We start from the raw sequence: 57,671 nt of genomic DNA on the forward strand, positions 1-57,671 counted from the left end.
CCTTTGTTGAAACTGCCTTCACCAAATTCTTCCGCTGACAAATCTGTTTTCGTTACGAATGCACCGGCGATCACACCGCTATCAAACTGCTTCGATACATCAAGTGTGATGCCTTGGTCTTCCGCAAGGTAACGGCCAGCACTCGCTTTGATGGTTAAATCATCAAACCAAGACCACTCAGGGCGATAATATACCGATGCATGACCCGTCACTGTGCCCGTTTGCACTGAGTAATTGCGTTTATCGATAGAGTCGTAATAGTTCTCGTCAGTAAATACTCCGAATTGGCTGTTCGGATCGCGCTGCGCAACATAGTTAACGTCGAGACCAAACGCCCAGTTGCTGCCCATTGGGCGGTAAAGCACTTCAGAACCGACACCGGCGTACATCATTTCGAGGTAACCCACGTACGCTTGTGTGTAGACATCATCAAAGAACTGACCAAAGCCTGTTAGCTGCAAGTTGTTCAAGCGCACCGGGTTGTCAGAAATATACTGACGAACCAAAGTTCTGACGCGTTTCAGCTCAGTGCTGTCACCCGGGGCAACGGTGTGTGTGAACTTGTCATAGTTGTCATACAGGTTTACGTAAACACTGCCGCCAAGTTCAAGGTTGTCGGTAAACCAATACGCGGCATCACCCGATACACCGAAATTAAACAGGTAAAAATCTTCCGCGCCGCCAAGTGATTGCTGCAGTGTAGGTGAAATACCGTAAACAAAATTATCTGTGCGATCAGCTTTTAACGTGCCGTTGGCAGACTTAGAGGCCTGATATGGTGCAGCGGCATCATGAATCGAAGCGCCGACATATTCCTGATTGGCGACTTTACGGTAGGCTTTGGCATCCACTTCCGTGGTGGTGACGGCCAAGCCGTTTTTCACATCCACAAAACGGTATGTGTCAGCAGGCTCTTGGGTATTGGCTAGAATAGCCGCAGCACGGTCATGTGCTTCTGAAGGTCTGCGATATTTCGACTGATTTCCTTCTACCGTGATGACATTGTCATCTACGTAAATTTTGGTCTTCTGGAAGCCGGAAATGTACGCCAAATCTTCAGCAACCTTGTCCCAATCGGTGTCAGTGTCTTCGGCAGCAGGCGCATAGGCAGGTTTTGAGGAATCAACCCACGTCTGTTTCATTTCGTTGAAATTGGTGTATAGCGTGAAGCCTAAAGTGGCGGTATTACCGCGTTCGAAGCTGGCGCGAATGTTCCCCCAATCCCCTAAACGATAAAGTGCACCTATGTTGAAGTTGGTTTCTTGGCTTTCTTCAATATTGGCAAAGTCGCTGCGGTAATCGTTACCGTCATATTCCAATTTAAGCGTGAGCGGTTCCCACGGGGTTTGGTATTCAACACCGCCAAACACAGCTGCGCAACCCGTGAAGAAGCGTTCGAAATCGATCGAACCACCTTTACCTTTATAAGAGGTATCACGACCACAATCGTTGGTGGCTTTGTTACCCAGAAGGTTTGCACTGTTGCCCATGTAGCCCCAGCCAACCCCCATAGTAAGATCAACAGGGCCGAAACGTTTACTGGCGGCAATAAACTCACCGTCAAACAAACCCGTACCGCCAAGGTCACGCATGCCGATAGATGTTTCAGGCAGCCAATAGCTTTCTTCCCAAAGCGTAAATTTTACGTCGATGCCTTTGTCGGTGTAGTGGGTGTCTTCACCGAAGCCATTTCCGCCATAACGCTTTGAAGGCACTTGTGTATAACGCAGAGTGGTTTCTAGCCAAGGCATTAACTGCAGAGATGCATGGAAATGACGATAATCTTCGTTGGCCGTATAACCGACAGAAAATTCACCTTCAGGCGCAGAGCGGCCAGACGGCATTTGCATCAAACCGACCCCACCAAAATCACTTTGCGAGGCGCTGTGATATGTCGGTTTTAAGGCACTTTTTTCTGACTCAGAGGCAAAAGCCGCGTTACTGGCGATGAAAGGGAAAAGCGCAAGTGCGAGCGCTGAATAGCGAAAAGGGACTTGGGTTTTCATTACATCATCCGAAGTTTCAGAAGGTTAACGATTGTCGTATTCAAGGAATCGAACGTTGATGGAAGCGAAGTGAAAGGTACGTAAACAATACTGCCTGGAACCAGACGCGAATCTGCGTTATTCCAATAAGCTACAGGCACTGATTGTGTGTTTCCATTCGGTTCAATCACAACAACATGACTGCGCTCTGCGTACCAAAACAACCTATCATGGTTATCGATATAATCACTGATGATCAAACCCGACGCCCAATCAGACGATGCGCTATGTTGTATTGCCCCTAACACGTCAATCGAAGACGGGCGACTTGGCAATAATAGGGTGTAATGGGAATCTAATAAGGGGTTGGGGTGCTGCCCCAACAACAGACCATCATGGTCGACGTTCACATCAACGCGAAAGCCATAATCTTGTGCTTCGATGAATCGCAGCAGTGCGTCGATAGCTTGCTTCTTGTCGGCGTCTTCCGCCCACTCATTGTAAAGACGAAAAAGCTGGTCGGTTACATTCGTTTTTAGTTGTTCGACAGAAGCTTGCTTTGCATTATCAAGCAAGGCTGCAGCAGGCCAAAAAATACCATCGGATTGATGTGAGCGCTCCGTCTCTTGGTAAGAAGGGAGTTTTTGTAGCGCGTTTTTTCCTTCGATTACGACCTGAGACAAACGCGGCGTCTGTGAAAACGACAGGCTTAGCAGGGGTTCTTGTGCAGTTTGTTGAACCATCAACGTGGTGGCAAAGGTGGAAGTTGCAAACAGTGAGCACAACAAAAGTGCGACACCCTTTAGCCAGCGTACCCATTCACCAGATTTTGCAAAGCCCGGTGCGCTCACGCGATCATGTGAAAGTTTCATGTGAGTCCTATGAAGAAAAAGGTTTCAGAATTGTGATTTCAATGGAAGGAAGCGTCGGCGCAATAACCTGCTTGCTGCTTAGAACACGCCCAGACTGTGAGGATATCCAAAATTCATTTTTATATTGAATATCGAGCTTAGGTACATCAACGGTTTCAACGAAATAGAGTGCTTCAATGGGCTTCTCATTGATAACGAGCGTCTGAATACCTTTGTTTTCAAACGATGATGTCAGGGTATAGCCGAAGTGGTTGCCAGGTTGCCAATCGATGGTTCTCGCCCAAAATGTTGGTGTGCTTTCTTTGTGCAAACCCAATCGAAGCGGGTCGATGGCATCGCTTTCGCTATTTAAAAGATTACCATTCTGAAGGCCTACAGTTTTCATCAAACGCCCTGATTCGGTCACAACCATTTCGTTGTTCGCAGAAAGCCACTTGAGCTGATAAATAGCGGATGCGTCGGCTTTTAGGTCTGTGTCTTCAGTTAGCAAAGCCCGTTTTTCAGCAAACCCCAACACCATAAAGGCTTGTGCATCACCGTCTAGCTTGGCGTAAATACTCGCCCAAGGCAGTGCTTCGATGTCTTCAACGGATTTTTCTATATCTTGAGGGCCAAATGCAGCAACCGAAAAAGTGTCAGATAAAGCCGTCGATTTTTGGCTGCATCCGGAAAGTGGCAAGGCGAGTGCAAGCAATGCCACAGGCATTATGCGAGAAAAAGTTGTTAGCATGATTTACCTAACCACCAAAATAGGTATGAGTTTCTTTATAAAAGAAGGAATAAAACAACAGGGTGAACAATATACCCAAACAACCTAAAGATGCTCAATTTCAGAGGCCATCAGAGTGTTCAATTCAAGGCAAATTCTTGTAGGAATAGTCATTCTATTTCACAGGGATTTAACGATGAAGTGGACGCTCTGAGGGCCTCCCTTTGGGCGAGTTTACTGACGCCATGCTCGGTGTTGCCCCTTTTTGATGGAGTGCACTACATCAAAAAGGGACACCTTGATCATAACGTCAGTAAAGCTCGCTGAATCCGGTATCTTCAGGTTGTTTGGGTATAAGTAAAAACAACCGAACGGAACCCCGTTCGGTTGCAAAACACAACTTAGTTAGTACCAACAGTACCTGTTGTGCCTGTAGAACCGCTTGTATCAACAGCTACAACTGTTGCAGCTACAACCGCTGCGCCAACTGCAACAGCGGTAGCGCTTACGCCACCAACAGCTGCAGCAGATGCTGCTGTTGCTGAACCAGCAGCACTACCAGAAGTTGCTGCAGTGGTTGCGGTAGTTTGAGTTGCTGCAAGTGCTGGTGCTGACATCATCATTACTGCCAATGCTGTAATCGCTGATTTTTTCATGGGTAACTCCGTTATATAAATGTTACGCCTGATTTAAAAAAGACACAGACATCTAAAATGCTAAACAGTAATGAAGGTTAAGTAAACAAATAATTAGGTTTGAAGGGGCTAGGTTTCAATAAAGACCTCACAAAAAGTTCGCTATATTTATTTTTTAGTCAATGCCATTAAAGCTATAAACTTCTCATCTTTTTTTGCTTGGGTTATTTCCGTGAGTTGTCGACACCTTCTCCCCTGCTATTAAAGTGAATGGCGTGATCGTGCGGACTTACGGTATTGAAGGAAAAGTGCATCTATCGCCGTCTAACTGTCGTTATATTTTTGTTAGCAGCGGTTTTACTGGCTGTCAAATTCTTGTTTATATTCGGGTGAATGGTACGAATACTGCCTGAATGAGCCAACGCCCGTTGTTCGTTTAACTGTTTGTGCTGAAAGTGACGTATGCATTGACTTGATAGATGGGATTGTTAAAGGGTTTGGTCAATTGATCGCTTTCTATTTCTGATTTGTAAGTGACTTGCTTATTAATAGTATTTTTGGTGGTGTGGTTGTTGCTATCAATTCAAATTATACGAGGTTGGTTGTGTCCCGGTTGTTAGGGGAATTGTAGACTTAAAATCATCTGCTCAAATAAAAGACAATTAATTCAAAAAAAGTAAATTTGGATTAATTCTTCTTTGCCTAAAATGATAGACTCCCGCCTCATTTTTAATCCATATGATCTATTTGTTAGGTGCCACCTTGTGGCGAAATTACCCCTAAATAGCAATAAATGGAATGAAATCAGTGCTTAATCGCACCTATCAGAGATTTAACCTGCCAGAGCTAGTCTTTGTTAGCAGTACATTTTGAATTTTTGCGTACTTTGGGAGCGACACCCACGGGCGGTAGCGTATCCAATTGCTGACGAAAGGGCTTTGAAGCAAGCTCACATTTTGTCGCAGATCTACGCTTGATTGAAAAAAAATGCCCGTTGCTGACGTGATGGCATGCTAGGTTCTAGCGTTTGATTGCATTTAGCTCGTTTCGAACCCTATTTCGCAGAGTTTTTTCAAAAATCAAATTAACTTTCATAGCGTCTAACTTATGTCTAAGTCGCATTACTAATAAGTTGTTATCAAGATCATGGATATTACAAAGAAAATACTACTTGGGACTTTGCTCACCACATCTTTGGCAGGGTGTGCTATGCCCGGAAGTCACCTTTCTGTTAATGACAAGAATCTTGTGACGACAGAACAGGATGACCAAAAAGACATCAATACGTTAATTGATGTTTATCCGTTAACAGCGTCCAGTGTGACTTCATTCCGACGCCCGCATGCTCAAGCCCAAGCGAATGAAGTGTTAGAGCTGCAAATTGCGCGTTACGAGTATCGCGTGGGCCCAGGTGACATTCTCAATATCACTATTTGGGATCACCCAGAACTTACCATTCCTGCCGGTTCATACCGCAGTTCGAGTGAATCAGGGAACTGGGTTCATGCCGATGGCACCATTTTCTATCCGTACATTGGTACTGTGCTGGTAGAAGGCAAAACGGTGATGGAGATTCGAGACGACATCGCCAAACGCTTAGCGCGTTTTATCGAAACCCCGCAGGTAGATGTGAATATCGCCGCTTTTCGATCGCAAAAAACATACATCACGGGTGAAGTGAACAAGCCAGGGCAACAAGCGATTACCAATATCCCGATGACATTGCTAGATGCCATCAATAATGCTGGTGGTCTAGGGGAAGATTCAGATTGGCGTAATGTCAGCCTAACCCGAAACGGCGAAGAGCAATCTGTGTCGCTTTATGCGCTCATGCAACGCGGCGATTTGACACAAAACCGTTTATTGCAACCGGGCGACATTGTTCATGTTCCTCGTAACGACGGCCAGAAAGTGTTTGTGATGGGGGAAGTCAACGACCCCAAACTACTAAAAATTGATCGCGCAGGCATGAGCCTAACCGAAGCACTGAGCTCAGTTGGTGGCATTAGTGAACTAGAAGCTGACGCAACTGGCGTGTTTGTTATTCGAGCATTGAAACAAACGGAACAACAAGCGCATCACAATCAGACAAAGCAGACGGCGCTGAACGACGTTGCGGCGACAAAAACAACAGAAACAAATGGCCCAAAATCCATAAGCGAAGAAACAACACCGATTGAGGAGCAAGTCGAGAAGATTGCCGCAATCTATCAACTGGATATTAAAGACGCTGCTGCATTAGTGCTTGGCACCGAATTTGAGTTGCAGCCATACGATATTGTTTATGTTACGGCGGCTCCTATTACCCGTTGGAACCGTGTGATCCGCCAGTTGTTGCCAACCATTACAGGATTTAATGAACTCACCGAAGGCGCGTTAAGAGTGAAAACTTGGCCTTAAATCGAAAAGCGATTTAAGTGCGCCAAACACGTTATGAACGAGATGGCGACCAATCCTGAGAACGGCTGAAGTCGTCGCCTCTGGCTGTTTGCTTAGTGGCGGACAACACAAACTAAAACTCGGAAAGTGGTATTACGAATGTTTCAAAAAATCTTGGTTGTTTGTGTCGGCAACATTTGCCGCTCACCGACAGGCGAACACTTACTTAAGTGCTTGCTACCAAACAAACAAATCGATTCTGCCGGCATCGCGGTTGAAAAAAGCCACTTAACGGGCAAACCTGCAGATGCAACCGCCACCACGTTGGCCGCAGAACACGGGATCAGCCTTGAAGGCCATGTCGCAAAACAGCTAACCGCAGAGTTAGCATCACAATATGACCTCATCCTAGTCATGGAAAAAGGCCATATTGACGCCCTTTGCAGCATCGCCCCCGAAGCACGTGGTAAAACCATGTTATTCGGACAATGGATCGGACAAAAAGACATCCCAGATCCACACAGACAAAGCCGAGAAGCATTCGATCACGCATGGATGCTAATAGAAGAAGCCGCAAACGCTTGGGCGAAGAAGATTTGAAGAAGATTTAAAGTCAATAGATATCTCGACACTCGCTTTTCCTGTTATTTCTTACTCCTAGCCTTTTGAGAAAATATTTTTATGACTGTAACTCACTCTCATCAAACACGAACGACAGACTCGGACGAAATCGATCTAGGGAAACTGTTTGGCATTCTGATCGATGCGCGATGGATGATCGTCTCAATGACAGCAGTATTTGCGGTGTTGGGTGTTGCGTATGCATTGTTAGCAACGCCGGTGTATAAAGCCGATGCGTTAATCCAAGTAGAACAAAAAAGTAGCGGCATGCCAGCATTGGGGGAAATGGGTGAGCTATTCGCGAGTGAGTCTTCTTCTACCACAGAGATTGAAATCATCAAATCTCGTATGGTGTTGGGCAAAACCGCCGACAAATTTAACCTGACGACAGTCGTTGCACCGAACTACTTTCCGTTCATCGGTAAAGGGCTAGCGCGAATAACAGACTCGAAGCCAATGATCGATATTGCGCGCTTTGATGTGCCTGAATACTCTATGGAAGAAACGTATACACTAACCATCACCAACGAAGCGGGTACAGAATACGTTATTGAAAACCAAGATGGCCGCGAACTACTGAAAGGCAACGTGGGCGAAAATACGCAATCAAACGGTTTTAATCTTATGGTGCGTGACCTACAAGCAGAGCAGGGCGACAGTTTCTCGCTCGAAAAGCGTAGCCGTTTAGATGCCATTCAATGGCTTCAGCAAAACCTAGGTGTGAGTGAGCGTGGCAAGCAAAGTGGCGTGTTGCAGCTTTCGTTCGAAGGCGAAAATCGTGCGTTGATCGAAGCTATTCTCAACGACATTTCAACCAACTACTTCTTGCAGAACGTTGAACGCAATGCCGCCGAAGCGGAGCAAAGCCTCGCGTTCTTAAACCAAAACCTACCAGGTATTAAAGACAAACTCACCGTTGCAGAAGACCAGCTGAACGCTTTTCGTCAAGAAAACGAATCAGTGGATTTGGGCCTAGAAGCAAAAGCCACCTTAGATGTGATGGTAAAACTGGAAGCGCAGCTTAACGAGCTGACGTTCAAGGAAAGCGAAGTCAGTCAGCGCTTTACCAAAGAACACCCAGTGTACACCGCGCTTCTCGATAAAAGAGACACACTGTTAAAAGAAAGAGACCGCATTACTAAACAAACGCAGAAACTACCAAAGACACAGCGCGAAGTGCTGCGTTTTATGCGTGATGTGGAAGTCAATCAACAGATCTACGTGCAACTGCTAAACAAAGTACAAGAGTTGCGCATTGTAAAAGCTAGCACTGTCGGTAACGTACGTATTCTTGATGAAGCGGCATCGTATTCACGCGCTGTGAAACCGAAAAAACCATTAATCGCAGTATTGGCGACCTTATTGGGCGGCATGCTGGGTGTGGGTATTGCACTACTGAAAGCGGCATTCAACCGAGGTGTTGAAAACCCAGACGATGTTGAAGCCATTGGTATTCCTGTTTATGCAAGTTTGCCGCTGTCTGATTTGCAGACACAAATCGAAAAAGCAGTGAAGAAAAGCCGTGGTTTACCGGCGAAAGAAGCACTGTTGGCAGAAGCAAACCCGGCAGACCTTTCAATAGAAGCGCTACGCAGCCTACGCACTAGTTTGCATTTCGCCATGATGGAAGCGAAAAACAACATTCTGATGATTTCAGGCCCAAGCCCGAGCATTGGCAAATCCTTCGTTTCTGCAAACTTGGCGGCAGTTATCTCCAAAACCGGCAAGAAAGTGCTGGTTGTCGATGCCGACATGCGTAAAGGCTACATGCAACGTCACTTCGGGGTGAAATGGGACATCGGCCTGTCTGATTACCTATCAGGCCAAGCTGAGAAGCAAGATGTGATCAAACCAAGTGGCGTTGAAAACTTAGATGTAACAACACGCGGTAAGATCCCGCCGAATCCATCTGAATTACTCATGCATCCGCGCTTCACCGCGTTTATTGAATGGGCCCAAGCGAACTACGACATGGTGATCATTGATACACCACCGGTACTTGCAGTTACTGACGCATCAATCATTGGTGCACATGCAGGTACAACTTTAATGGTAGGTCGCTTTGGCAAAAACCCAGTAAAAGAAATTGAAGTGGCGAACGAACGCTTTGCAAAAGCAGGCATTGAAGTGAAAGGCTTTATTTTGAATGCCGTGGAACGTAAAGCGAGCAATGCTTACGGTGGCGGAGCATACGGGTATTACAACTACAGCTATAAATGACAGCTATAACTAAGTTACAGCGATTGATGAATGAAAGCTAATATCAATATTAACTTTCATTCAGGCTGGCTAATCTAATATATGTTTGCAATGCTACAATCTTCTTGGGTTTATATCTGTAATATATAAACGAAAATAATTTGTTGTTGTTTTAACGCCCAATCCATAAAGAATATCATAAATGCTTAGAAATATATCATGGTATGGTTTAGATAAAATATCAAAAGTTGTGTCAATTCTACTAACAAGCGTAGTGGCAAGTAAAACGCTTGGTGTTGAAGGTTATGGAGAATACTCATTCTACATCGCAATAAATACTATACTTTTACCAATTGCATTACTAGGGCTGGATGATTATTGCTATCAAAAATTAGTGTCAAGAAAGAAAGGAAGAACTGATATAATAATTGGGAATGTATTAAGCATTAGATTAATAGCAAACCTATTCATTCTAGCGTGTACATTCTTATTTATATATACATGCGATAGTTATAATTCAGGCATGGTTTTAATATTAGTAACTAGTAACTTCTTTTCAATGCTTTCGATATATCAAATATTGAATAATGCAATATCCAAAAACAGAATAAATGCATTTTGTTCTAGTTTATGTACTTTTCTATTCGTCCTAGTGAAAGTGTATATATTTTACAATGAAGAATATATCAATATATTTTCGATGGTCATAGTGTATTCGGTAGAGGTTTCCTTTTCACTAATTCTAACTGTTCTCTTTGTGGGGATTAAACCAAAATTTAGATTTGATCAGAAGGTAGTGAAAATACTCGTAATTAAGTCCTTACCTATGACAATATCAAGCCTTGCAATTGTGGTATATTATAAAATGGACCAAGTTATGCTTGGTTTAATGAGAGATTACACTCAAGTTTCTATGTACTCTATACAATCTCAAGTGTTAATGGCCGTAAACTTGTTAATTCAAGTTTTAATTAATGGTAGTTATCCTAAATGGATTAATAATAACAAGCTGAATTATGGTTATATTGAGGCTTTGTCAAGAGTATTGGTAGGGTTATCTATTTTAATGTGGATTTCTATATATATATTCATGGGGTTTATTGTTGATATTCTATGGGGTAATGAATACTATGATGTAAGAAACTTGTTATTAATAACAGTTGTTGGAACACTATTTTCAGGTTTGGGTGCTATAGGTTCGAAAATTCTCACATTCGAAAATTTACAAGTGTATAGAATGAAACGAGTTGTAATTGCGATGATAATAAACCTATTGCTAAATATTATGTTGATACCAAGCTATGGCTATTATGGAGCCGCAGTGGCAACCGTTGCATCTCAATTTTACTCGGGAGTTGTCGGGAATATTTGGTCAGAAAAAACAAGATGGATAGCTGTCAAGCAAATTAATTATTTTAAAATTTGTAATTTCAGAGACTTGAAAGTTTTGTTTAGAGTTTAATATTTTAACCCCACAGTCAAATATATATTAAAATCATGATTATTATAAAGTTTTTTATAGATAAAGTTTCTTTTGTTATTTCGCTTTTTTATATTTTCAAGTGGAAATTGGGGTTTAACTATAAAGACATAGCTATATCTCTATCCTTGATTCGAGGCAAGCTCGGTTACTCCGTTAGGCAAAAGTTTTATGAGAAAACATTACTTGCGTGCGGGATAGATCTAAAAGTTCACTTCGGTGCTTATATCGTTTATCCTGAAACTACTATCGGTAATCGATGTAGTATAGAAGAGTATAGTGTTTTAAGCCTAGCAAGTGTTGGCAATGATGTGATAATCGCATCAAATGTTGTTCTGCTTAGCGGTTCTAATCACCATGAAATAGATAAGCTCGATGTTAAATTCCATGACTCATTATTGGTCTTGCCAGGAATAAAGTTAGGAGACAATATATGGATTGGTGTTAACTCCGTTATTATGGGGGATGTACCATCAGGTTGCGTTATAGCAGCAGGAAGTGTAATTAATAAAAATTTACTAGTTAGTGATGCGGTATATGGAGGAGTTCCAGTAAAGTTAATTAGGAAAAGAGGTTGATGTGAAAAAAATTGTTTATTATTTTATAGTGGCTGTCCTATTTATTCTGTTATCATTTTCTCCATATATATTATTAATTTCCTCTGGTTTTTCTCTAATATTAATTGGTGCTTCAAATCATAAAGACAATGGTGAATTGTTTTCATTTTCACTAATTGTATTTACTATGGCATTAATTGTGTATGTATTGTCTATTCCGAATTTTCTAGTCTCTTCTGATGACTTTACATCTTATTATAATAACTTCGTCAATATGAATCATGGTGATGTTGGTATTGCTTTTGACGAATTCGGTTTAGAATTCGGGTTGCCCTTAATAAATTATTTTTTAACTTTTGTTATTGATGGTAATTATCCATATATATTTAAATTCTGGCACTCTTTATTAAATATTTCTATGCTTATTTTTCTTCTTATATATGTATCATCTAAAAAGAAGCTTAATAAAAAAGAAATGCTATTGTTATTTTCTTTTGTATTTATCCTTTATAAATTGCCGCAACAACTACATCTTATGAGACAAGGGTATGCAAGTTATTTTGTTTTATTTGCCCTGTTCTCAGAGAAGAAATCAAGCAGATGCCTATTTTTACTAATTGGGAGTTTGTTTCACCTTTCGACAGTGGTTATTTTCCCCTTTCTTTGGTTGATGTTTAAAGTTGAAAGTTTAAAATCCGTTTTCAAATATAGTTTTGCATTCTTATTGATGTCATTTGTTTTTTTCTCTATATCAAAGATGGGCTTGTTTTTTAATGTTCCGCTATTAAGTAAATTTAACTTCATTCTAGGATATTTAGGTTCTGATGAACATATAGATAGAACAGTTTCTGAAGTTCTAAAAGCATTATTATATTTTTACCCACTGATATTTTTATCGATATACTATCGATGGAAAAATAAAACCACCACTAATGAGAGTTGTTTTATTCTTGTTAGTCTATCATTCCTATTAGCATTTTCAATGTTTCCAGGTCTAGGAATGAGGGTTTACATGCCCATATTTTCAATTTTTCTAGGCTACTATTACTTTTCTTTAATAAAAAATCAACCCGTGGCTGTAAAGCTCTCTTGCCTTGCTTTTCTATTTTTAATGCTAAATGTTAATTGGGTTTTTAATTCAGAACTATTTTATTACCAGTATCCAATGTATAGTTTAGAGCCTTTTTACTATTTAGACGTCTGGCAGGAAGAAAAAGACTTAATATGTAGAGAATGCCTTCCTTATTTCTATGAAATAGATAATAAATATAAGTGAGAGTTATGAGAGTTAGCGTTGTAATTCCATATTTTAATGATTCTGAATTTGTCAAAACCTGTATAGATAGTGTTTTAAATCAAACATTAAAACCTTTAGAAATAATCCTAATAGATGATTTCTCTTCTGATAGTGATATATTAATTAATATATTGAAAGGTTTTGATGATAATAAAATTAAATTATACAGGAATAAGGAAAATAAAAATGGAGCATTCTCAAGAAATCTTGGAATTGAAAGATCGGTTGGAGATTATATTGCCTTACTGGATGCTGACGATTTTTGGGAGAATGATCATTTAGAAAAAAGTTTATCATTTGCAGTTGAGACTGATAGCGATTTTGTTTATTCAAATGTAACTGAAATCAGAGGCTGTGCATATCATAGGAGAGAAGTCACAGATTATAAAAATGTCGTTGGACATCCTTGCAATATACTTCTTTACTCTCCGCCACAAACAAATTCTTTTTTATTCTCTAAAAAAGTTAGAGAATTATTGAAATTTGATGAGACATTACGTCGACATCAAGATTATCAATATCTATCTGAAGCACTACTAATCGAAGATATTAAAGTAAATTACTTAGATGTGTATACTACTTTTTATCGTGAGAGAACATCAAATAAACCAGTTATTAACTATAAATCTATCTTCGGTTTCTGGGTAAGATATGTTAATCATATTGATAGAGGGAGGCTAAAATATAAACTTTGGAATATTGTTGCAGGTGGTTTGCGAGACAGAAGAGTCAACGCTATAGAGTTAATCGAAGATGCTAACCTACAATTGATTTTCGGCGAGATGAATGTCTACAAACTCATCAGAAAAACCAAATCAGATTTTATAGTAAGAGTTTTTGTAAACCTCTATTTCTATATATTCCTTGATAAGTGCGGGAAAATTTTAAAGGCCGTTGTAAGAAATGAAGAGAAAAATTAGTATATTAAGTGATATTTCATACTCTGATTATCAGCACGTGAATCAAATGTTGTATAGGAATATTCATGATAATAATAATGATGAAGTAGAAGTTTTTTTTCTTCAGCGTTTTCTAATGAATACTTTAAAAATAAAATACATTAAAAAAATAATTTTAAAATTTATTTTTTTGGTAAGAAAAAGCATAAATTCTAAAGTGAGAAAAAATGCTAAATCTGATCACGATCCTATCCGGAAAAAATATAAAAACATAATTAACGTTATAAATATACCATCAAAGAGTTGTTTTTTTGATTTTGTTAATTTAATTATTATTTCACTCCAGAGTAAAAAGGTTCCTAAAAAAGGAACGGTAATTACATTTTTACCTAGCAAGGCATTGTCATTGATGCTTGGAAGATTTGATGATATAGTTTATTACTGTGTGCATGATAGTCATATGCAATCATATCATAAAAGAAATAGTGATTATGAAATAGATTTGGTGAATAAATCTAGATTGGTTTTTTGTGATAATGAAACTGTTTTGCATAGGCTCGCTGATGGTGAAGAAATATATAATATTTTTGATTCGGAAATAAAAAAAGGTAAGTTCTACCTCGTGCCACCCCCAGTTCCTAAAGAGTTTTACAAAATAATCTCCGTCGAAAATGAATTTGATTTCATATATTATGGCTCAATTCATCAGGATATAGATGTTGATCTTATTAGAAATTTATCACTAAAGTATTCAGTTTTGATAGTGTCATTTCAAAGATTTAATTTTTCAGAACATGAGAATATAACCTTTATTTCGGCAACACCTAACTTAGAACTCTTATCTAATTACATATCAAGATCGAAAGCTATTTTGTTTCCTTATACAAATAGCTTTTTCATGAATACAGTATCTCCTGCGAAATTATATCAATCAATGGCAACAAAGAAGCCTATATATTGTAGTAATTTGAAACTGACAGAAGAATTTCAACTGGAACCTATTTCTATTGGTATCATAAGAGATTTAAATATGTCTGAAATAATCAGCAAAGAGTATATGGATGTAAATAGATATGATGAAAGAGTGATACTCGATCTAGTTAGCCAATTAATCGTTTGTGAAACCAAGGATAAGTAATGAAAATTGCAGTTGCTGGGACTGGATATGTTGGACTCTCCAATGCGATGCTGTTAGCTCAAAATAATGAAGTTATTGCCATTGATATTGTTAAGGAAAAAGTTGAGTTACTAAACGATAAAATTTCTCCAATTGTAGATGAAGAAATTGAATGTTTTTTGAAAGAAAAAAAAATTAGATTTTATGCTACGACTGACAAGAAAGAAGCCTACAAGGATGCTGACTTTGTCATCATTTCTACGCCCACCGATTATGATGTGGAAACCAACTTCTTCAATACATCAACTATAGAGTCTGTTATCCAAGATGTGATGATGATTAATCCAAATGCGGTAATGGTGATTAAATCAACTGTTCCTGTGGGTTATACCCAGCGTATTAAAAAAGAATTAGGTTGTGAGAATATTTTGTTCTCACCAGAATTTCTTCGCGAGGGCAAAGCACTCTACGATAATCTTTACCCTTCCCGTATCATAGTTGGTGAACGAAGTGAACGTGCTAAAGTTTTTGCAAATCTCTTAGTACAGGGAGCAGTTAAAGATAATATTGAGGTCTTATTTACAGATTCAACCGAAGCAGAAGCAGTTAAATTATTCTCAAATACATATCTTGCAATGCGTGTGGCCTACTTCAATGAACTGGATTCTTATGCCGAATCTCATGGTCTTGATACTCGGCAGATCATTGAGGGTGTTGGTTTAGACCCTCGTATTGGTAGCCACTACAACAACCCGTCATTTGGTTACGGTGGTTACTGTCTACCGAAAGACACGAAACAGTTGCGCGCAAACTATCAGGATGTACCTAACTGCCTAATCAATGCGATTGTAGATGCCAACACAACTCGTAAAGACTTCGTTGCTGATTCTATTCTTCGTAAGAATCCAAAAGTCGTTGGTATCTATCGCCTGATCATGAAGTCTGGGTCCGATAACTTCCGCGCTTCTTCTATCCAAGGCATCATGAAGCGCCTCAAAGCCAAAGGCATAGAAGTGATCGTGTATGAACCTGTACTTCAAGAAAAAGAGTTCTTCAACTCTGAAGTGATAGTCAGTATTGATGCATTTAAGGCGAAATCTGATGTGATCGTTTCTAACCGTATGTCGGAAGAATTGGCGGATGTTTCTACTAAGGTTTATACCCGTGATTTGTTTGGGTTAGATTGAGGGGTGGGAGGAATGTCAAAAGTCGCGGTTATTATGAGTGTATATCGCTCAGATAATATTGAAGATATGAAAGTCGCGGTTAAAAGTATCTTAGAACAGAGTTATAAAAACGCTCATCTTTTTTTGTACAGAGATGGTGTGGTTCCTTTTGAACTTAACCAATTTCTTTTGGAATTGGTGGAAAACAAAAATATAACGTTGTACGAGTCTGAGGAAAATAGAGGTTTGGCAGTTGGCCTTAACACTCTTATCGATAAGGTACTTAGTATTGATAGTTATGAATATATTGCTCGAATGGACTCGGATGATGTTTCTAGGTGTGAGAGATTTCACCGCCAAGTCGAATTTTTAAAAGCTAATCCGTTAGTAGATGTATGTGGAACCTCATGCAAAGAGTTTGGTGCTTCATTTGCTCTTGATGAAAAACATCTGCCCGAAAGTCATGAAGATCTTTTAGATTTTAGTATTGTTCGTTGTCCATTTATCCACCCAACAGTAATGTTTAGAGCTCGAGTCTTCGAATCCGGTGTTCGATACCCAACAAACACATCGTTTACAGAGGATATGGCGCTATGGTTTGAGCTACTCTCCAAAGGCTACAGATTTTCTAATATTAGAGAGGTGTTGCTCGACTATCGTCTAAATGAAAATACTATCAAACGACGAAAGGGCTTTGGTAAGGCTCTAAGTGAAGTCAAAGTTAGGCTTTATCATATGGTGAAGCTTCGCCGAATATCGATTAAGTCTACATTACTCATATTATCGAGACTCGCTTTCCACATATTGCCCGACTCAGCGATGAAGTTCGCATACAAGAAAGCCCGATAGAGAACAAAAGATGATCAAAAAATGTCTATTCCCCGCAGCTGGCTACGGGACACGCTTTTTACCAGCAACCAAATCCATGCCGAAAGAAATGATGCCTATCGTTAACAAACCGTTAATAGAATACGGCGTTGACGAAGCCATTCAGGCCGGTATGACGGACATGTGTATTGTCACAGGCCGTGGTAAGCACTCTTTGATGGATCACTTCGATAAGAACTACGAATTGGAACATCAAATATCAGGCACCAGCAAAGAAGCATTATTGAACGATATCCGCGATGTAATTGATTCGGCTAACTTCACTTATATTCGTCAGCATGAAATGAAAGGCTTAGGTCATGCAATTTTGACCGGTCGTGCATTGGTGGGTGATGAACCATTTGCGGTGGTGTTGGCGGATGACCTTTGCATTAACAAAGAGCAAGGCGTGTTGGCGCAAATGGCGGCGCTGTATAAGCAGTTCCGCTGCTCCATTGTTGCCGTTGAAGAAGTGCCTGCGGATGAAACCCACAAGTACGGTGTGATTGCGGGTGAGGCGTTAACCGATAACTTGATGCGCGTGACTGACATGGTTGAGAAACCAGAACAAGGCACAGCACCAAGTAACTTGGCGATCATTGGTCGTTATATCCTGACGCCAGATATTTTCGACATTATTGAAAATACCCCACCAGGCAAAGGCGGCGAAATTCAGATTACGGATGCGCTATTGCAACAAGCGAAGAGCGGTTGTGTGTTGGCGTATAAGTTTGACGGTAAGCGCTTTGACTGTGGCAGTGTGGAAGGGTTTATTGAAGCGACGAATTATTGTTTTGAGAATATCTATCAGCATAGCTGATAACAGGTTTCGAGATGCGAGAAAGTGCAGAGTATTTTATCTCGTATCTCGTATCTCGTATCTCGTACCTAGCACCATCTCTGTTTTACAAACTCCCGCCAACCCTCACCCTCTGAGGCTAGGCTACCCTCCATAACCAAAAATTGAATCCTTATGTCATTGGCTATTTTAACAACGTTTTTGTTGTCTTTTGTGCTGCTTTTCGTTCTGCGAAAGGTGGCGAAAAAAATTGGTCTTGTCGATAAACCGAACGAGCGTAAGCACCATAAAGGTGCGGTTCCGCTTGTTGGGGGCGTGTCCATTTATATTGCGGTGTTGTTGGCATCGCTTATCTACATCGATAAAACACCCGATGATGTGCTTTATCTTTTCTGTGGCGCGGTATTGATTGTTGTTGGTGTCTTGGACGACAAATTTGATATCAGCTTTAAAGTACGTTTGTTTGTGCAGGCCGGTATTTCGCTAGCAATGATCTTCGTGGCGAATTTGAGCCTCGAAAGCTTAGGCAGCATCGCCGGTAACGTGCCATTATTTTTGCCTGATTGGGTGAGCTATGCCGTAACCATTATCGCGGTCATCGGTGCCATCAATGCCTTTAATATGGTGGATGGTATCGATGGCTTGCTCGGTGGGCTTGCTTCTGTGTCTTTTGGTGCGCTTGCGATTATGTTTTGGTGGGGCGGTCAGAATATGTTGGCAGCGAACTGCGTGATGATGATTGCGGCACTTGTGCCTTACATTTTGTTGAACCTGGGTATTCCTCTTGGGCAGCGTTTTCGAATCTTTATGGGCGATGCGGGCAGTATGTTGATTGGCTTCACCGTGGTATGGATGTTGATCCGCGCCTCGCAAGTTGAGCACACGGACACCATTCGCCCAGTGGCAGCCCTTTGGATTATTGCGCTTCCGTTGATGGACATGGCGACCATTATGGTACGTCGTGTTCGTAAAGGGCACTCGCCATTTAAGCCTGACCGTGAGCACTTACATCATATTTTTCAACGAATAGGTTTGTCGTCGCGTATGACTTTGGTGGTGATCTGTGGCTTAGCCGCGAGCTTTGCAGCGATCGGCATTCTTGGTGAAGTGCACCAAGTAGGTGAAACCGCGATGTTTATTGGCTTTATGGCGTTGTTTGCTGCGTATTTTGCAACAATTAACCATATTTTCCGTATAACCGCGAAAATCCGTCAGTGCATGGGGAAAGAGCCGTTGATGGAAGTGGCTTAAGACCGGGGCCTAGGAAGAGCGATGAGCGTTCCTAGGTTCTGCTGAGAGCGGAAGAGCTCGAAGGGCATAAATGGCAGGGACCAGATAAGAGAAAGAGCAGATCAGAGCAGGGAAAGCGGTACTGGGAATTCGGCTTAGGTTGTGCAATGTATTCTGACTGAGAATGGAAAGGCGATGGGGAAACCATCGCCTTTTATGATCTAAAACGTTGTGTATCTATGAAGATAACATTAGAAAACTGCGTTAGTTGTGAGGTTCGTTAAGATAGATATTAAGTGCGTTATAGCTGGTTGTGATCAGATCAAGATCCGTATCATTATCTATGTCTACTAGCCAGTGTTGGCTGGCGCTAACATCGCCATCAATATTGGTTTGGAGGTAATTACCTGAACCGTCATTTCTAAACAACTTAGTGCCTGCCAGGTCAGGGTCTTCTGATGCAACGGATTGCACCGATGAGATAATTTCATTTAGCCCATCGCCATTTACGTCACCAATGGCAGGAACAATGTCAGCAATGCTGCCTTGTTGCGAGGCATTGCCGTAATAAGTGAATGCGCCAGCCCCATCGTTGACGTACAAGGTTCCGAAGTGGTGCTCATCGCTGTATTGTGATTTGCCAGTAAAGAAAATGTCGTTGTGTTTGTCGCCGTTAATGTCTGCAAGCATCACCACGTCTGTTGTTGCTGCAGTTGGCGCGTTTCCAGCAGAAGTAAATGTGCCTGTGCCATCATTGAGCAATATTTCGCTGGCAAGAATATCTGAGTACCCATCCCCGTTTAAGTCATCGACGGCAATAAAACTGTCTCCACCACGAGTTCTAAATTCAAACGTTTGGTTGAGTTGCCCAGTGTCATCTTGCAGAAAAACGGCTCCATCCCAACGACCAATTGATGCCACTAAATCCAAGCGTCCATCTTTGTTAATGTCGGTTAATGCGCCTGTTGGTGCAATTGTATTTACGTGGGTTTCTACTGCAATTTGCTGCGCGAGCGTAAATTCACCTTTGCCGTTGTTGAGGTAAACAAGATGATACGCATCCTCTGTTTTTCTCATTTCTCCTAACGCGACTAAATCTGAAAAACCATCGCCATTTATGTCACCACTGACAAGGTTTTGAATGCCTGAGGGCGTTGCTTGAGTTGTTATAGTGTCAAACCCTTCTCCATTGCCTTTCGCAATGTGTAGCGTGTTCCCTCGCCCAGCAAGAATAAAATCAGGCTTACCGTCGTTATGTATCTCTGTGACGATGCCATATTCTGGGTAGTGTTGGATTTCCACAGACATTTTGTATACAAAATTCCCATCGCCAACTGGAACGCTGTCTTTCAAGGTTAATTGTTTATTCTGAACATCGAGAGGCGCTAGCGTCAGTGCTTCTTGAGCAATGGATGCGTTATGTCTTATTTCAACCTGATACTCGCCGGCGACAAGGTGGGTTTTGAATGTGCCTGCCCCAATCTCTGAACCGGTGACACCGACTTTTTCTCCGTTTAAGAAAACGTCTGCGCCCTCGGCGGGTGTCGAGTTTTCGTTGAGGGCGTTAATGCGAAGGGTGCCGAGGATGCGGTTGGTGATGATGCTTTCGCGTTTTAACTCAAGTTTGCAGCCTAGGGTTTGGTTGGCTTCCACCGTGACTGTTGTATTACAACGAGTGAAAGGCGTGAGGTCTGCCAAGTCTTTCGACGCATTGGTGTTGTAGAATTCTAGGTGAACGCCAAGGTTTTTCTCGCCGCCAGTTTCAAACATATCCTGTGCAATGTGTGTGCCGTTCACATCGAGAATATCAAGAACACGCTCTTGCGGTGACATGCCCTGCGCGGTGATGCTGGCTTTTAGCGTCAGGTTTTCTACACCGCCGACTTCTTCAATTAGCACATCTGGGATCGCGAAGGAAAAATTGCCGCGGTCTTTGATTTCTGCCACTTCAAAAATCACGTCAGCTTGCAGCGGGATGATGTCGGTTTGTGCATTTTCGCCTTCAACGAAATTCACCGTTGCATCGTCTTCGTTCTTACCCACCATTAAGTCGCCATCATAAAGTCGCAGCGAGAGGGAGTATTCACCCGGCTCGACGTTCATGGTGATTTCCGCAAGGCCTGTCTCTTTGTTGATCTCAAAAACTTGCTCTGCGTTGCCATTCACGGAAAGGCCAAACTGTGGCTTGTTCAATGCGGCAAGTTCTTCTGCCTGCCATTGAAAGGCAAGCTTAGAAACATAATCAATGTCATCAAAATCGGTGATGGTGTCGCCAAGGTTTGGTTCGACGATAAATTCAATCGCTGGCTGTTCGCCTTCAATCACTTCGTGGCCTAGGGCTTTTGCTAAATACTGTTTCGGGTTAGCCCCTTCGGTGGTTAAAAGCAGGGCAAAGTCATACGTGCCAGGTTTTAGCGTTAATGCGCGATGAGACGTGGTGGTGACATTGCCCTCAGCATCAACAGTTTGTGTCACGGGCCAATCAAACACTTGTTCTTCGTTGTTCTCGACGTTGGTGACTTCTAACTTACCGAGATAGCGGACCTGCGAGGTTTGCTCTGCGCGCTCTGCTGCTGGAGCTTTCTCTGTCGCGTAGGCCATCGCTTTATCACTTTTGGCGGGCAATGTTTGAATGTAACGTGCCGAGAAGGTGGTTTGAACGTCTAACGGAGTGGCGTTGTCTGTGGTTTGTTTGTCGTCGCTACCGCAACCGGAAAGCAACACGCTCGTGACTAGCGCGCTGATGATGGTCTTTTTCATAAATACTGCTTGTCCATTTTTCTGGCTTTCATTTTTGGAAGCAGCATCATACATTGTTTATCTTGCTGAATAAAAAGGGAAATTGGTTGCATTTTGAGAGAGGGGTAGTCCTGGGTAAAGCGGGCGAAGCAGAGTGAGTTGTGGCCACCTTGACCCGAGGTTTGTTGTCTTGAATGACACGAGCACTGATTTCGTCGCTGTCAGATATGTGTATGCAGAAACGTGTCGCATTGAGGTTGGGCGTTATCTTTTGTACTTTCTGCGCATGGCGAAGAGCTGAAAAGTGATAACCACTGATACAAGATGGGGGCGGTAAACCCGTGCGTCAGTCTGGTCGTCAACAGGTAAGAAAGTGACGCTTGTTTTGTTAGCACTGGAAAACATGATATCGAAGTGCCCTCAATTGGTACAAACAGTAGTTTTGAGTGTGGAGTGCCATTGCGACATTGCTCAGATTGAAACAGCTGTTTATCAATGGGCGTGATGGTGAGTTCAGTGCTCATGGTTGCCTACAGTGAGTAATACTGCTCTTAGTGCAGCAAAGCGTTTTGGATGGAGCTCAAAGCGTAAATAGCATCCCGGATCGTTCTTCTTTACTTTTAACAACGTAGGGAAAAACCGGTTTCCTTTTTGCTTGTTCAGTGCATGTATACCCAAACAACCTGAATCCTGCATCTTCAGGTTGCTTGGGTATATTGGGAGTTGTATGACGAACTCTGGTTTTAGAGCGCCAAATGTTCTGTAGGCTTGTAATGCTTTAATCAGTTTTTTTCGCGTGCCGTTAAGTGAAGGGCGATTAATTGTTTGACAGAATGAGAGGCTGTTAACCAGTGTTTTAATTGTTTGTCCATCGGAGCACCAAGAGGATCATCTCGATAAATTACATTGCACCAAGGTATATAGGGCAACGCACGGTTGGGCCGAATGAAATTTCTCCGTGTCAGCGAGGTAGGCATGCGGATTGAAGAGATATTTGCCACTCACTGCGATTGTCCGGCTGGGGTAGCACAGCTAATCGAGACAATTGCTCGACCAATGAATCGTGTGAAAGCGCTTTGTCAGGTACCTGCAGTTTGTAGAAGCATACGCCCCCGGTTGGGCTGGCTAAGTTGTGACCATTATTGCGCGGCGTCGTTCGCCGGTATCGGTATTCGTGGTGAGTTGTATCAAATGAATGAAACGGTCATGTATGTGGGTTTCATTGCGTTGTTTGCGGTTTACTTTGCTACTATTTTCCGCATTATCGCGAAGGTTAGTCAGTTGCTCGGCAAAGTACCGTTAATGGAAGATACGGTTAATCCAATAAGCGTTTAGCAAAGACATAGCGGCCTTAAAAGCGATGGGAAACCATCGCTTTTATGTTTCTAGGCATATGGGTAATGCAGCCCGTGAGGGTATAACTTACTGAATGATGTCTTTTAGCTTGTAATTACCCATTTCAACCAAGCCAACACCTTTACAGTAAACACGGTTTTGATATTCGCCTACCCAATTAAGAAATTGGCTTGCATATATGCACTCAAGCGTTTGGTCGCCAAATGGATAAGTGATCTCTGCGGCAACAATCATTGACATAGTGTCTTTGAAGTCTATTTTTTGCCCTACATTTTCAGGGAAACAATTATCCAGAATGGTTTCTTGTGTGCCAACATCAGCGCGTGCCGCGAGAGTGCCCAGCGGGACTGACGGGTAACCATTACTCACTTGATATGTATTTAGCACTTCTCTTATACATACGTTCTGAGAGTCATATGAGTTTGTGATTTTGATTTTGTTTGACGTATTTGTTCTCTCTAACCACTCCATACTCCAAACTGACTCACCATTGATAAACTCTTCTTCTTTAACCATCATGCCAGACGTCGGAACATAGGTTAAATGATAGTCTTTGACATTTTCTGGGTCGGTTGCATCAACTAGCTGAATTTGGGTTACTTTGGGTGTCGCGTATTCACCAACATTAATAGTGGCGGAAGATGAGTTGTTGCCCGCCCAGTTGCCGTCTTGATCAATAACGGTTTTACCATTGATTTGAATCTCACCCTCTACATTCAAAACAGCGTGGTCATTGGCTGCCATCGCCGTCGATGAAACCATTAGTGCTAGCGCTGTCATCATGAATTTTTTCATCATTACATCCTTATTGTGCTGAAATCGTTAGATTGCCTTGTACAACCATGCGCTGAGGTGCGTCTTTGCCCTTCGCAATGGTAAATGGCATGTCTGGTGTGGTCTTTACTGTGAGTGAATCGCCAGTTTTAACGGTCACTTCTTGGTAGGTCACACCAGTGGTTGCATCTGTTACAAGCGTTGCTTGTTCGAAAACGCTATCGGCTGACACGGTGTTGGATGAGCTGTCGCCGCCACCAGTATTGGTATCGGCGGAGCCGCCATCACTTCCGCCACAGCCTGCAAGCAATAACGCTAAACAGAGGGTGGTTTTTTTCATTGATTAGTACTCCATGTTGATGGAGGTGGTATTTTGACCACAAGCGAAATGGTTTTGAATAGGAGATGAATCGAAATCGGTTAATTTGCGAGATTATTCAATGGTGTAGCTGAAGAATCGTTAAGTTGCTCGATGGGAGAGGTTGTATATTTGTAACGTTTTTACTTCTAATTTCGTGGTTGGTCGCTTACGTATTGCTAAATTTCACTTCTTAGATATTACCTAATTCGAAGTTTTCTTACGCCTGTACATTAGCTTTCAGACGATCAGTGCATTGTCAGGCATCGGATAATTCGTATTTTATCTATATAATAAAGACAACATTTTTAGACATGTCCCTGCATGCTTAAGTAGCGCTGTTGAATTTGGGCTACCTTGATACAGACACGTTTGGGGCAAACTCAGTTTAGTTAAGGATTTCACAATGGACGTTTTAGTCACTGGTGGCGTTGGCTACATCGGCAGTCACACCTGTGTTCAAATGATTGAAGCAGGTTTGAACCCCATTCTTATAGATAACCTCCATAACAGCAAACTCGCAGTGCTAGATCGTATCGAGAAGCTGACAGGAAAAAGACCAGTTTTCTATCAAGGCGACATTCGCGACAAAGCATTCTTAGCGTCTGTGTTTGAAAAAGAAAGCGTTGACGCGGTTATTCATTTCGCGGGCTTAAAAGCCGTGGGTGAGTCAGTGGAAAAGCCTCTGGAATACTACGACAACAACGTAAACGGCACGCTGGTTTTGGTTGATGCGATGCGCGATGCTGGCGTTAAATCGATTATCTTTAGTTCATCTGCAACCGTTTATGGCGACCCTGCGTCGGTGCCAATCCGTGAAGATTTCCCAACGTCAGCGACTAATCCATATGGCCGAAGTAAGTTGATGGTCGAAGAGTGTTTGACTGATTTTCACAAGGCAAACCCTGATTGGAGCATCACGCTGCTTCGTTATTTCAACCCTGTAGGTTCACACAAATCTGGCGAGATGGGTGAAGACCCGCAAGGCATTCCAAATAACCTAATGCCGTTTATTTCTCAGGTTGCTGTTGGTCGTCGAGAGTATTTGTCTGTGTTTGGTGACGATTACCCAACCCCAGATGGGAGCGGTGTGCGTGACTATATTCATGTTGTTGACTTGGCGAATGGTCACTTGGCTGCGCTAGATAAAGTGGGCAAGAAAAACGGCCTTCATATTTATAACTTGGGCACGGGTGACGGTAAGAGTGTGCTTGAAATGGTTGCGGCCTTTAGCCAAGCCAGCGGTAAAGAGATTGCGTATCAAGTTGCTCCTCGTCGCGCTGGTGACATTGCCGAGTGTTGGGCTGATCCTGCTAAAGCGCGAACGGAACTTGGCTGGGAAGCAACGCACTCTTTAGATGACATGGTTGCTGATACTTGGCGTTGGCAGTCCAACAATCCAAATGGCTATCCAGACAATTAAGACAAAGGTCCAAGGGAATTAAATAAATAGGTCCTAGGAAAAGAAGATCCTAGGACCTATTCTTCCTTCTTTTTTCTGCATTTTTTACTAGGATTTCTATTCGTTGAAACAATCACCGTTACTTTTCGCCCTCTATGTCTCAGCACTGTGTATCGTATTGATTGGGTTGAGTTCATTATTTACAGGGATTGGTCTCTCAGCCATCAATATCGAAAGTCGTCACTTTTTCTTCGGTCATGGAGATTGGTTATTTCATTTCGCGCTTTTCCATCTAAGTGGCTGGCTTGTTTTTACTCTTGATTCAGGAAAGCGACGTTTTGCATGGTGTGTGCTCCTTGTCCTTGGTATTGCTTCTGAACTAGCTCAAACCTTCTGGGTTCAAGGGCGCGAAGGTAGCATCAGTGATGCGGTCGTGAATGTTCTCGCAGTGCTTTCTGTTTATCCACTTTCTCTTCTTCTTTCCTCTCTACGTCAACATCATCAAACCTCAAAATAAACGTCAGAAAATCTTCATGTTCTATATTTAAGATAAATAAAGATTTTGCTCTTGTTGATTAACGCGAGAGGCAGAACGAAAAGCAGTTATTTATCTTTTTGTGGGGTGAATGAATGAAGATAGCGGTAGCAGGAACAGGCTACGTCGGATTATCTAATGCCATGCTGCTTGCGCAGAATAATCAGGTGGTTGCGGTTGATATCTTGCCCGAAAAGGTTGAGATGCTTAACAACGGTATCTCAACTATCACAGACAAAGATATTGAGCACTTTCTTGCGCACAAAGAGCTGAAGTTCTATGCCACGTTAGACGGTGACGAAGCCTATGCGTGGGCTGATGTGGTGTTTATCGCGACGCCGACAGATTATGACCCCCACACTGATTTCTTTGATACGTCCTCGGTAGAGGCGGTGATTGCGAATGTCATACGCCTCAACCAAGACGCGATTATTGTGATCAAATCTACCGTTCCTGTTGGTTTTACTGAATCGGCAAGGCTGACCTATCAAACAGATAAATTGATATTTTCGCCTGAGTTTTTGCGCGAAGGTAAAGCACTTCAGGACAACCTCAACCCATCTCGTATTATTGTCGGTGCTCAGGACGATAACGCCAAAATGATTGCTGACCTGCTTTTAGAGGGCGCGGAGAAAAAAGAAGTACCCGTGCTCTTCATTCATTCCACAGAAGCCGAGGCGGTGAAGCTGTTTTCAAATACGTATCTTGCTATGAGGGTCGCGTACTTTAATGAGTTGGATTCTTATGCCGAGGCGCTTGGTTTGGAGTCCCGTGAAATCATAGAAGGGGTGTGTTTGGACCCAAGAATTGGTCACCATTACAATAACCCTTCGTTTGGTTATGGTGGATATTGCCTCCCGAAAGATACCAAGCAATTGCTTGCGAACTATCAAGCCGTTCCCAATAACATTATTGGTGCCATTGTGGATGCAAATCGGACTCGAAAAGATTTCATCGCCAATGCGATATTGGACAAAAAACCTCGTGTCGTTGGCATTTTTCGACTCATCATGAAATCGGGCTCTGATAACTTTCGTGCATCGTCTATTTTGGGTGTGATGAAGCGTATTAAAGCGAAGGGGATTGAGGTCGTGATTTATGAGCCAGTATATGAGGGGAAAACCCTGTTCAACTCGGAAGTGATGACTGACCTCGATTTGTTTAAGCAATGCGCTGATGTCATTGTATCAAACCGTATGGATGACACCTTGCTGGATGTCGAAGACAAAGTGTATACGAGGGATTTGTTTAGGGCTGATTGACTCAGCAGACGTGATTTTAGCTGCGTTATTTTGCTGCTTTATGAGGAGGGCTGAAACAATACAGTAGAAGCAATCCGAGAGAGAATATCCGAGAGAGAATAAAAGAAGCGAGGCTTTCTCCTCACTTCTTCATCATTTCTATGGTTATCTATCAGCGCTTACGAATGAAACTGCTCGCAGGCAAGTAGCGTGTTTTCAATCAGTGTCGCCACAGTCATTGGTCCTACACCACCTGGCACAGGGGTAATGTGGCTGGCATGTTCTCTTGCAACGTCATATTCCACGTCACCGACCAGTTTGCCATTTTCTAAACGGTTGATACCGACATCGATCACCACAGCACCGGGTTTGATCCAATCTCCAGGAATGAAGTTAGGCTTACCGACAGCAACAACAACTAGGTCGGCTTGGCGAATGTGGCCTTCAAGATCTTTGGTGAAGCGATGGCAAGTGGTCGTGGTGCATCCTGCTAGTAGGAGTTCCATGGTCATTGGGCGGCCGACAATATTTGACGCGCCAACCACGACGGCGTGCATGCCGCGAAGCGGAATGTTGTAGCGATCAAGCAGTGTAATAATGCCTTTCGGCGTGCATGAGCGAAGTTTTGGCATGCGCTGGCACAAACGACCGACGTTGTAAGGGTGGAATCCATCAACGTCTTTTTCTGGGTGAATACGTTCTAGAACGTTGGTTGCGTCCATTTGCGCTGGAAGTGGTAGTTGAACCAATATGCCGTCGATTTCCGAGTCGGCATTCAGCGTATCAATCAAGGCCAATAAATCAGCTTCGCTGGTGGTTGAAGGCAGATCGTAGGATTTCGAAACAAACCCCACTTCTTCACAAACACGACGCTTGCTTCCGACATAAACTTGCGAGGCGGCATCATCGCCCACAAGGACAACCGCTAAACCTGGCGCTCTTAGGCCAGCAGCTTTCCGCGCTTCAACGCGTGCTGCAACTTCTTGTCGAACGGTTTGAGAGATGATTTTTCCATCAATAATTTGGGCGGCCATGATTTTCCTTTGGCAAAGATACGGTCTGCAAAAAAGAGTGGGTATTTTGACAAAAAAACGGCGTAATGGCTATAGCGCAAACGTTTGCGCGATGATTGCTTTGTTTGTCCCGTACCAGAAGCTTTCTGAGTTGGCTAAAAAGACGCATTTTCACTCTCTGAAGGGTCTTTTAGGTTTGCGGTCAGTACACCGCTCGATTCACCATAGTAAGACTCAACGGCTTTCTCTATCCAAGGTTTTACATGCAGCGTGGAAACAAACACGGACGTCCTTTCGTTGCCTAGTTTGGTGCCGTCAAGTAGCTTAAATCCCGGTCCTGAAATACCCGAGATAATCCCTACGAGTTCGCCTTTATCGTTGAATACGCCACCACCACTCATTCCCGATTGCACGGGCGCGTCGGTAATACTGGCGGGGCACTTAGCAAACAAAGCACTGTCGACGAAGTTCACATCTATATAGTACTTGCCCTGACCAATAAGCACTTTGCCGGTAAGTCCCATTCCGATAGTGGTTGTGGCTTCGTCGGTACCTATCGTGCCAAGTGAGGAGAGGTTTTTTCCATCGTTATTTTCTTTGATGATGGCGACGTCGCAGTCAGGGTGGTAGGCGACAACAGAACTGTAGTCCAGTTTAGCAACATGTTTGGCGGTGAGGCTGAGTTCAGGGGTTATGGGAACACTGGAACCGTGGCCACCCAATACAAAGGGAATACCTATAGGTAGATAGTTTACGGCAGGTGCATTAGTTTCGTCGTGATAAGTATCTTCTGCATACTCGAGAGGGCCATTTATCAAAAAACACCCCTGTAGCAGTGACAATGAACACAATGACATGAAAACAGTGAGTAATCTGTTAAACATTCGAACCTTCCTGCTTTGATAGTAATCATCTTATTTATGAGACTATCACTTCAGGTGTGGAAAGTTAACGCGGCGGCAACAAAACTTTAACGAGTGTCACTCGATCACGATACATAGTGTGTTGTTGTTTGATGTTTTATAATTTGTTTACGTTTACGGGAATGGTGATTTCAACGCCTGTCATGCGCTAAAAATGCGAGTCAAAAATGACTATATTGAAATGAAAAAGAGTGTGGTCCGCTTTTGTTAGCGCATAGAATTTGTTCGAAACAACGGCAGTAATATAGAGCGGTGTGGAATTGGGGGAGAGGTAAAGCGATAAGTTTGCCAGCGTTTAACTGGCAAACCACATTGGTAACTTTCAGCTAGTACCCGTGTTGTTATTTAACGGGTACTCGAGGAATTTAGATATCGACAGAAACAGCGTCGTCGACACCGTTTGCACCACGAGTGCGGTTGCGTTTGGTGGAAACAAGCATGTAAATCAGTGTCGCAGCGAAACAGATAACAAAGTAGAACATCAAGCCATGATTCGCGCTCATGGCTTTGCCAGCAATCACTGGGCCAATGACGGAACCTACGCTGTAGCTCAGCAGCATTAATTCAGCCGCAGCCACAATTTTTGATTCACAAACTTTGCGACATGCCAACGTAATCGCAACTGGGTAGAGTGCGAACGCCGCAGCGCCAAGTAGGAACAGGCCTGCCATTAACCCCGCATCAACCGTCGCAATTTCAATCATTGCGATAGATAGCAAACCGACGAAGCAGAACATGGCCATAAGCAGTGCTTTTTCGACGCGTGAGTTTAACCAGCTCACCAAAGGCTGCACAGCCATACCACCTAGGATAACAACCGCCATTAGCATGCCGACTTGGTTGTGGCTGTATTGACGCTCAAGATCCAATGGCAACAAACCGTAAATAGAGCCCAAGATCAAACCTGACACGATACAACCGATGTAAGCAGCAGACGGCAGGTTGCGCATCTCTCTGAAGTTGATGCTTGAATGCTCGGTAACACGCGGCTGGCCTTTTTTGTACACCAGCGGCGGCAGCATCGCGGCAGAAAACAGACCCGCAACCACGATTAGGGGCATCGCGCCTTCAGTACCAAAAAATCCAATGCCAAGCTGTCCAAGTGCAGAGCCACCGTAAAGCGACGCCATGTATAAGCCAAGACGTTTTGCTCGTGCTTTTTCTGTGTCTGCCATCAGTAGCCATGATTCGATCACCACGAACACACCCGCAACGGCAACACCCGCAACGAAACGCGACGCCAGCCACATGCTTGGTGAAGCAACTAGAGCCATGGTCGCAACGGTCAACACGATCGCGATCAAAAAGCCAACCAACGCGGTGCGGTGGCCAATCTTTCCTACAATACGCGCACTGATCAACGCACCGCCCAATAGACCTGCGTAAAACACGCTTGCAAGCCATGAGGCAAGACTGACCGACATGCCTCGTGCTTCCAACGCAAGTGGAATAAGGCTCATCAGGAATCCTGATGCAACGGCAAATAGGCTTAGGCTAATAACAGGCACGAGTGGGCTGTTGCCATCAGTCCGAATGTCTAGGGTCTGTTGCAATGCTTTTTTCTCTAACGTAATGACAGAAAGTAAAAAAACCTGCTCAGAATGAGCAGGTTTGTATGGATTTCGTCGTGATTATTATTTCGCCAGCGATAAACGTAAAGTGAGATAAATTGCTAGTGACGAGCAAATTTTCTTATTGAGGTGTTTATGCAAAATCCTGCATTTTATTCGCCTTGAGAGGGCGATTTTTGGGGTTTTCTACGTGTGCTTTCCCACTTTTTATGCACGCCACGTCGTAACGCTGAAAAAGTGGATTCCACTTTATCTAAACCAACCAAAATAAAGAGGACAAATCCGCACAGTAAAAGGGCTTGTCGGCCATAATCAAATGCGATGATCATGCCTAAACCAGCCATGAGCCAAACGACGGCAGCAGAGGTTACACCTTGCACTTGACCGTCTCGCGCCATCATGACGCCAGCACCAAGAAAGACGACCAAAACCCAAGTGAGTCGATAATGAAATGATTTCATCGTAAAGGGGGAAAGTTTTATCGAGATCAAAGGCCAGTTTTTGATGTTTGCTTGATGTCTATATTGATGTCTATATTGATGTCTGTATTGATCAATAGCTAACGTTGCTAGAGAGCAAATGATGATAACTATGCTTGTTTCTTAGGCATTTGACACCAAAGCGTGAGGAAAAGCGTTGACGCAGTGACTATGACCCTTATAATCCGGCCTTGCATTCACACTCTCGTGTGGATCGTGTGCGCCCTTAGCTCAGCTGGATAGAGCAACGACCTTCTAAGTCGTGGGTCACAGGTTCGAATCCTGTAGGGCGCGCCATTCTCTTCCTGCTTTGCTTTTTTCTGCTCTACTCAGTTATCAGTTATCAGTATTTCGTTTTACTTATCTTCTAGTGTTCATCGCGCGAGTTTACATTCGTCGATAAAACCTCCAATTTTAGTTTTTCATCGCACGTGTTACGGGTATTAAATGCACTCAGCGTGAATCTTCTTTGATTTACCCCTTGAAATCCATTTTCTCGCCCCAATCTCACAGAAACACGACGATGGACCTAGCCTGTCTCGACTCGACAGGGCGGTGCGGCTATAATGGCGCGTCTTAAAAATCACGCCTCATATTTTGGGGTTATTTGATACGGGCGTTTTATCGCTTTGTATCCAGATTCACAGGCGCTATGGCGAATGAATCGCTGTAGCACGAAAGGATGCTACCGGCAGAAGCCGGGCAACATCACTCAGCAAACCTGAGTAAGTTTTGAGGTTAAATATACAATGCAAGTTACCGTTGAAACCACAGAAGGCCTGCAGCGCCACCTGACTATCACTGTTCCAGCAGCAAACATCGAAGATGCAGTGACTGCTGAACTACGCAACATTGCTAAAAATCGTCGTTTCGATGGTTTCCGCAAAGGTAAAGTGCCTTTGAAAATGGTTTCTCGTATGTACGGCTCAGCAGTACGTAACGACGTGATGGGTGAAGTGATGCAGCGTCATTTCATCGAAGCTATTATCAAAGAAAAAATCAACCCAGCGGGCGCACCAACTTTCACTCCAGTAGATACTGAAGAAGGCAAAGATTTGGTATTTAAAGCTTCTTTCGAAGTTTACCCAGAAATCGCGCTGAAAGATCTGGACAAAGTTGAAGTGGTTAAGCCACAAACTGACGTTAACGAAGATGACGTTGCTGAAATGATCGAGACCCTACGTAAGCAACAAGCTTCTTGGGCAGACGTTGAAGCAGCTGCACAAGCTGACAGCCGCGTAACTATCGACTTCATCGGTTCTATCGACGGTGAAGAGTTCGAAGGCGGTAAAGCAGAAGGCTTTGCGCTAGTTATGGGTCAAAACCGTATGATCCCAGGTTTTGAAGACGGCATCGTTGGTAAGAACGCTGGCGAAGAATTCACTATCGAAGTGAGCTTCCCAGAAGACTACCACGCTGAAAACCTGAAAGGTAAAGCAGCGAAGTTTGAAATCAAACTACACAAAGTTGAAGCGCAAGAGCTGCCAGAACTGACGGAAGAGTTCGTTGCACGTTTCGGCGTTGAAGACGGTAGCGTTGACGGCCTGAAAGCAGAAGTTCGTAAAAACATGGAACGCGAACTGAAGCAAGCTGTTAAAAACCGCATCAAAGAGCAAGTGATCGACGGTCTTGTTGAAAACAACGACATCGACGTTCCAGCTTCGCTGATCGATCAAGAAATCAACGTACTGCGTCAACAAGCAGTTCAACGTTTCGGTGGCAACGCTGAAAACGCACCAGAACTACCACGTGAGCTGTTCGAAGAACAAGCTAAGCGTCGCGTTGTTGTTGGTCTACTTCTTGGTGAAGTAATCAAAGCAGAAGAGCTGAAAGCAGACGAAGATCGTGTGAAAGCAATGATCGAAGAAATGGCTTCAGCTTACGAAGACCCATCAGAAGTGGTTTCTTACTACGCGAAAGATCAGCGTCTAATGGAGAACATGCGTAATGTTGCTCTTGAAGAACAAGCTATCGACGCATTGCTAGCTAAAGCACAAGTTTCTGAAAAAGCACAAAGCTTCTCTGAGCTAATGAACCCAGTTCAAGCATAAGTGCTAGAATTGTTGAGTGGACATTTGACTTAGAATTCACTCTTCTGATAACAATGGTCCGAATGAAGTATATTCATCCGGGCCATTTATTTTAGGGAAATAACACTATGAGCTTTCAAGAAAAAAACGGAATGCCTTCTATCATGGATGCGTTAGTGCCAATGGTGGTGGAACAAACCTCCCGCGGTGAACGTTCTTACGACATCTATTCCCGCTTGCTGAAAGAGCGAGTGATCTTTTTGACCGGTCAGGTTGAAGATCACATGGCGAATCTGGTTGTTGCGCAGTTGCTGTTTCTCGAGTCAGAAAACCCAGAAAAAGATATCTTTCTATACATTAACTCTCCAGGTGGCTCTGTCACTGCAGGTATGTCTATTTATGACACGATGCAGTACATTAAACCTGACGTGAGCACAGTATGTATGGGTCAAGCCTGTTCAATGGGCGCGTTTTTGCTTGCTGGTGGCGCGAAAGACAAGCGTTTCTGTCTTCCGAACTCACGTGTGATGATCCACCAACCGCTAGGCGGCTTCCAAGGCCAAGCGTCGGATATTCAAATCCATGCGCAAGAAATTTTGACCATCAAGAACAAGCTAAACACCTTGCTTGCAGAGCATACTGGTCAGCCGCTGGAAGTGATTGAACGTGATACCGATCGTGACAACTTCATGGCCGCGCAAGATGCGAAAGACTATGGCTTGGTTGATGCGATATTAAATAAGCGCGATTAATTTTTTAGTTCTGAGATAGTTAGGGGATTTTCCCCTTACTATTTTGGAATTGAGTCTTGCGGCTGTCGGAAATTTCCTCCGAGTTGTTATAGACTCAGATCATGGCAAACATGGGCGAAAGCCTAAAGAGGTTAGCGAATGACAGACAAGCGAAAAGACGGTGGCAGCGGCAAACTGCTGTACTGCTCTTTCTGCGGCAAAAGCCAGCATGAAGTGCGCAAGTTAATTGCTGGACCTTCTGTTTATATCTGCGATGAGTGTGTTGACCTATGTAACGACATCATTCGTGAAGAAATAAAAGAGGTCATGCCGAAGCGCGACAGCAACGAGCTTCCGACACCACAGGAAATCCGATCTCACCTTGATGATTACGTCATCGGTCAAGACAGAGCGAAGAAAGTGCTCTCTGTGGCGGTATATAACCACTACAAGCGTCTGAGAAACGGTGATACGACTGCAGAAGGCGTTGAGCTTGGCAAGAGTAACATCTTGTTGATCGGTCCAACGGGTAGCGGTAAGACCTTGCTTGCAGAAACGCTGGCGCGTTTTCTAGATGTACCGTTCACAATGGCAGATGCAACCACGTTAACCGAAGCCGGTTATGTGGGTGAAGATGTTGAGAACATTATCCAGAAACTGCTTCAGAAATGTGATTATGACGTCGCCAAAGCAGAGCGCGGAATCGTTTATATCGATGAAATCGATAAGATCTCTCGCAAGTCTGATAACCCTTCAATTACACGTGATGTGTCAGGCGAAGGTGTTCAGCAGGCGCTGTTGAAATTGGTTGAAGGCACTATTGCTTCTGTTCCACCACAAGGTGGCCGCAAGCACCCACAACAAGAATTCCTGCAGGTTGATACCTCTAAGATTCTGTTTATCTGTGGCGGTGCGTTTGCTGGTCTCGACAAAGTGGTCGATCAACGTGTAGCAAAAGGCAGCGGCATTGGTTTTGGTGCGGAAGTCCGTTCTAAAGACCAAAAAGCGACACTTAGCGATTTGTTCAGCAAAGTTGAACCAGAAGATCTGGTGAAATATGGTCTGATCCCTGAGTTCATTGGTCGTTTGCCTGTGACGGCAACGCTGACTGAACTGGATCAAGATGCGCTGGTACAAATTCTGCGCGAGCCGAAGAACGCACTGACGAAACAGTATGCTGCGTTACTGGAGCTTGACGGCGTTGAACTTGAATTCCGCGATGACGCGTTAACGGCGATTGCTCAAAAGGCAATGGATCGTAAAACAGGTGCTCGTGGCTTGCGTTCAATCGTTGAAGCGGTATTGCTAGACACTATGTACGATTTGCCATCGAGCAAAGATGTATCCAAAGTGGTTATCGACGAGTCGGTTATCAAAGGTGAATCAGAACCTTTGCTAATTTACGAAGCGGCTGAAAATCAAGCGGCTGGTGCGGAATAACGCGCACTTGACGTACGGTTAAATTGCGTATTTAACCAACAAATTATAAAAAAAAAGGGAGCGTTCGCTCCCTTTTTTACATTCTGCTTGGTATGCCGTTGAATCCTGACAAACTATCCCCATATACTCATTAGTATCTAAAACGGAAGAGAGAAAAATATGAACTTGGAGCGTTCCGAGCGCATTGAGATTCCGGTCCTGCCTTTGCGTGACGTGGTTGTTTATCCTCATATGGTTATTCCACTATTTGTGGGAAGGGATAAATCAATTCGTTGCCTTGAAGCAGCGATGGACAATGATAAGCAGATTTTATTGGTTGCGCAGAAAGATGCAGCAACTGACGACCCATCCATTGCCGACCTGTATGAAGTGGGTACAGTCGCGTCTATCTTGCAGTTGCTAAAACTTCCTGATGGCACCGTGAAAGTGCTGGTGGAAGGTCTTCAGCGTGCAGAAATTAAAAAATTCCGCGAAGATGACTTCTTTATTGCTGATGCTCAGTACACAGAAACCCCAGAAATGGATGAGCGTGAGCAAGAAGTGCTGGTGCGTACAGCCATCAGCCAGTTTGAGGGCTTCATTAAGCTCAATAAGAAGATCCCACCGGAAGTACTGACTTCGCTAAATGGTATTGAAGAAGCCGCACGTTTGGCAGATACCATTGCGGCGCACATGCCATTGAAGTTGCACGATAAGCAGCAAGTGCTTGAAATCGTGGATATCGCTGAGCGCCTTGAGTTTTTGATGACCATGATGGAATCAGAAATCGATCTGCTACAGGTTGAGAAACGTATTCGAAGCCGCGTGAAAAAGCAGATGGAAAAGAGCCAGCGCGAGTACTACCTCAATGAGCAGATGAAGGCTATCCAGAAAGAACTGGGTGAGCTAGATGATGCGCCTGACGAATTTGAAAGTCTGAAGCTGAAGATTGAAGAATCGAAAATGCCTCAGGAAGCCAAAGAGAAGACTGAGCAAGAGCTTCAAAAGCTCAAGATGATGTCGCCTATGTCGGCAGAAGCCACGGTTGTTCGCAGCTATATCGATTGGATGGTGAGTGTGCCATGGTCGAAGCGTTCAAAAGTGAAAAAGGATTTGGCGAAAGCCGAAGAAATTCTTAACTCTGATCATTATGGTCTTGAGCGTGTGAAAGAACGCATTCTTGAGTACCTCGCAGTACAAAACCGGATCAATAAGCTGAAAGGCCCAATCCTTTGCTTGGTAGGTCCTCCTGGTGTCGGTAAAACCTCGCTGGGTCAGTCAATCGCGAAAGCGACAGGCCGTAAATACACCCGTATGGCGCTAGGCGGCGTGCGTGACGAAGCTGAAATTCGCGGTCACCGTCGTACCTACATTGGTTCATTGCCGGGCAAACTTATCCAGAAAATGGCGAAAGTGGGCGTGAAAAACCCATTGTTCCTGCTGGATGAGATCGACAAGATGTCTTCAGACATGCGCGGCGACCCGTCGTCAGCATTGCTAGAGGTTCTGGACCCCGAGCAAAACAATGCGTTCAACGACCATTATTTGGAAGTTGACTACGACTTGTCTGACGTGATGTTTGTAGCAACGTCGAACTCGATGAATATCCCTGGTCCTTTGCTTGACCGTATGGAAGTAATTCGTCTTTCCGGTTACACGGAAGATGAGAAGCTAAACATCGCTAAGCAGCACTTGTTGGATAAACAAGTTCAGCGCAATGGCCTCAAGCCTAGCGAAATCAAGATTGAAGACTCGGCCATCATTGGCATCATTCGTTACTACACGCGTGAAGCGGGTGTCCGTAGCCTTGAGCGTGAGATTTCGAAGCTGTGCCGTAAAGCAGTGAAAGAAATCTTGCTGAACAAAGAGCTGAAATCCATCACCATCGATCAAGATAACTTGAAAGATTACTTGGGCGTGCAGCGTTTTGACTTCGGTAAAGCGGACGAGAGCAATCGCGTTGGACAGGTCACTGGCCTTGCATGGACATCAGTGGGCGGCGATTTGCTGACTATTGAGACCGAATCTATGCCGGGTAAAGGTAAACTTTCGCAAACAGGCTCGCTGGGCGATGTGATGCAAGAGTCTATCCAAGCGGCGATGACGGTGGTGCGTACACGTGCTGAGAAGTTGGGTATTAATAACGACTTCTACGAAAAACGCGACATTCATGTCCACGTACCAGAAGGTGCAACACCGAAAGATGGCCCAAGTGCGGGTATCGCGATGTGTACGGCACTGGTTTCTAGCCTAACAGGTAACCCTGTACGTTCTGATGTGGCGATGACGGGTGAAATCACGTTGCGTGGTGAAGTGCTCCCGATTGGCGGCTTGAAGGAAAAACTTCTTGCGGCTCACCGTGGCGGAATTAAAACGGTGATCATTCCAAAAGAGAATGAACGTGATCTGGAAGAGATTCCTGACAATGTGAAAGCGGACCTCGATATCCATGCTGTGCGCTGGATCGACGATGTTCTGACCCTTGCATTGCAGGACAACCCGCTAGGAATCGAGCTTGTCACCGCGAAAAAGAGTGACGCGTAGCAAAATTAAGCAACGTAAAAGGCTGACAGTCAGTAAAAGGCTTGTCAGCCTTTTTTTTGAGGGCTAAGTTAAGAGAAACGCTGCAAGCCCTTAATACATAACAGCTACAGCGTTTTACAGCCTAGTTTGATAACTAAGGCGATGACTAATTATTCGCCACCGCAAAAAATGGGATTTGTGGTTCGTTTGTAAAGGGGATGAAAAAGTGAACAAGTCGCAGTTAATTGATAAAATCGCAGAAGACGCAGATCTGTCTAAAGCATCAGCGGGTCGCGCACTAGACGCACTGATTGACGCAGTATCAGGCAGCCTGAAAGATGGTGATCAAGTGGCTCTAGTGGGTTTTGGTACGTTCTCTGTTCGTGAGCGTTCAGCACGTACTGGTCGTAACCCACAGACTGGCGCTGAAATTGATATTCCAGCAGCAAAAGTACCTGGCTTTAAAGCGGGTAAAGCTCTGAAAGACGCGGTTAACTAATCTTAGTTTTACGATTGCTCTTTGTCGCAGAGAGCCTAGTTAATGGCTGTAATGTCTGAGACATCAGCGTATAATCGGGCTTAATCAGAGTGTAAAGGCGCATCTCGGGATGCGCTTTTTTAGTTTTTAATTACTGAGTTTTATTTTTAAGACGAACGTTTCAATTTAGCAGGAGTGGCGGCACGTTATGATGGAGCGACTACGCGAAGGCGTAAACAGCATCGCGGTTAAGATCATCTTAAGCCTTATTATCTTTTCCTTTGCCTTTGCGGGTGTCGGTGGTTACCTAGCAGGTGGCACTGAGGTTCCAGCGGCTAAAGTGGGTGATCTAGAAATTAGCCGCAGCCAATTTGAGCAAGCTTATCAAAATGAGCGCGCGCAAATGCAATCACAAGCAGGAGAATTCTTCTCAACGTTGTTGAGCGATCCTAGCTATCTGGCTCAATTCCGTCGCAGTGTTCTTGACCGCATGGTAGACCAATCTCTTCTTGATCAAGAAGCAGACAGACTGGGTCTTCGCGTGAGTGATTTGCAGATAAAGCAATCAATCCGCGAAATGCAGGCATTTTCAAGCAACGGTGTGTTTAATAACGATCTGTACCTATCGGCACTACGTCGTAATGGCCTAAGCCCAGATCAGTTTGCCGAATACGTTCGTCAAGACATGGTTCGTGAACAACTCGTGAATGCACTGCTAAACAGTGAGTTTGCGTTGGAAGACGAACTAGAAGCTTTGTATAAGCTTGAAGGTCAAACGCGTACTGTTCGTACGTTGACACTGCCACTCGCTGATTTTGCAGATCAAGCAGACATCACGGCTGAGCAGAAAGCTGCGTACTATGAGCAAAACCCGGGTCAATTTGTTCGTCCAGAGCAGTACAAGCTGTCTTATGTTGAACTGACGGGCGCAGGCGTTGCCGATGTTGCTGACATCACTGACGAAGAAGCAAAAACGTACTACGAGGCGAACCTTGCTTCTTATGGCACGTCTGAGCAACGTAAAGTTAGCCACATTATGATCCAAGGCGACGACAGCGCTGCGCAAGATAAAGCAAAGGAAGTTCTTGCTGAATTGAATGCGGGTGCTGATTTTGCAGAATTGGCTAAGACGCGTTCTGATGACACGTTCAGTGCAGAGCAAGGCGGTCAACTTGATTGGTTCGATAAAGGCGTGATGGATGCCGCGTTCGAAGATGCCGCGTTTGCATTGGTAAATGCTGGTGATGTTTCTGACGTTGTTCAATCTGACTTTGGTTTCCACATCATTCAACTGGATGAAGTGAAACCTTCAGATGCGAAGCCTTTCGCTGAAGTTCGTGATGAGATTATTGCGCGATTGAAGCAACAGCATGCAGCAGAGAAGTTCTATGCACTATCAAACGAACTGGCTGAGAAAGCGTTTGAAATGCCAGACAACCTTGATGAAGCCGCTGCATCAGCGAACACCAATGTGACGAAGACTGACTTTATCGCATTGAATGAGCTTTCTGGTTCGCTTGCTAACCCTACTGTGGTTCAAGCATTGCAAACCCCAGAAGTGCGTGAAGATGGCTTGAACTCTGACATCATTGAGATTGCGCCAGAGCATGTCATTGTTGTGCGTGTCGACGAGGTGCGTCCTGAAACAGTGTTGCCATATGAAGAAGTGGAAGCACAAGTGACCACATTGCTGAAACGCCAAGAAGGCGAGAAAGCAGCAAACGCACTTGCGGATACTTTGTTGGCGGAATTGAATGATGGCAACGATGCTGGTGTGAATGCTTCTGGTTATGTATTCAGCAAAGCGGCAGAGCTTGCTCGTATGTCTCCTGAGCGTGAAGTGGTTGAGTTAGTCTTTACTCTGCCAGCGCCTGCAAAGGATGCTAGCGAGTATGGCCAAACGCGTTCTGTTAATGGCGATGTGCTCATTGTGGCTCTGGATAGCGTCAAAGACCCAGAGACCGAAAGCATTAGCCTAGAGAGCCAAATGGCTGATCGCGTCGCGCGTTCAACCGCTAACGCTGATCTAACTGCGTTGATTGCACAGTTGAAAGAAAACACAGAAGTGACTTACTCATTAGAAACGGCGGAGCAATAATCACGGATATTTTGAAGTGATTGCTAGACTGTTGTAATTGACTAGTCACATCGACGGGGAGCTTTAAGCTCCCCGTCGTTTTTTTATGCATGGAAATGGAGCTAATACGGGCGACCCTTATGCTGGAGTGGATTTTGTGCAAATCATCTTGATCAACAATCTATTCATATTGAGGAATCGGACATGTTAAAAACTCTTATTTCGTCGTTGGTGCTGACGATGGCGTTACTCGCGAGCCCAGCAGTTTCGGCGCAAGACGGCGCGCAAGGCACCCCTGTTGAGGTGAACATCAATACCGCTGAAGTCGAAGAGCTGGATAAGTATCTGGAAGGTATTGGTAAGAAAAAAGCGCAAGCTATCATCGATTTTCGTGACGAAAATGGTGCGTTTGATACCATTGATGCACTGTCAGGAGTTAAAGGGATTGGCAATGCTATCGTAGAAAAGAATCGCGACCGCATAACGCTCTAATTCACAACAACAAGGCTGTGTGTTGGGGAGCACGCTCTCCCTATCTATTTCATTGTTCGCTATCTTCTTTCAGTATTCAGTATTCAGTATTCAGTTTTCTTCTCTCGTCTTTTTCAGTCTTTGATGTTCTTCTTAGTTTGAGTTGTCCGGTTATTGCTTTAGGCAGGTTTTTTACGCGAAAAGCTTGAGAAAACCGCAGCAGCACAACAGAATGGATCAAGATCTCTCGTTTCAACCACGCTAAGTCAACTAAGCTAAGCCAACCAAGCTAAGTCAACCAAGCTAACTCAGCTAAGCCAAGGATGCCATGAGCCAGAAACATAGCCACTTCTTTGCCCATCTTGCCAGAATGAAACTCATCTATCGCTGGCCGTTAATGCGAAATGTGTTCAATGAGAATATCTCTGAACATAGCCTTCAAGTCGCGTTTGTCGCGCATGCTCTTGCTTTGATAGACAACAAAAAATTTGGCGGGAATCATTCCCCAGAGCGCGTGGCGCTGCTCGCCATGTTTCACGATTGCAGTGAAGTATTTACGGGGGATTTACCGACGCCTATTAAATACTTCAATCCCGCTATTGCTGACGAATACAAAAAGATTGAGCGCATTGCCGAAGACAAACTGATCTCCATGCTTCCAGAAGAGTTTCGCGACGACTATCGTCCATTGATTGATAGCGAAGCAATTGATGCCGAGGACTACAACATTGTTAAGCAAGCCGACGCGATATGCGCGTATTTGAAGTGCTTGGAAGAGCTGTCGGCAGGGAACCATGAGTTCGAACAGGCAAAGCGTCGCCTAGAAACCACCATGGAACAAAGAGGCAGTAAAGCCACTGCGTACTTTATGTCGACGTTTGCCGTTAGCTTTGGCTTAACGCTTGATGAGATCAGTGATGAACAAATTTGATGTTTCCTCTGCATGGGAAGCGCGTTTAGCCCAAGAGAATAAGCAACGCCGGAATGACAAGCGCACGGTGTTTCAGCGCGACCGTGCGCGCATATTGCATTCTGCTGCGTTTAGACGACTGCAAGCCAAAACGCAGGTGCTGGGTGCCGAGCACAGCGACTTCTATCGCACGCGTTTGACGCACTCTCTCGAAGTCTCCCAAATTGGTACAGGGATTGTTGCTCAACTTAAAGAGAAGCAGCCCGATTTTCGCTCTCTGCTCCCGTCGACCAGTTTGATGGAAAGCTTGTGTCTGGCACATGATATTGGTCATCCGCCGTATGGTCATGGCGGCGAAATCGCTCTCAATTACATGATGCGCAATGATGATGGCTTTGAAGGTAATGCTCAAACATTTCGAATTGTCTCTTTGCTAGAACCTTATACCGAGCATGATGGCATGAACTTGGCGCGCCGAACGCTATTGGGCTTGTTGAAATATCCGACCTTGCTTAAGCATACCCGACGTCACCAACTGCCTGAGGACGTGAGCGCGTTTCGCCATTTAAGAGCGGCGGAGTGGCACCCTGCCAAAGGCATATACCAAGATGATGCCGATCGGTTTGATTGGGTGTTAGGTGCGTTATCAGACGATGATGCAGCGCTGTTTACTTCGCTTCGACGTGAGCCGACCAATAGCGATCATGGACGCAGTGAATACAAATCGCTGGATTGCTCCATCATGGAACTGGCTGACGACATTGCTTATGGTGTGCACGATCTAGAAGATGCGATTGTGATGGGCATTGTGCAGCGCGATCAATGGCAAGAAGCCGTTGCTAGTAAGATTGCGGAGTGCGGTGACCCATGGCTCGAATCCAATATTGGCCATTTGAGCGAACAAATGTTTGGCCAGCACCACGAGCGCAAAGATGCCATTGGCGCTCTTGTGAACACCTTGCTGACGTCGATAGCCATCGAACCCGCTGTGCAAAATGGAGTGAATCGGTTTGACGATCCGCTTTTACAGTGGAATGCCAAATTGACCGATGTGATGCACCACGTGCTGGGGGTACTCAAGGCATTTGTGAGTGAATATGTGGTACAAAAACCCGAGCTTCAAGTGATTGAATACAAGGGACAGCAATTGGTGATGGAGTTGTTCGAAGCGTTTGATGCTGACCCGAATCGTTTGTTGCCAGAGGCCACTCGAGCACAATGGCGACAAGATGTGGCGGAGGGGAAAACAGGTCGACGTGTCATCGCAGACTATATTTCAGCGATGACGGATGGTTATGCCCAACGCCTGTACGCCACAATGTTTACAGCGGTCAATCAAGGGCCATTGCATCAAGCTCGTTAGGAAATAGGAGAGCAGGACCTTAACCTCTTTTCATTCATCTTTTTTCCCGTAATGCCGCTCATATACCCCTGGCGGCATTTGGCTTATCTGAAACTCTATCATCCCATCAAATGCGGTCAGCAATGGCTGATAGCGCTCACCATCATGAGTCATGGCTGATAGAGCGTAATATCCCGCTTCTACTGTCGACAGTCCGCCTTCAATCGGTGATTTACGAATGCGGTAATTTCCTTCACTAATGTCATCGAGCTTCACTGCTGGCAAGCTATGTAAGTTGCGCGAAAGCTGGTACATCTTAAATGCTTTTCGCCATGTCCCATCAAGCAAGATTATCCCGCGCGCGTTTTTTGTATCGGTATCGTTATGGGTACCGATATGAGCAGGGGTATCTATATGAGTAGGGATATCGATATCTGCGTGGTCTTTGTCATTTGCAGTCGCTTGCCAACGAGAGATGGGCACGGCGTCATCGGAAGGGTAGAGCAATGCAAAATCGATGTTCTCTGTAGCCAACTTGGTATTCAGTTCGGCATGGTCAGAAAAATCCTCACCCACGAACAAGGCGCAATGAGGTAGCGACAGCGACAAAATACGTGCTGTACCAATGGGCTGATTCACTTCTGATGGGTGCTGAAGCACGATGACTGGCACGTCACTGTCAATGCGTGAAATGAAGTGACAAATACAGGCCTTTTTGGCTTTCCCGCAATGTTCGCAATATCGACTGGCTTTCTTATTCATTACCACGGTACGCTATAACTAAATGAAATCTCGAGCGTTGGAGACACGATTGTCAGTTTCTCGAATACTGGTTCTTTTGGTGGTTATCACCTTGTTCGCACAGGTTCCCGTTGTTCATCAGGCGCTGGTTTGGGATCGCCTTGAAATTCAAGCGGGTCAGTGGTGGCGAATCGTAACAGGAAACCTGACTCACACCAATGCCATACACATGATGATGAATTTGGCGGCACTATTTGTTTTGGTGTGGTTGCACCGTGTCTATTATTCATCCCGAGCGTTAATCATGATGTTCGCCAGCATGATGGTTGTCATTGGGCTTGTGATGTTTATGAGTCCATTTGATTGGTACGCGGGGCTTTCCGGTGTGTTACATGGTTTGTTCGTTTTTGGTGTAGTGCGAGACATTCAGAACAAAGTACCGCTGGGATGGCTGATGTTAGGCGGTGTGACGCTCAAGCTACTGTACGAAGCTTATACCGGTGGAGATTCCATGACAGCCGAGCTGATCGAAGCGGGTGTGGCGTATCAGGCTCATTGGGCGGGGGCGGCTGTGGGGTTGGTCTTTGCCTTGGTTTGGAAAGAAAGTGCTGGTAAGGATAGTCAGGACATAGGACCTAGGACCTAGGACCGCATTTCTGCGATCCCAGCTCCCAGTCTCATTGGACGTTTATTGACTGTAGGTCGATAGGAAGCGCTCAAAGCGGCCAATCGCCAGTTCTAAGTCGTCTACGCGAGGTAAGGTCACAATGCGGAAGTGGTCAGGTTTAGGCCAGTTGAAGCCAGTGCCATGCACCATCAATACTTTTTCCTGCATCAGGAAATCCAGCATCATTTTCTCATCGTCGTAGATTTTATAACGCTTGGTATCAATTTTCGGGAAGAGGTAGAGTGCGCCTTTTGGCTTCACACAGCTCACGCCCGGAATTTGATTGAGCAGCTCGTGGGCTTTATCACGTTGCTCAAGCAGACGTCCGCCCGGCAAAATCAGCTCGTTAATGCTCTGATAGCCACCTAGCGCAGTTTGAATCGCATGCTGCATTGGCACGTTGGCACACAAGCGCATGGAAGACAGCATTTCCAATCCAGCAATATAGCTCTTTGCTTTGTGAAGCGGGCCAGAAAGAATCATCCAACCTGAACGGAAGCCACATACTCGATAGGATTTAGACAGACCACTGAACGTGACACAGAAAACGTCAGGCGCCAATGGTGCTATCGAATGGTGTTGTGCGCCGTCGTACAAAATCTTGTCGTAGATTTCGTCTGCGAAAATGATCAGGTTGTTCTGACGTGCGATTTCCGCAATCTCAAGCAGGAAGTCACGGCTGTATACCGCGCCCGTTGGGTTGTTCGGGTTGATCAGTACGATGCCTTTGGTATTTGGTGTGATCTTGGCTTTGATGTCAGCCAAGTCAGGGTACCAATCAGACTCTTCGTCACACATGTAGTGAACAGGTTTACCGCCAGACAAAGATACAGCCGCTGTCCACAATGGGTAATCAGGAGACGGAACCAATAACTCATCGCCGCTGTTCAGCAGGGCTTGCATCGACATCACGATCAGCTCAGATACGCCATTCCCCAAATAGACGTCTTCAACATCTAAATCGAGCATGCCGCGTTTTTGGTAGTGCTGAACCACGGCTTTACGGGCTGAGTAAATGCCTTTCGAATCACAATAGCCTTGAGAGGTCGGCAGATTGCGGATCACATCAACCAGAATTTCATCCGGTGCATCAAAGCCAAAAGGGGCTGGGTTGCCGATGTTCAGTTTTAGAATTTTGTGGCCTTCTTCTTCGAGGCGCTTAGCCTGCTTCATCACTGGACCACGAATGTCGTAACAGACATTATCCAGCTTGTTCGACATCCCGATATCTTGCATCATGATTCCTGAGCGTAAATTTTGTTATTTGCAGTAAATTACACTAACGAAAGGGGTTATATAAGTAGCTAATAGTAAAAAGCAGCGAAAAGGAGAGAAATCAATGATTAAATCCTGTTTAACCCAGACGTTATGCTAGAACATTCGATTTTCATCATAAACAATAAGGCTGTAGAATGGCTTTCCAACAGGAAATATTATCGAGTTTGTCGCGAATTACTGGCTGTTGATGTAAAAACCGCCATTTGGGTGATATTTTGCACACCCAACACACGTGGAACGTGTGATCACTGGTCGCGACGGGGATGGCCCCGCTATGTATTCAAGCATATTTAGGTTGCATGAATGTCGTTAGCAAACTGCAATACCCAAGGAATCGGGCACTTTGTGAGAATTTAGTGAGGTTAGTGTGACCGATTTAAACCAAGCGATAGCCCAGCTTGTTGATTCCTTGTCGACGTTATCTCCGCTCCCTTATCAGTTAAGGGTGTGTTTTTCTTGGCCCGAGTCGGTCGACCCGATCGAGTGGCTTGATGCCCAACCAATATTTCCTAAATTCTATTGGCAAACCCGCGACACTCGCGATGAAGTGTTAGTGCTGGGCCAGGTGAAAACCTTCACTGATCCGCTTGCGGCTGAGACCGTTCTTGCTTCAGGGCAGCGTATATGGGGCGGTCGCTCATTTGATGGACGAACAGAGCGCAATCAGCGTTGTTTGCAGTCTTTTTTCTTCTTGCCTCAAATCGAGATTGCGCGTCAGGATAAGGCATGGAGCATCACAGTTAATCTCGGTGATGATCTGCTTAAGACGCAAGCAGCCCTGTCAAAACTCACACTAACGTATCCGTCACTATCGCCACCTGAATGTCATATCCTTTCCACTGAGCATTTCCCGTCTTACCCGCGATGGTCGAACATGATTGATCGCGCATTGACTCAGATCGATCAGACTGATTTGCAAAAGGTGGTACTCGCGAGAAAGACGTCTTTGTCTTTGGATAGAACGGTATCTGCAGCACAGTTGCTCAAGGCCAGCCGTGACCAGAACAGCGCTAACTTCCACTTTATGTTGGCGTTGGACGCTAAACACTGTTTTGTTGGCTCTACGCCCGAGCGGTTGTTTCATCGTCAGGCACAAGCACTTTCCACGGAAGCATTGGCAGGCACGATCGGTCGAGGAGTCAGCTCAGAAGATGACCTAGCGTTGGCGCAGTGGCTGTTGAATGACAGCAAGAACGCGTACGAGAATCGTTTGGTGGTGGAAGACATTTCAGCCCGCCTTGCCGATTACTGTGAAACGCTGGCGGTTGAAGAAACGCCGCACCTCGTGCGTTTGCGCAAAGTGCAGCACTTAAAACGATCGATTGATGCGGTACTCAACCATGACGTGACTAGCTCTGCTTTGCTAGATAGTTTGCAGCCGACAGCGGCTATCGCGGGACTACCTCGTGAGAGCGCCGTTTCGTTTATTGTTGAAAACGAACCCTTTGTTCGCGGTTGGTATAGTGGCTCGGTGGGGTATTTGGGTACACAACAAAGTGAATTTTGTGTCGCGATACGCAGCGCCTTGATGATGGGCGATGCGCTGCATTTGTTTGCAGGTGCAGGTATTGTTCCCGGCTCCGATGCCTTAAGTGAATGGCACGAACTTGATAGAAAAGTATCGACTTTGCTGAGTCTTCTTAAACCTATCCCAGATGCTACTCGCGAGAAAAAAGCAGGATAATTCCTTTGATTTCAAATCATACCGCCTTAAGCCAAGGCACTTTAAACCAAGTCACGTTAAACCGTATCTGGTCTCGCCTTGTGCTGACCTCGCTGGTGCGGTCGGGCGTCGTGGATATCTGTATTGCTCCTGGCTCTCGCTCAACGCCACTCACGCTTGAGGCTGAGTGTCTTAAACGCAACAACCCGAATATTACCCTTCATACCCATTTTGATGAGCGTGGCTTAGGCTTTTTGGCGCTAGGTCTGGCGAAAGCCTCTCAGCGCCCTGTGGCGGTGATTGTGACTTCTGGTACGGCAGTCGCGAATTTATTGCCAGCGGTGGCCGAGAGCGGGCTGACGCGCGAAAAGCTGGTGCTTTTAACCGCCGACCGACCGTCGGAGCTAATTCAATGCGGTGCAAACCAAGCGATTGGGCAAAAGGCAATTTTTGGCGAACACGCGGATCAGTTCTGTGATTTACCGTCGCCGACCCAAACGATAACGCCGACATGGTTGTTGTCGCTGTTGAGCGAAGCCTTGCATCAGCAACGGGAAAGTGGTGGCAGCTTGCATGTCAATTGCCCGTTCCCTGAGCCTTTATACGGCGATATGGATGATGCGAGTCAGTATCTTGCTCCTGTATTGCCATGGTTAGACGGAGATAAACCCTATTTAAGCTTCACAAGAATGTCTCCATGCTTGGAAGATGTGAACGTGCAATGGCAGCATGTGGTCAACAAGCAGGGCGTGCTGATCGCGGGTCGCATGACGCAAGGCGATCGCAAAGCTGTCCAAGTGCTTGCCGACCAACTTGGTTGGCCTCTATTAACCGACCCTCAAGCCGGACAAGGCTCTGACTATGCTGGCTTTGATGTCTGGTTACAAAACCCGGCCTGTGTAGAGTTGTTAAAACGCGCAGAGTGCCTTGTGCAGTTTGGCAGCCGTTTGGTATCCAAACGCTTAGGGCAGTTTATTGCATCGTTTGAGGGTGACTATTGGCTGGTGGATGAGCATCAAGGCCGACTCGATCCTTCCCATAAGCCTGCATATCGCGTCATTGCAGCGCCATCCGCTGTGGCTAACACATTGACTGAACGCACGCGCCAGATGAACCTGCCGCAACCTGTGAATAGTTGGGCGAGTGAGCTAGCGAATGCCAGCCAACAGTATTTGTCGTTACTTCAGGAGCGAAACTGCTCTTCTTCTGGCGTATCTGAAGTTGCATTTGCCACTGATAGCGCCGATTGGATAACGCCGGATTGCGATGTGTTTATTGGCAACAGTATGGCAATACGCTTGTTGGACATGTGTGCCTGTTTGCCGGATGTGTCCGTGTTTGCCAACCGCGGCGCGTCGGGCATTGATGGCTTGATAGCGTCGGCGGCAGGGGTTCAGCGAACACGTCAAAAAGCCATGCTATGCCTGCTAGGAGACACGTCAGCGCTTTATGATCTGAATAGCTTGGCGTTGTTGGCGAATAACCCTCACCCGTTAGTGATGGTAGTGATTAACAATAACGGCGGCGGTATTTTCGATATGTTGCCCGTGCCGGAAGCTGAAAAAGACACTTACTATCGCATGCCTCATGGCGTCGAATTCTCCCATGCAGCGGCTATGTTTGGGCTAGGGTATGCCAACCCGACGACGTTGATGAAAGCACGTGAAACTTGCCTCGAAGCGCTGAATCAAACGGGCACGACAGTGATTGAACTGACGGTGCCATCAGGTGAGTGCGGCCGTGATTTGAAAGCCCTCTTTGAAGCCGTTCGCCATGCCAACCTGTTGTAACCCATTATCGGCTCGCGTCTCTGGCGCCAAAGGCCGACCTGCTATTGTATTTCTTCATGGATTGCTTGGTTCGAGTAAAGATTGGCAAGGAGTCGTTGATATTCTTGAACAAGATTTTACGTGCTTGACGATCGATCTTCCCGGGCATGGCAATAGCAAAAACGTACGTGTTGAAGATATGGGCGAGGCTAACGGCTTTGAAGAAACGGGCAGATTAGTTATTCAAGCCATTCAATCCCATCTCAATCAACCATTCTGGCTTGTTGGTTATTCTTTGGGCGCTCGTATTGGCATGTACTTGTGTGCTTTCTTGCGTCAAGAACTGACAGGCAACGCTAGTATGCTGGGGCTTATCATCGAAAGCGGTCACACTGGTTTACCGGAGAGTGAACGTGGCGCGAGATTTGAAAACGATGAGCGATGGGCTGTGCGATTTGAACACGAACCCATGTTTGATGTGCTTCAAGACTGGTATCAACAAGCGGTCTTTTCTTCACTAAATCATGAGCAAAAACAAAGTTTGGTGACCATCCGCAGTGATAACCTCGGCATTGAAGTAGCCAGCATGTTGCGTGCCACATCTTTGGCAAAGCAACCGTTGCTGATTGAGCCCCTCAAAACGAGCGGCCTGCCGCTTTATTATTTTTGTGGCGAGAACGACCCCAAATTTGGTGCGCTGGCGATGCATTCGGGATTTGATTTCCTGACGATTCCAAACGCTGGACACAATATTCACGCTGAACAGGCAACCCTGTTTAGCCAGCACGTAAAACGGCTGATCAACACATTAACGAATTGATGGAAGCATTATGGCGATAACAACAGGTTTAACTGAACAGGAACTCTATGCATCGGTAGAGTGGAATGACTGCTCTGAAGGCTATGAAGACATTCTTTTTCATAAGTCTGTTGACGGCATTGCTCGTATTACGATTAACCGTCCTGAAGTGCGTAATGCGTTTCGTCCGCAAACCGTCAACGAGATGATCAAAGCGCTGGCTGATGCGCGCTATGACGAAAAAGTGGGCGTGATTGTGCTAACCGGCCAAGGCGAGCATGCGTTTTGCTCTGGCGGCGACCAGAAGATTCGTGGCGATTACGGCGGCTACCGTGACGACCAAGGTACGCACCACCTCAACGTGTTGGATTTCCAACGTCAAATCCGTACGTGCCCGAAACCAGTCATTGCTGCAGTCGCAGGTTATGCCGTGGGTGGCGGACATGTATTGCACATGATGTGTGATTTGACGATTGCTGCTGACAACGCGCAGTTTGGCCAAACTGGCCCGAAAGTGGGTTCATTTGATGGCGGCTGGGGTGCTTCTTACATGGCACGTATCGTGGGCCAGAAGAAAGCGCGCGAGATTTGGTTCCTTTGTCGTTTCTATGACGCGCAAGAAGCGCTGGATATGGGACTGGTTAACCATGTTGTACCTTACGCTGAACTGGAACGTGAAACCGTGCGCTGGTGTCGTGAAGTGCTTCAACACAGCCCAATGGCACTGCGCTGCTTGAAAGCGGCATTGAATGCAGACTGTGATGGTCAGGCTGGCCTGCAAGAGCTGGCGGGCAACGCGACCATGATGTTCTACATGACAGAAGAAGGTCAGGAAGGACGCAACGCATTCAATGAAAAGCGTCGTCCTGACTTCGATAAATTCCCGCGTAACCCTTAATGGGAATGGCAATGAGACACGCGACGATTTATCGCTATGCTTTGCCAATGGACAGTGGTGTGATTTTACGTCACACCCGTCTTGCCACACGTGATGGGTTTATCGTCGAGTTGCGTGAGAACGGTCAGTTAGGGCGCGGTGAAATTGCGCCTTTGCCTGAGTTCAGCCAAGAGACTGCCGACGACGCTGCTGTGCAAATTGAGCAAGTACTGTTAGATTGGCTTGAAGATAAATCGATCGATTGGGATACGCTTTTCCCATCGGTTGCCTTCGGACTTTCCGTGGCGTTGGCAGAACTTCATGGTGAGTTACCCGCGCAAGGTAACTTCCTTGCCGCGCCGTTGTGCAGCGGCGATCCGGATGAGTTGGTGCAAAAGCTGGCTGAGTTGCCGGGTGAGAAAGTTGCCAAGATCAAGGTCGGAATGTATGAAGCGATCCGTGATGGCATGGTGGTGAATATGTTCCTTGAGGCGATCCCTGATCTCACCCTGCGTCTTGATGCCAACCGCCAGTGGACGCCGACCAAAGCTCGCCAATTCGCTAAGTATGTCAGCCCTGAATTTCGCTCTCGTATCGCGTTTCTGGAAGAGCCTTGTCAAACACCCGCTGAAAGCTTGGTATTTGCGCAAGATACTGGGATTGCGATTGCTTGGGATGAAACCGTGCGTGATGACGGCTTTGTCGTGAGTACACAAGATGGTCTGAGTGCCGTGGTAATAAAACCCACGCTGGTGGGCAGTGTGCAGAAGGTTCAAAGCCTAGTTGCACAAGCGCATGCTTTGGGGTTAGTCGCTGTGATCAGCTCCAGCCTTGAGTCCAGCTTTGGCTTAAATCAATTAGCCCGCCTTGCCCAATGGCTAACGCCGAACATACTGCCAGGTTTAGATACGGTGGATTTATTTGGTGCGCAACTTGAAGTGCCTTGGCCAAATTGTTCATTGCCACTTGTATCGTTATCCGACTGCGACCTGACATGGCAACAAACCAACCAATAAGCTTTGCACAATGGCCGTGGCATCACTGGATGGCGTTACATCCGGATGCTGCGGCGATTTGCTGTGACAGTCAAATCATCAGTTGGCGACAGCTTTGCAATGACATTGATAGGGTAGGGTTCGACTCTACTCTGTCAAACCGCTCGCTTGTCGCTATCCTTAGTGAAAACCGATATGACACCTTGGTACACATGCTGGCAGCTTGGCAGTATGGCTTTGCAACCTTGATGCTCAACCCTGCGTTTTCGGAATCTACCCGTAACGACATCTTCGAACGTGTTGGTATTGATGCGCTTATTGCGCCATCGAATGAGTCATCATTTCCTTCTGATGCTATTTCGTCTCCTTCATTTGTATCCACTTCGTCTGTTTGCGACTCGTCAGTTTCAAGTACCGTCGATTACGATCCTCAGCGCTGTCTGACATTGACACTAACGTCTGGCTCCAGCGGTGCGCCCAAAGCGGTTGCTCACTCTGCTAGCAATCACCTTGCTAGCGCGTCTGGGTTATTCTCGTTGATGCCTTTTGCATCGTCTGATTGCTGGTTGTTGTCACTGCCTTTGTTTCACATTTCCGGTCTTGCGATTGTGTGGCGTTGGCTGGCGAAAGGCGCGACGTTGAAAATCGCGGATACACAGGGTAATAACCTAATGACGGCGCTTAATGGCGCAACTCATGCCTCACTGGTGCCGACGCAATTGGCGCGTTTGGTGGAAGCAGGAAAGCCATCGAGTTTGCATTCGGTCTTGCTAGGAGGCGCGGTGATCCCACAGTCTTTGGTAGACAGTGCCGAGCAGCAAGGCATTGGCTGTTGGTGCGGATATGGCATGACCGAAATGGCATCGACCATTACTGCTAAACGAGCCAACGGTGCGTTCTCAGTGGGTTCGGCATTGCCGTATCGCGAATTAATGCTGTCTGAGCAAGGTGAAGTTTGGGTGAAAGGTGAAACGCTATCGTTGGGTTACATGGTTGATCGTCAGCTTGAACCGCCGAGCAGTGACTGGTTTCAGACTAAGGATAAGGGCTCGTGGGTGTCAGGACTTAACGATCTGACGATCATCGGTCGCCTTGATAACATGTTTATCTGCGGCGGCGAGAATGTACAACCGGAAACGGTAGAGCGCGTGTTAAGCCGCTTTGAGGGCGTATCACAACTGTTTATCGTGCCATTGGCGGATACAACATGGGGACATGTTCCGGTTGCTATTGTAGAGGGCGATATTGATGCCGCCGCATTTTTGGCATGGTCGAAGTCGCAGTTGCCGGCCTACCAATGTCCAAAGACAGTATTTTCGTTACCTACAGACCTGCAGTCGGGGGGAATCAAAATCTCTCGCCAGACACTGTCGGTCTGGCTGCATGAACATGTCCATTCTCTTGGCGACGTGTGCGAATCTAACTGATCTCTCCACGTAACGCTTTCACCGCATTAAATAATCGCTCTGATGAAGCATCGTTCGGTGAGACTGGCGACCCCGCTTCAATGATGACATTGGAGCGACAGCATCTCGGCATCTTCAACAAGGCGCGACCGCCTTCTCGGCTAAAGTAACTTCCCCACAAACCTTTTAACGCAACGGGGATAACAGGGACTGGCGTTTGCTTGAGGATCAAATCAATTCCACGCTTGAACGGGATCATCTCGCCATCAGAGGTCAGTTGCCCTTCTGGGAAAATACACACCAATTCTCCTTCATTCAGCTGTTCTTTGATCTGATTGAGCGCACAACGGATAGAGCCGCTGCTGAGCTTGATAGGGATCACTCGACTGGCTTTGAAAAAATAGTGCAGCACGGGAAGGTGGTAATAGTCTTCATCCATCACAAAGCGAATGGGACGAGGGCATGCGCCAGCCAGCAAAAGGGCATCCACATAACTGACATGGTTACTCACCAACAACGCGCCCCCTTCTTCAGGTATGTGCTGCAAATTTTGATGTTTCACACGGTAAACGCTATGGCTGAGCAGCCAAACAATAAAGCGCAGTGCGAACACGGGCACTTGCTTACCAACGTACAACGCCACCGTGAGGTTCATGAGAGACAAGACCAAAAAGAAGGCGGGAATGCTGAGCTCTACGACGCCAAGTAACACAATGGCGAGTATGGCGCTGACCACCATGAACAGTGAGTTGTAGATATTGTTCGCGGCGATCACTTGTGAGCGTTCACTTTCCGCCGAGCGGCTTTGCATCATGGCGTAGAGAGGAACAATGAAAATGCCGCCGAATATGCCGATAAACAGAAGATCGACAAATACCCACCACAGCGACGGTTCGGATATGAAATCAATAAATGAGTGAGTGACGGGCACGATGTCTGGTGTTGAGAACAGAAGGTGCGCGCCAAATATCGTTAAGCCTAACGCACCAATTGGCACAATGCCGGGCTCGATACGGTGGCCGGATAGTTTGTCACACAGAAGCGAGCCAAGGGCGATGCCGATGGAAAACAGTGTCAGTAAAAAAGACACTGAGGCTTCGTTACCCCCTAAGTAGAGCTTGGCGTAATTGGGAAACTGCGTGAGGTAGCTTGCACCTAAAAACCAAAACCAACTGATCCCAAGAATGGATTGCAGCACGACTTTGTCTTTGTGGGCAATGGCTAAGGTGGTTTTCATTTGACGAACGGGGGCGAAATCTACCTTTAATGAAGGGTTACCTGCGTCAGCCTCGGGAATGTGCCGTGCGCTAAGGTAACCAAGTACGGCAAAAAGCACCACTGAGGCTGCTGCGAGCAGTTTGGCATCGGTCTGATTCGCAATAACGCCAGCGACGATGGTTCCCAGTAGAATCGCTAAGAAGGTGCCCGTTTCGACCAGTGCGTTACCCGAGATCAATTCGTTCGGCTTCAATGTCTGTGGTAGCAATGCGTATTTGACGGGGCCAAAAAAGGCCGATTGCGTACCCATCAAAAACAGCAACAAAAGTAGCAGCATATAGCTTTCGTAGATAAACGCGACCGCTGCCAAGCTCATAATGACGATTTCGACTAACTTAACGACGCGGATAAATTGCGACTTTTCATACTTGTCGGCGAGTTCACCAGCAAACGCGGAAAAGAGAAAAAAAGGAAGGATGAACAAACCCGCGGCGAGGTTGATAAAGAGGTTGGTACTCATACCCAACGCACTAGGAGCGGCAAAAGCAACCAGAATCAGCAGCACATTCTTGTAAACGTTGTCATTAAACGCACCGAGTGCTTGCGTGACAAAATAGGGAAGAAAACGTTTTTGAGCTAACAGGGCTGATTGCTTCGACATGAAACCTTCTTAAATAGAACCTTTGAAATGGTTAGGCTTCAACCCAGCTAGATAGGTACCCAGTAAGCAGGTTTTCTATCAACCTTCCGCCGTCTACGTGAGCGTCAGTAAAAAGCTTGTCGTCAACACTTAAAAGGGTAATGCCGTGGACGCCTGCCCAAAGCACGCGGCTAGCTTCAATGACATCGTCATCGCTTTTGCTTGGAGATACTTGGCGAAGCAGGGCTTCAAGTAAGCCCGTCATGTTTTCAATTCGATCGCTATGCCATTCGGGCATTTTGTCGCCTTGCATGGTGTGTTCGAACACGAGTTGCCAACGATTAGGGTTGGCGGCAGCGAAATCTAAATACAGGTGCGCCAATGAAAAGAGCGCCTCTTTTGGTGAAGTCGCGTGAGCCAGTTTGTCTTGGGCTTGATGATGAAGATCATCCAAGGTGCGTGCAACGATATGGAGTAGCAATATGTTGTAACTGCCAAAGACGTTCACCAAGGTGCTTGGGACATAACCGATCATGCCGGCAATTTTTCGAAGGCTGAGGGATTGGTAAGGGGCGGAGGCTAGATACTCTTCGACACAATGAAGTGTCAACTCTACCAATTCTTCGCGACTGTGGTCGTTTCTGCGGGCCATTACATCATGCTGCAAAATAGTGAACAATGTTCGATATTCTAGGAGTGCCTGAATTAAAGGGCAAGTAATGTGCCTCTCAGTTTGAAGATATATACCCAAGCAACCTGAAGATGCAGGATTCAGGTTGTTTGGTATATCTGCGAGGCTTAGCGGAAAAACTAGGAGAAACGCTTGGCGTTTTTGATGGAGACTTGATCGTTAAGTGTCCAGAAATCATAAATCACGCCGATGAAGCAAAAGCCAAACGTGACCAAATACAGAATGCCCGAGAGCCATTTCCCCATATACATACGATGAATCCCAAACACGCCTAAGAATGTCAGTAGGATCCAAGCGACTGAGTAGTCATATTGTCCGCTATGGAAGCGGAGATCGGCTTCGCGATCCATGGAAGGGATCAAGAATAAGTCGATGATCCACCCTATGCCCAATAGACCGAAAGTAAACAACCAAATCGTACCGGTGACGGGCTTGCCGTAATAAAAACGGTGCGCACCAAGGAAACCAAAAATCCAAAGTATGTAACCGATAACTTTGCTATGCGTGTCGTTCATATAACCTCCCCTTGAACAGTTAAGCGGCGAGAGTGTAAATCAACTATCGCGCAAAGTGACTGATATAAATCGTATTCGGCCACTTTTTTTTTGCGACGTCGCTAAAAGAAGAATGCTCACTCGCAAAAAAGCGCTTGGTCCCGCGGAAATGGTAAACGATTGGTAACACTTTCCGAGAGGACATGGATTGACTTTATTTGCGATCAGCTTAGCATGAACTCATGTTACGCTTTATGCGTAGTCTTGAAACTGAACGTAAAGGTTTGCAATGAAACGTTTTTTTGGATTGTTCGCGCTGATGTTTGTGATGGTGGTTTCCGCCCCACACGCTGAAGCGAAAAAATTTGGTGGCGGGAAATCTTTCGGCAAAAGCTTTAAGACAGCGCCTGCGCCTAAATCTCAACCAACCAATACAAATTCTATCAACAAGCAAAATGATCCGTCTGCTGCGGCGAAATCGTCGTCTAAAAAAGGCATGCTGGGTGGTTTGATGGGTGGCTTATTGGCTGGTGGTCTAATCGCTGCAATGTTTGGCGGTGCGTTTGATGGCTTCCAGATGATGGACTTCCTGATCATCGCTGTGATTGCGTTTGTACTGTTTAAGATTTTCAAAGGCATGATGGCGGCGAAAAGCGGCGCGATGAATCAGCCCAATCGTCAGGCTTATGCCGGAAACAGTGAGCCAAAAAGCAATGGCTACTACCATGAGCAACCTCAATTTCGCGAGTCGACGGAAACGTCTTCTACCGGTGGTGGCTTTGGTGCTGTGAATAATGATGTACCATTCAACTTCCCGCCAAACTTCGATATGGCAGGCTTCGTGAACGGTTCACGTGAGCACTATCGTATTCTGCAGGGTGCGTGGAATCACAACCAACTTGAAACCATTCAAGAGTATGTGACCCCTGAGCTATACAATGACTTGTCTGAAGAGCGTCGCAAGCTAGATGGCGAGCAGCACACTGAAGTGATGTATGTGGATGCAGAGATTGTTCGTGCAGACTACGATAATCAACGCGCTCAGTTGAGCTTGCAGTTCAGTGGTCGTTACCGCGATGGTCATGAAGGTGTTGAAGAAGATATCACTGACATCTGGCACTTAGAACGCGACATGACACAAGCCAATGCACCTTGGTTGATCGTTGGTATTCAAGCGTAAGATATCATCGCGAGAGAGCTAACAGAGTTGGATCTCGGGTGAGCAGATTATGTTTTGAATATGAAAAGC

49 protein-coding genes and 1 tRNA gene (1 of these 50 cut by a window edge) are annotated in these 57,671 nt (G+C 45.4%); 34 read left to right on the forward strand and 16 right to left on the reverse strand.

Features of this window, described 5'->3' with window-relative positions; translation table 11 throughout:
• The 4 genes from Q365_RS0119255 to Q365_RS0119270 all read right to left on the reverse strand — a co-directional run.
• Positions 1–2,006 carry the 5' portion of a YjbH domain-containing protein gene (locus Q365_RS0119255; RefSeq protein WP_028024876.1) on the reverse strand. Its footprint begins 172 nt before the window's first position, so the window shows 2,006 of its 2,178 coding nt (coding positions 1–2,006); the start codon lies at positions 2,004–2,006; the stop codon falls past the left edge of the window.
• Positions 2,006–2,857, reverse strand: a complete 852-nt coding sequence (locus tag Q365_RS0119260) for a capsule biosynthesis GfcC family protein (protein ID WP_028024877.1) — start codon at positions 2,855–2,857, stop codon at positions 2,006–2,008. The genes Q365_RS0119255 and Q365_RS0119260 overlap by 1 nt, the downstream gene beginning before the upstream one ends.
• A gap of 7 nt (positions 2,858–2,864) precedes the next feature.
• Positions 2,865–3,587, reverse strand: a complete 723-nt coding sequence (locus tag Q365_RS0119265; RefSeq protein ID WP_051563832.1) for a YjbF family lipoprotein — start codon at positions 3,585–3,587, stop codon at positions 2,865–2,867.
• Positions 3,588–3,967: 380 nt separating this feature from the next.
• Positions 3,968–4,222 (reverse strand): hypothetical protein, encoded by a 255-nt coding sequence (locus tag Q365_RS0119270; protein ID WP_028024879.1) that lies wholly within the window; start codon positions 4,220–4,222, stop codon positions 3,968–3,970.
• Positions 4,223–5,347: 1,125 nt separating this feature from the next.
• Between Q365_RS0119270 and Q365_RS0119275 the strand changes: the two genes are divergently transcribed.
• The 12 genes from Q365_RS0119275 (at position 5,348) to wecA (ending at position 18,833) form a co-directional block, all read left to right on the forward strand.
• Entirely contained in the window at positions 5,348–6,601 is a 1,254-nt protein-coding gene (locus Q365_RS0119275; protein ID WP_028024880.1) for a polysaccharide export protein, read from the forward strand.
• 138 nt (positions 6,602–6,739) lie between these two features.
• Entirely contained in the window at positions 6,740–7,180 is a 441-nt protein-coding gene (locus tag Q365_RS0119280) for an arsenate reductase/protein-tyrosine-phosphatase family protein (protein ID WP_028024881.1), read from the forward strand.
• Between the two features lie 81 nt (positions 7,181–7,261).
• Positions 7,262–9,421 (forward strand): polysaccharide biosynthesis tyrosine autokinase, encoded by a 2,160-nt coding sequence (locus Q365_RS0119285; RefSeq protein ID WP_028024882.1) that lies wholly within the window; start codon positions 7,262–7,264, stop codon positions 9,419–9,421.
• 181 nt (positions 9,422–9,602) lie between these two features.
• On the forward strand, positions 9,603–10,862 hold the full coding sequence (locus Q365_RS0119290; protein WP_028024883.1) for a flippase: 1,260 nt from the start codon (positions 9,603–9,605) through the stop codon (positions 10,860–10,862).
• Positions 10,863–10,897: 35 nt separating this feature from the next.
• A complete protein-coding gene (locus tag Q365_RS0119295) occupies positions 10,898–11,458 on the forward strand; it encodes an acyltransferase (RefSeq protein WP_051563833.1) in 561 nt (186 codons plus the stop codon).
• Between the two features lies 1 nt (position 11,459).
• On the forward strand, positions 11,460–12,713 hold the full coding sequence (locus tag Q365_RS0119300) for an EpsG family protein (protein WP_028024885.1): 1,254 nt from the start codon (positions 11,460–11,462) through the stop codon (positions 12,711–12,713).
• 5 nt (positions 12,714–12,718) lie between these two features.
• Positions 12,719–13,654 carry a glycosyltransferase family 2 protein gene (locus Q365_RS26180; protein ID WP_051563834.1) on the forward strand — a complete coding sequence of 312 codons (936 nt, stop codon included), beginning with the start codon at positions 12,719–12,721 and terminating at the stop codon, positions 13,652–13,654.
• A complete protein-coding gene (locus Q365_RS0119310) occupies positions 13,638–14,771 on the forward strand; it encodes a glycosyltransferase family protein (protein ID WP_028024886.1) in 1,134 nt (377 codons plus the stop codon). The genes Q365_RS26180 and Q365_RS0119310 overlap by 17 nt, the downstream gene beginning before the upstream one ends.
• Positions 14,771–15,937 (forward strand): nucleotide sugar dehydrogenase, encoded by a 1,167-nt coding sequence (locus Q365_RS0119315; protein ID WP_028024887.1) that lies wholly within the window; start codon positions 14,771–14,773, stop codon positions 15,935–15,937. The genes Q365_RS0119310 and Q365_RS0119315 overlap by 1 nt, the downstream gene beginning before the upstream one ends.
• A gap of 12 nt (positions 15,938–15,949) precedes the next feature.
• The gene (locus Q365_RS0119320; protein WP_028024888.1) at positions 15,950–16,765 is read left to right on the forward strand and encodes a glycosyltransferase; all 816 of its coding nucleotides are present in this window, start codon (positions 15,950–15,952) and stop codon (positions 16,763–16,765) included.
• A 10-nt stretch (positions 16,766–16,775) separates the two neighbouring features.
• Positions 16,776–17,603: a UTP--glucose-1-phosphate uridylyltransferase GalU gene (galU, locus tag Q365_RS0119325; protein WP_028024889.1), complete on the forward strand. Its 828-nt coding sequence runs from the start codon at positions 16,776–16,778 to the stop codon at positions 17,601–17,603.
• Positions 17,604–17,756: 153 nt separating this feature from the next.
• A complete protein-coding gene (gene wecA / locus Q365_RS0119330; RefSeq protein WP_028024890.1) occupies positions 17,757–18,833 on the forward strand; it encodes a UDP-N-acetylglucosamine--undecaprenyl-phosphate N-acetylglucosaminephosphotransferase in 1,077 nt (358 codons plus the stop codon).
• 243 nt (positions 18,834–19,076) lie between these two features.
• On the opposite strand, the gene Q365_RS0119335 is transcribed toward wecA, so the two are convergent.
• A complete protein-coding gene (locus Q365_RS0119335; RefSeq protein WP_162176382.1) occupies positions 19,077–21,572 on the reverse strand; it encodes an FG-GAP repeat domain-containing protein in 2,496 nt (831 codons plus the stop codon).
• Between the two features lie 924 nt (positions 21,573–22,496).
• Between Q365_RS0119335 and Q365_RS27245 the strand changes: the two genes are divergently transcribed.
• On the forward strand, positions 22,497–22,886 hold the full coding sequence (locus Q365_RS27245; RefSeq protein ID WP_028024893.1) for a hypothetical protein: 390 nt from the start codon (positions 22,497–22,499) through the stop codon (positions 22,884–22,886).
• Positions 22,887–22,973: 87 nt separating this feature from the next.
• Here Q365_RS27245 and Q365_RS0119350 read toward each other — a convergent pair whose 3' ends face one another.
• Both Q365_RS0119350 and Q365_RS0119355 read right to left on the reverse strand, forming a co-directional pair.
• On the reverse strand, positions 22,974–23,702 hold the full coding sequence (locus tag Q365_RS0119350; RefSeq protein WP_028024894.1) for a hypothetical protein: 729 nt from the start codon (positions 23,700–23,702) through the stop codon (positions 22,974–22,976).
• Positions 23,703–23,712: 10 nt separating this feature from the next.
• Positions 23,713–24,021 (reverse strand): hypothetical protein, encoded by a 309-nt coding sequence (locus Q365_RS0119355; RefSeq protein ID WP_028024895.1) that lies wholly within the window; start codon positions 24,019–24,021, stop codon positions 23,713–23,715.
• A 424-nt stretch (positions 24,022–24,445) separates the two neighbouring features.
• Between Q365_RS0119355 and galE the strand changes: the two genes are divergently transcribed.
• From galE to Q365_RS0119370, 3 genes are all read left to right on the forward strand, one after another.
• A complete protein-coding gene (gene galE, locus Q365_RS0119360; RefSeq protein ID WP_028024896.1) occupies positions 24,446–25,462 on the forward strand; it encodes a UDP-glucose 4-epimerase GalE in 1,017 nt (338 codons plus the stop codon).
• 103 nt (positions 25,463–25,565) lie between these two features.
• Complete coding sequence (locus Q365_RS0119365) at positions 25,566–25,958, forward strand: VanZ family protein (RefSeq protein ID WP_028024897.1); 393 nt, start codon at positions 25,566–25,568, stop codon at positions 25,956–25,958.
• 113 nt (positions 25,959–26,071) lie between these two features.
• Positions 26,072–27,238 (forward strand): nucleotide sugar dehydrogenase, encoded by a 1,167-nt coding sequence (locus tag Q365_RS0119370; protein ID WP_028024898.1) that lies wholly within the window; start codon positions 26,072–26,074, stop codon positions 27,236–27,238.
• A gap of 158 nt (positions 27,239–27,396) precedes the next feature.
• Here Q365_RS0119370 and folD read toward each other — a convergent pair whose 3' ends face one another.
• The 4 genes from folD to Q365_RS25900 form a co-directional block, all read right to left on the reverse strand.
• Positions 27,397–28,251 carry a bifunctional methylenetetrahydrofolate dehydrogenase/methenyltetrahydrofolate cyclohydrolase FolD gene (folD, locus tag Q365_RS0119375; protein ID WP_028024899.1) on the reverse strand — a complete coding sequence of 285 codons (855 nt, stop codon included), beginning with the start codon at positions 28,249–28,251 and terminating at the stop codon, positions 27,397–27,399.
• A 134-nt stretch (positions 28,252–28,385) separates the two neighbouring features.
• Positions 28,386–29,114: a serine protease family protein gene (locus tag Q365_RS0119380; protein ID WP_028024900.1), complete on the reverse strand. Its 729-nt coding sequence runs from the start codon at positions 29,112–29,114 to the stop codon at positions 28,386–28,388.
• 404 nt (positions 29,115–29,518) lie between these two features.
• On the reverse strand, positions 29,519–30,706 hold the full coding sequence (locus Q365_RS0119385) for an MFS transporter (protein ID WP_028024901.1): 1,188 nt from the start codon (positions 30,704–30,706) through the stop codon (positions 29,519–29,521).
• A 170-nt stretch (positions 30,707–30,876) separates the two neighbouring features.
• Positions 30,877–31,317, reverse strand: coding sequence for an MgtC/SapB family protein (locus tag Q365_RS25900; RefSeq protein WP_322786740.1), 441 nt, complete (start codon positions 31,315–31,317; stop codon positions 30,877–30,879).
• 106 nt (positions 31,318–31,423) lie between these two features.
• Here Q365_RS25900 and Q365_RS0119395 point away from each other — a divergent pair.
• The 10 genes from Q365_RS0119395 (at position 31,424) to Q365_RS0119440 (ending at position 43,205) form a co-directional block, all read left to right on the forward strand.
• Positions 31,424–31,500, forward strand: a tRNA-Arg gene (locus Q365_RS0119395).
• Positions 31,501–31,952: 452 nt separating this feature from the next.
• A complete protein-coding gene (gene tig, locus Q365_RS0119400; protein WP_028024902.1) occupies positions 31,953–33,254 on the forward strand; it encodes a trigger factor in 1,302 nt (433 codons plus the stop codon).
• Between the two features lie 107 nt (positions 33,255–33,361).
• A complete protein-coding gene (gene clpP / locus Q365_RS0119405; protein WP_028024903.1) occupies positions 33,362–33,985 on the forward strand; it encodes an ATP-dependent Clp endopeptidase proteolytic subunit ClpP in 624 nt (207 codons plus the stop codon).
• A gap of 138 nt (positions 33,986–34,123) precedes the next feature.
• Positions 34,124–35,404, forward strand: a complete 1,281-nt coding sequence (gene clpX / locus Q365_RS0119410) for an ATP-dependent protease ATP-binding subunit ClpX (protein WP_028024904.1) — start codon at positions 34,124–34,126, stop codon at positions 35,402–35,404.
• A 159-nt stretch (positions 35,405–35,563) separates the two neighbouring features.
• Positions 35,564–37,927: an endopeptidase La gene (gene lon / locus Q365_RS0119415; protein ID WP_028024905.1), complete on the forward strand. Its 2,364-nt coding sequence runs from the start codon at positions 35,564–35,566 to the stop codon at positions 37,925–37,927.
• Positions 37,928–38,132: 205 nt separating this feature from the next.
• Positions 38,133–38,405 (forward strand): nucleoid-associated protein HU-beta, encoded by a 273-nt coding sequence (gene hupB, locus Q365_RS0119420; RefSeq protein WP_028024906.1) that lies wholly within the window; start codon positions 38,133–38,135, stop codon positions 38,403–38,405.
• A 187-nt stretch (positions 38,406–38,592) separates the two neighbouring features.
• Positions 38,593–40,482, forward strand: a complete 1,890-nt coding sequence (gene ppiD / locus Q365_RS0119425; RefSeq protein WP_028024907.1) for a peptidylprolyl isomerase — start codon at positions 38,593–38,595, stop codon at positions 40,480–40,482.
• 183 nt (positions 40,483–40,665) lie between these two features.
• A complete protein-coding gene (locus Q365_RS0119430) occupies positions 40,666–40,953 on the forward strand; it encodes a ComEA family DNA-binding protein (protein ID WP_028024908.1) in 288 nt (95 codons plus the stop codon).
• A 307-nt stretch (positions 40,954–41,260) separates the two neighbouring features.
• Positions 41,261–41,863 (forward strand): 5'-deoxynucleotidase, encoded by a 603-nt coding sequence (gene yfbR, locus Q365_RS0119435; RefSeq protein WP_028024909.1) that lies wholly within the window; start codon positions 41,261–41,263, stop codon positions 41,861–41,863.
• The gene (locus tag Q365_RS0119440) at positions 41,850–43,205 is read left to right on the forward strand and encodes an anti-phage deoxyguanosine triphosphatase (RefSeq protein ID WP_028024910.1); all 1,356 of its coding nucleotides are present in this window, start codon (positions 41,850–41,852) and stop codon (positions 43,203–43,205) included. Before yfbR ends, Q365_RS0119440 begins: the two co-directional genes overlap by 14 nt.
• A gap of 30 nt (positions 43,206–43,235) precedes the next feature.
• On the opposite strand, the gene Q365_RS0119445 is transcribed toward Q365_RS0119440, so the two are convergent.
• Complete coding sequence (locus Q365_RS0119445; protein ID WP_028024911.1) at positions 43,236–43,946, reverse strand: tRNA-uridine aminocarboxypropyltransferase; 711 nt, start codon at positions 43,944–43,946, stop codon at positions 43,236–43,238.
• Between the two features lie 49 nt (positions 43,947–43,995).
• On the opposite strand from Q365_RS0119445, the gene rrtA reads away from it, so the two are divergent.
• On the forward strand, positions 43,996–44,571 hold the full coding sequence (gene rrtA, locus Q365_RS25905) for a rhombosortase (RefSeq protein WP_035025386.1): 576 nt from the start codon (positions 43,996–43,998) through the stop codon (positions 44,569–44,571).
• 42 nt (positions 44,572–44,613) lie between these two features.
• Here the strand turns inward: rrtA and Q365_RS0119455 are convergent, their stop codons facing one another.
• Positions 44,614–45,828, reverse strand: a complete 1,215-nt coding sequence (locus tag Q365_RS0119455; protein ID WP_028024912.1) for a pyridoxal phosphate-dependent aminotransferase — start codon at positions 45,826–45,828, stop codon at positions 44,614–44,616.
• A 409-nt stretch (positions 45,829–46,237) separates the two neighbouring features.
• Between Q365_RS0119455 and Q365_RS0119460 the strand changes: the two genes are divergently transcribed.
• The 6 genes from Q365_RS0119460 to menE are packed head-to-tail and all read left to right on the forward strand — an operon-like array spanning position 46,238 to position 53,400.
• Positions 46,238–47,554 carry an isochorismate synthase gene (locus Q365_RS0119460; RefSeq protein WP_028024913.1) on the forward strand — a complete coding sequence of 439 codons (1,317 nt, stop codon included), beginning with the start codon at positions 46,238–46,240 and terminating at the stop codon, positions 47,552–47,554.
• Between the two features lie 5 nt (positions 47,555–47,559).
• The gene (menD, locus tag Q365_RS0119465) at positions 47,560–49,323 is read left to right on the forward strand and encodes a 2-succinyl-5-enolpyruvyl-6-hydroxy-3-cyclohexene-1-carboxylic-acid synthase (protein WP_051563835.1); all 1,764 of its coding nucleotides are present in this window, start codon (positions 47,560–47,562) and stop codon (positions 49,321–49,323) included.
• On the forward strand, positions 49,307–50,122 hold the full coding sequence (gene menH / locus Q365_RS0119470) for a 2-succinyl-6-hydroxy-2,4-cyclohexadiene-1-carboxylate synthase (protein ID WP_028024915.1): 816 nt from the start codon (positions 49,307–49,309) through the stop codon (positions 50,120–50,122). Before menD ends, menH begins: the two co-directional genes overlap by 17 nt.
• Positions 50,123–50,132: 10 nt before the next feature.
• A complete protein-coding gene (gene menB, locus Q365_RS0119475; protein WP_016961022.1) occupies positions 50,133–50,999 on the forward strand; it encodes a 1,4-dihydroxy-2-naphthoyl-CoA synthase in 867 nt (288 codons plus the stop codon).
• Between the two features lie 11 nt (positions 51,000–51,010).
• Entirely contained in the window at positions 51,011–51,994 is a 984-nt protein-coding gene (menC, locus tag Q365_RS0119480) for an o-succinylbenzoate synthase (protein WP_028024916.1), read from the forward strand.
• The gene (menE, locus tag Q365_RS0119485) at positions 51,973–53,400 is read left to right on the forward strand and encodes an o-succinylbenzoate--CoA ligase (protein WP_028024917.1); all 1,428 of its coding nucleotides are present in this window, start codon (positions 51,973–51,975) and stop codon (positions 53,398–53,400) included. The genes menC and menE overlap by 22 nt, the downstream gene beginning before the upstream one ends.
• Here the strand turns inward: menE and Q365_RS0119490 are convergent.
• From Q365_RS0119490 to Q365_RS0119500, 3 genes are all read right to left on the reverse strand, one after another.
• A complete protein-coding gene (locus Q365_RS0119490; protein WP_028024918.1) occupies positions 53,393–55,258 on the reverse strand; it encodes an MFS transporter in 1,866 nt (621 codons plus the stop codon). The genes menE and Q365_RS0119490 overlap by 8 nt on opposite strands.
• Positions 55,259–55,289: 31 nt before the next feature.
• Positions 55,290–55,889 carry a TetR/AcrR family transcriptional regulator gene (locus Q365_RS0119495; protein ID WP_028024919.1) on the reverse strand — a complete coding sequence of 200 codons (600 nt, stop codon included), beginning with the start codon at positions 55,887–55,889 and terminating at the stop codon, positions 55,290–55,292.
• 158 nt (positions 55,890–56,047) lie between these two features.
• Positions 56,048–56,443 (reverse strand): NINE protein, encoded by a 396-nt coding sequence (locus Q365_RS0119500; protein WP_028024920.1) that lies wholly within the window; start codon positions 56,441–56,443, stop codon positions 56,048–56,050.
• A gap of 268 nt (positions 56,444–56,711) precedes the next feature.
• On the opposite strand from Q365_RS0119500, the gene Q365_RS0119505 reads away from it, so the two are divergent.
• Complete coding sequence (locus tag Q365_RS0119505; protein WP_028024921.1) at positions 56,712–57,602, forward strand: Tim44 domain-containing protein; 891 nt, start codon at positions 56,712–56,714, stop codon at positions 57,600–57,602.
• Positions 57,603–57,671 lie beyond the last annotated feature (69 nt).

The sequence above is a fragment of the Enterovibrio calviensis DSM 14347 genome (assembly GCF_000621165.1).
Taxonomy (GTDB): domain Bacteria; phylum Pseudomonadota; class Gammaproteobacteria; order Enterobacterales; family Vibrionaceae; genus Enterovibrio; species Enterovibrio calviensis.

What these genes read in the sequence shown, in the direction of transcription:
- Q365_RS0119260 (WP_028024877.1), bottom strand. Translation starts at nt 2,857, where the DNA reads ATGAAACTTTCACATGATCGCGTGAGCGCACCGGGCTTTGCAAAATCT.
- Q365_RS0119265 (WP_051563832.1), bottom strand. Translation starts at nt 3,587, where the DNA reads ATGCTAACAACTTTTTCTCGCATAATGCCTGTGGCATTGCTTGCACTC.
- Q365_RS0119270 (WP_028024879.1), bottom strand. Translation starts at nt 4,222, where the DNA reads ATGAAAAAATCAGCGATTACAGCATTGGCAGTAATGATGATGTCAGCA.
- Q365_RS0119275 (WP_028024880.1), top strand. Translation starts at nt 5,348, where the DNA reads ATGGATATTACAAAGAAAATACTACTTGGGACTTTGCTCACCACATCT.
- Q365_RS0119280 (WP_028024881.1), top strand. Translation starts at nt 6,740, where the DNA reads ATGTTTCAAAAAATCTTGGTTGTTTGTGTCGGCAACATTTGCCGCTCA.
- Q365_RS0119285 (WP_028024882.1), top strand. Translation starts at nt 7,262, where the DNA reads ATGACTGTAACTCACTCTCATCAAACACGAACGACAGACTCGGACGAA.
- Q365_RS0119290 (WP_028024883.1), top strand. Translation starts at nt 9,603, where the DNA reads ATGCTTAGAAATATATCATGGTATGGTTTAGATAAAATATCAAAAGTT.
- Q365_RS0119295 (WP_051563833.1), top strand. Translation starts at nt 10,898, where the DNA reads ATGATTATTATAAAGTTTTTTATAGATAAAGTTTCTTTTGTTATTTCG.
- Q365_RS26180 (WP_051563834.1), top strand. Translation starts at nt 12,719, where the DNA reads ATGAGAGTTAGCGTTGTAATTCCATATTTTAATGATTCTGAATTTGTC.
- Q365_RS0119310 (WP_028024886.1), top strand. Translation starts at nt 13,638, where the DNA reads ATGAAGAGAAAAATTAGTATATTAAGTGATATTTCATACTCTGATTAT.
- Q365_RS0119315 (WP_028024887.1), top strand. Translation starts at nt 14,771, where the DNA reads ATGAAAATTGCAGTTGCTGGGACTGGATATGTTGGACTCTCCAATGCG.
- Q365_RS0119320 (WP_028024888.1), top strand. Translation starts at nt 15,950, where the DNA reads ATGTCAAAAGTCGCGGTTATTATGAGTGTATATCGCTCAGATAATATT.
- galU (WP_028024889.1), top strand. Translation starts at nt 16,776, where the DNA reads ATGATCAAAAAATGTCTATTCCCCGCAGCTGGCTACGGGACACGCTTT.
- wecA (WP_028024890.1), top strand. Translation starts at nt 17,757, where the DNA reads ATGTCATTGGCTATTTTAACAACGTTTTTGTTGTCTTTTGTGCTGCTT.
- Q365_RS0119335 (WP_162176382.1), bottom strand. Translation starts at nt 21,572, where the DNA reads ATGAAAAAGACCATCATCAGCGCGCTAGTCACGAGCGTGTTGCTTTCC.
- Q365_RS27245 (WP_028024893.1), top strand. Translation starts at nt 22,497, where the DNA reads ATGAAATTTCTCCGTGTCAGCGAGGTAGGCATGCGGATTGAAGAGATA.
- Q365_RS0119350 (WP_028024894.1), bottom strand. Translation starts at nt 23,702, where the DNA reads ATGAAAAAATTCATGATGACAGCGCTAGCACTAATGGTTTCATCGACG.
- Q365_RS0119355 (WP_028024895.1), bottom strand. Translation starts at nt 24,021, where the DNA reads ATGAAAAAAACCACCCTCTGTTTAGCGTTATTGCTTGCAGGCTGTGGC.
- galE (WP_028024896.1), top strand. Translation starts at nt 24,446, where the DNA reads ATGGACGTTTTAGTCACTGGTGGCGTTGGCTACATCGGCAGTCACACC.
- Q365_RS0119370 (WP_028024898.1), top strand. Translation starts at nt 26,072, where the DNA reads ATGAAGATAGCGGTAGCAGGAACAGGCTACGTCGGATTATCTAATGCC.
- folD (WP_028024899.1), bottom strand. Translation starts at nt 28,251, where the DNA reads ATGGCCGCCCAAATTATTGATGGAAAAATCATCTCTCAAACCGTTCGA.
- Q365_RS0119380 (WP_028024900.1), bottom strand. Translation starts at nt 29,114, where the DNA reads ATGTTTAACAGATTACTCACTGTTTTCATGTCATTGTGTTCATTGTCA.
- tig (WP_028024902.1), top strand. Translation starts at nt 31,953, where the DNA reads ATGCAAGTTACCGTTGAAACCACAGAAGGCCTGCAGCGCCACCTGACT.
- clpP (WP_028024903.1), top strand. Translation starts at nt 33,362, where the DNA reads ATGAGCTTTCAAGAAAAAAACGGAATGCCTTCTATCATGGATGCGTTA.
- clpX (WP_028024904.1), top strand. Translation starts at nt 34,124, where the DNA reads ATGACAGACAAGCGAAAAGACGGTGGCAGCGGCAAACTGCTGTACTGC.
- lon (WP_028024905.1), top strand. Translation starts at nt 35,564, where the DNA reads ATGAACTTGGAGCGTTCCGAGCGCATTGAGATTCCGGTCCTGCCTTTG.
- ppiD (WP_028024907.1), top strand. Translation starts at nt 38,593, where the DNA reads ATGATGGAGCGACTACGCGAAGGCGTAAACAGCATCGCGGTTAAGATC.
- Q365_RS0119430 (WP_028024908.1), top strand. Translation starts at nt 40,666, where the DNA reads ATGTTAAAAACTCTTATTTCGTCGTTGGTGCTGACGATGGCGTTACTC.
- yfbR (WP_028024909.1), top strand. Translation starts at nt 41,261, where the DNA reads ATGAGCCAGAAACATAGCCACTTCTTTGCCCATCTTGCCAGAATGAAA.
- Q365_RS0119440 (WP_028024910.1), top strand. Translation starts at nt 41,850, where the DNA reads ATGAACAAATTTGATGTTTCCTCTGCATGGGAAGCGCGTTTAGCCCAA.
- Q365_RS0119445 (WP_028024911.1), bottom strand. Translation starts at nt 43,946, where the DNA reads ATGAATAAGAAAGCCAGTCGATATTGCGAACATTGCGGGAAAGCCAAA.
- Q365_RS0119455 (WP_028024912.1), bottom strand. Translation starts at nt 45,828, where the DNA reads ATGCAAGATATCGGGATGTCGAACAAGCTGGATAATGTCTGTTACGAC.
- menH (WP_028024915.1), top strand. Translation starts at nt 49,307, where the DNA reads ATGCCAACCTGTTGTAACCCATTATCGGCTCGCGTCTCTGGCGCCAAA.
- menB (WP_016961022.1), top strand. Translation starts at nt 50,133, where the DNA reads ATGGCGATAACAACAGGTTTAACTGAACAGGAACTCTATGCATCGGTA.
- menC (WP_028024916.1), top strand. Translation starts at nt 51,011, where the DNA reads ATGAGACACGCGACGATTTATCGCTATGCTTTGCCAATGGACAGTGGT.
- menE (WP_028024917.1), top strand. Translation starts at nt 51,973, where the DNA reads ATGGCAACAAACCAACCAATAAGCTTTGCACAATGGCCGTGGCATCAC.
- Q365_RS0119490 (WP_028024918.1), bottom strand. Translation starts at nt 55,258, where the DNA reads ATGTCGAAGCAATCAGCCCTGTTAGCTCAAAAACGTTTTCTTCCCTAT.
- Q365_RS0119495 (WP_028024919.1), bottom strand. Translation starts at nt 55,889, where the DNA reads ATGGCCCGCAGAAACGACCACAGTCGCGAAGAATTGGTAGAGTTGACA.
- Q365_RS0119500 (WP_028024920.1), bottom strand. Translation starts at nt 56,443, where the DNA reads ATGAACGACACGCATAGCAAAGTTATCGGTTACATACTTTGGATTTTT.
- Q365_RS0119505 (WP_028024921.1), top strand. Translation starts at nt 56,712, where the DNA reads ATGAAACGTTTTTTTGGATTGTTCGCGCTGATGTTTGTGATGGTGGTT.